At 56.3% G+C, this 57,671-nt stretch carries 45 protein-coding genes (1 of these 45 running past the window's edge); 27 read left to right on the forward strand and 18 right to left on the reverse strand.

The features are described 5' to 3' along the window. The first annotated feature begins 890 nt into the window (after window positions 1–890). Window positions 891–1,745, forward strand: a complete 855-nt coding sequence (erm, locus tag AC1EJ1_RS07430; protein ID WP_016456425.1) for a 23S ribosomal RNA methyltransferase Erm — start codon at window positions 891–893, stop codon at window positions 1,743–1,745. A gap of 70 nt (window positions 1,746–1,815) precedes the next feature. On the opposite strand, the gene AC1EJ1_RS07435 is transcribed toward erm, so the two are convergent. After that, window positions 1,816–2,286: a type IIL restriction-modification enzyme MmeI gene (locus tag AC1EJ1_RS07435; protein WP_425304311.1), complete on the reverse strand. Its 471-nt coding sequence runs from the start codon at window positions 2,284–2,286 to the stop codon at window positions 1,816–1,818. Window positions 2,287–2,657: 371 nt separating this feature from the next. Here AC1EJ1_RS07435 and AC1EJ1_RS07440 point away from each other — a divergent pair, with 371 nt between their 5' ends. Further along, window positions 2,658–3,632, forward strand: a complete 975-nt coding sequence (locus AC1EJ1_RS07440) for an NAD-dependent epimerase/dehydratase family protein (RefSeq protein WP_034662607.1) — start codon at window positions 2,658–2,660, stop codon at window positions 3,630–3,632. 297 nt (window positions 3,633–3,929) lie between these two features. After that, on the forward strand, window positions 3,930–4,625 hold the full coding sequence (locus AC1EJ1_RS07445) for an adenylate/guanylate cyclase domain-containing protein (protein WP_058237072.1): 696 nt from the start codon (window positions 3,930–3,932) through the stop codon (window positions 4,623–4,625). 9 nt (window positions 4,626–4,634) lie between these two features. On the opposite strand, the gene AC1EJ1_RS07450 is transcribed toward AC1EJ1_RS07445, so the two are convergent. Further along, a complete protein-coding gene (locus AC1EJ1_RS07450; RefSeq protein ID WP_480295617.1) occupies window positions 4,635–5,306 on the reverse strand; it encodes an adenylate/guanylate cyclase domain-containing protein in 672 nt (223 codons plus the stop codon). Between the two features lie 67 nt (window positions 5,307–5,373). Then, window positions 5,374–5,970, reverse strand: a complete 597-nt coding sequence (locus tag AC1EJ1_RS07455) for a Pycsar system effector family protein (RefSeq protein WP_480294295.1) — start codon at window positions 5,968–5,970, stop codon at window positions 5,374–5,376. 399 nt (window positions 5,971–6,369) lie between these two features. Between AC1EJ1_RS07455 and AC1EJ1_RS07460 the strand changes: the two genes are divergently transcribed. Then, a complete protein-coding gene (locus AC1EJ1_RS07460; protein ID WP_157886376.1) occupies window positions 6,370–7,233 on the forward strand; it encodes a DUF3825 domain-containing protein in 864 nt (287 codons plus the stop codon). 163 nt (window positions 7,234–7,396) lie between these two features. Here the strand turns inward: AC1EJ1_RS07460 and AC1EJ1_RS07465 are convergent, their stop codons facing one another. After that, on the reverse strand, window positions 7,397–8,311 hold the full coding sequence (locus AC1EJ1_RS07465; RefSeq protein WP_480289411.1) for a D-hexose-6-phosphate mutarotase: 915 nt from the start codon (window positions 8,309–8,311) through the stop codon (window positions 7,397–7,399). Window positions 8,312–8,659: 348 nt separating this feature from the next. Here AC1EJ1_RS07465 and AC1EJ1_RS07470 point away from each other — a divergent pair, with 348 nt between their 5' ends. Together AC1EJ1_RS07470 and typA are read left to right on the forward strand one after the other, a co-directional pair. Next, window positions 8,660–10,225, forward strand: coding sequence for a hypothetical protein (locus AC1EJ1_RS07470; RefSeq protein ID WP_480295618.1), 1,566 nt, complete (start codon window positions 8,660–8,662; stop codon window positions 10,223–10,225). A 339-nt stretch (window positions 10,226–10,564) separates the two neighbouring features. Then, the gene (gene typA / locus AC1EJ1_RS07475) at window positions 10,565–12,484 is read left to right on the forward strand and encodes a translational GTPase TypA (protein ID WP_480295619.1); all 1,920 of its coding nucleotides are present in this window, start codon (window positions 10,565–10,567) and stop codon (window positions 12,482–12,484) included. A 79-nt stretch (window positions 12,485–12,563) separates the two neighbouring features. On the opposite strand, the gene AC1EJ1_RS07480 is transcribed toward typA, so the two are convergent. Continuing rightward, entirely contained in the window at window positions 12,564–12,749 is a 186-nt protein-coding gene (locus AC1EJ1_RS07480) for a putative acetyltransferase (RefSeq protein ID WP_058237840.1), read from the reverse strand. Between the two features lie 306 nt (window positions 12,750–13,055). Between AC1EJ1_RS07480 and fdxA the strand changes: the two genes are divergently transcribed. From fdxA to AC1EJ1_RS07495, 3 genes are all read left to right on the forward strand, one after another. After that, window positions 13,056–13,394: a ferredoxin gene (gene fdxA, locus AC1EJ1_RS07485; protein ID WP_070726287.1), complete on the forward strand. Its 339-nt coding sequence runs from the start codon at window positions 13,056–13,058 to the stop codon at window positions 13,392–13,394. Window positions 13,395–13,484: 90 nt separating this feature from the next. Next, a complete protein-coding gene (gene dapC, locus AC1EJ1_RS07490; RefSeq protein WP_285016258.1) occupies window positions 13,485–14,663 on the forward strand; it encodes a succinyldiaminopimelate transaminase in 1,179 nt (392 codons plus the stop codon). A gap of 136 nt (window positions 14,664–14,799) precedes the next feature. Beyond that, window positions 14,800–16,158 carry a citrate synthase gene (locus AC1EJ1_RS07495; protein WP_074026197.1) on the forward strand — a complete coding sequence of 453 codons (1,359 nt, stop codon included), beginning with the start codon at window positions 14,800–14,802 and terminating at the stop codon, window positions 16,156–16,158. Window positions 16,159–16,770: 612 nt separating this feature from the next. Here AC1EJ1_RS07495 and dapD read toward each other — a convergent pair. Together dapD and AC1EJ1_RS07505 are read right to left on the reverse strand one after the other, a co-directional pair. Continuing rightward, window positions 16,771–17,793 (reverse strand): 2,3,4,5-tetrahydropyridine-2,6-dicarboxylate N-succinyltransferase, encoded by a 1,023-nt coding sequence (dapD, locus tag AC1EJ1_RS07500; protein WP_480295620.1) that lies wholly within the window; start codon window positions 17,791–17,793, stop codon window positions 16,771–16,773. Window positions 17,794–17,992: 199 nt separating this feature from the next. Then, window positions 17,993–18,826: a Maf family protein gene (locus tag AC1EJ1_RS07505; RefSeq protein ID WP_480295621.1), complete on the reverse strand. Its 834-nt coding sequence runs from the start codon at window positions 18,824–18,826 to the stop codon at window positions 17,993–17,995. Window positions 18,827–19,094: 268 nt separating this feature from the next. On the opposite strand from AC1EJ1_RS07505, the gene AC1EJ1_RS07510 reads away from it, so the two are divergent. The 6 genes from AC1EJ1_RS07510 to galE all read left to right on the forward strand — a co-directional run bounded on the left by AC1EJ1_RS07510 (window position 19,095) and on the right by galE (window position 26,141). Beyond that, window positions 19,095–20,351, forward strand: a complete 1,257-nt coding sequence (locus tag AC1EJ1_RS07510) for an adenylate/guanylate cyclase domain-containing protein (RefSeq protein WP_285016252.1) — start codon at window positions 19,095–19,097, stop codon at window positions 20,349–20,351. Window positions 20,352–20,586: 235 nt separating this feature from the next. Continuing rightward, the gene (locus tag AC1EJ1_RS07515; RefSeq protein ID WP_480295622.1) at window positions 20,587–21,267 is read left to right on the forward strand and encodes a response regulator transcription factor; all 681 of its coding nucleotides are present in this window, start codon (window positions 20,587–20,589) and stop codon (window positions 21,265–21,267) included. A 224-nt stretch (window positions 21,268–21,491) separates the two neighbouring features. After that, window positions 21,492–22,817: a HAMP domain-containing sensor histidine kinase gene (locus AC1EJ1_RS07520; protein WP_480295623.1), complete on the forward strand. Its 1,326-nt coding sequence runs from the start codon at window positions 21,492–21,494 to the stop codon at window positions 22,815–22,817. Window positions 22,818–23,015: 198 nt separating this feature from the next. After that, window positions 23,016–24,215, forward strand: coding sequence for a 5-(carboxyamino)imidazole ribonucleotide synthase (locus AC1EJ1_RS07525; protein ID WP_480295683.1), 1,200 nt, complete (start codon window positions 23,016–23,018; stop codon window positions 24,213–24,215). Between the two features lie 186 nt (window positions 24,216–24,401). Next, the gene (gene purE / locus AC1EJ1_RS07530; RefSeq protein WP_058237060.1) at window positions 24,402–24,983 is read left to right on the forward strand and encodes a 5-(carboxyamino)imidazole ribonucleotide mutase; all 582 of its coding nucleotides are present in this window, start codon (window positions 24,402–24,404) and stop codon (window positions 24,981–24,983) included. A gap of 162 nt (window positions 24,984–25,145) precedes the next feature. Beyond that, window positions 25,146–26,141 carry a UDP-glucose 4-epimerase GalE gene (galE, locus tag AC1EJ1_RS07535; RefSeq protein WP_058237059.1) on the forward strand — a complete coding sequence of 332 codons (996 nt, stop codon included), beginning with the start codon at window positions 25,146–25,148 and terminating at the stop codon, window positions 26,139–26,141. A gap of 186 nt (window positions 26,142–26,327) precedes the next feature. Here the strand turns inward: galE and AC1EJ1_RS07540 are convergent, their stop codons facing one another. The 4 genes from AC1EJ1_RS07540 to AC1EJ1_RS07555 form a co-directional block, all read right to left on the reverse strand. Then, a complete protein-coding gene (locus AC1EJ1_RS07540) occupies window positions 26,328–27,950 on the reverse strand; it encodes an LCP family protein (protein WP_480295624.1) in 1,623 nt (540 codons plus the stop codon). Between the two features lie 262 nt (window positions 27,951–28,212). Continuing rightward, the gene (locus tag AC1EJ1_RS07545) at window positions 28,213–29,397 is read right to left on the reverse strand and encodes an LCP family protein (protein ID WP_480295625.1); all 1,185 of its coding nucleotides are present in this window, start codon (window positions 29,395–29,397) and stop codon (window positions 28,213–28,215) included. A 288-nt stretch (window positions 29,398–29,685) separates the two neighbouring features. After that, window positions 29,686–30,177 carry a DUF2304 family protein gene (locus tag AC1EJ1_RS07550; protein ID WP_480295626.1) on the reverse strand — a complete coding sequence of 164 codons (492 nt, stop codon included), beginning with the start codon at window positions 30,175–30,177 and terminating at the stop codon, window positions 29,686–29,688. 5 nt (window positions 30,178–30,182) lie between these two features. Beyond that, window positions 30,183–30,857, reverse strand: coding sequence for a glycosyltransferase family 2 protein (locus AC1EJ1_RS07555; RefSeq protein ID WP_058237057.1), 675 nt, complete (start codon window positions 30,855–30,857; stop codon window positions 30,183–30,185). Window positions 30,858–30,981: 124 nt separating this feature from the next. On the opposite strand from AC1EJ1_RS07555, the gene AC1EJ1_RS07560 reads away from it, so the two are divergent. The 3 genes from AC1EJ1_RS07560 to AC1EJ1_RS07570 are packed head-to-tail and all read left to right on the forward strand — an operon-like array spanning window position 30,982 to window position 33,802. After that, window positions 30,982–31,644, forward strand: a complete 663-nt coding sequence (locus AC1EJ1_RS07560) for an acyltransferase (RefSeq protein ID WP_058237056.1) — start codon at window positions 30,982–30,984, stop codon at window positions 31,642–31,644. Further along, on the forward strand, window positions 31,644–32,765 hold the full coding sequence (locus AC1EJ1_RS07565) for a DegT/DnrJ/EryC1/StrS family aminotransferase (protein WP_058237055.1): 1,122 nt from the start codon (window positions 31,644–31,646) through the stop codon (window positions 32,763–32,765). Before AC1EJ1_RS07560 ends, AC1EJ1_RS07565 begins: the two co-directional genes overlap by 1 nt. A 5-nt stretch (window positions 32,766–32,770) precedes the next feature. After that, entirely contained in the window at window positions 32,771–33,802 is a 1,032-nt protein-coding gene (locus AC1EJ1_RS07570; RefSeq protein ID WP_058237054.1) for a Gfo/Idh/MocA family protein, read from the forward strand. An 83-nt stretch (window positions 33,803–33,885) separates the two neighbouring features. Here AC1EJ1_RS07570 and AC1EJ1_RS07575 read toward each other — a convergent pair whose 3' ends face one another. Continuing rightward, entirely contained in the window at window positions 33,886–35,820 is a 1,935-nt protein-coding gene (locus AC1EJ1_RS07575) for an acyltransferase family protein (RefSeq protein ID WP_480295627.1), read from the reverse strand. A gap of 400 nt (window positions 35,821–36,220) precedes the next feature. Between AC1EJ1_RS07575 and AC1EJ1_RS07580 the strand changes: the two genes are divergently transcribed. Continuing rightward, window positions 36,221–38,776 (forward strand): FG-GAP-like repeat-containing protein, encoded by a 2,556-nt coding sequence (locus tag AC1EJ1_RS07580; protein ID WP_480295628.1) that lies wholly within the window; start codon window positions 36,221–36,223, stop codon window positions 38,774–38,776. Between the two features lie 140 nt (window positions 38,777–38,916). After that, window positions 38,917–40,158 carry a hypothetical protein gene (locus tag AC1EJ1_RS07585; protein WP_480295629.1) on the forward strand — a complete coding sequence of 414 codons (1,242 nt, stop codon included), beginning with the start codon at window positions 38,917–38,919 and terminating at the stop codon, window positions 40,156–40,158. Between the two features lie 44 nt (window positions 40,159–40,202). On the opposite strand, the gene AC1EJ1_RS07590 is transcribed toward AC1EJ1_RS07585, so the two are convergent. Next, a complete protein-coding gene (locus tag AC1EJ1_RS07590) occupies window positions 40,203–41,288 on the reverse strand; it encodes an acyltransferase family protein (protein WP_480295630.1) in 1,086 nt (361 codons plus the stop codon). 36 nt (window positions 41,289–41,324) lie between these two features. Further along, entirely contained in the window at window positions 41,325–42,920 is a 1,596-nt protein-coding gene (locus AC1EJ1_RS07595; RefSeq protein WP_480295631.1) for an asparagine synthase-related protein, read from the reverse strand. A 179-nt stretch (window positions 42,921–43,099) separates the two neighbouring features. Here AC1EJ1_RS07595 and AC1EJ1_RS07600 point away from each other — a divergent pair, with 179 nt between their 5' ends. Continuing rightward, window positions 43,100–44,572, forward strand: coding sequence for a hypothetical protein (locus AC1EJ1_RS07600; protein ID WP_480295632.1), 1,473 nt, complete (start codon window positions 43,100–43,102; stop codon window positions 44,570–44,572). A 56-nt stretch (window positions 44,573–44,628) separates the two neighbouring features. Next, window positions 44,629–45,951, forward strand: a complete 1,323-nt coding sequence (locus tag AC1EJ1_RS07605; protein ID WP_480295633.1) for a lipopolysaccharide biosynthesis protein — start codon at window positions 44,629–44,631, stop codon at window positions 45,949–45,951. 2 nt (window positions 45,952–45,953) lie between these two features. Here AC1EJ1_RS07605 and AC1EJ1_RS07610 read toward each other — a convergent pair whose 3' ends face one another. Next, the gene (locus AC1EJ1_RS07610; protein WP_480295634.1) at window positions 45,954–47,087 is read right to left on the reverse strand and encodes a glycosyltransferase; all 1,134 of its coding nucleotides are present in this window, start codon (window positions 47,085–47,087) and stop codon (window positions 45,954–45,956) included. Between the two features lie 183 nt (window positions 47,088–47,270). Between AC1EJ1_RS07610 and AC1EJ1_RS07615 the strand changes: the two genes are divergently transcribed. Further along, window positions 47,271–48,347: a glycosyltransferase family protein gene (locus AC1EJ1_RS07615; protein WP_480295635.1), complete on the forward strand. Its 1,077-nt coding sequence runs from the start codon at window positions 47,271–47,273 to the stop codon at window positions 48,345–48,347. Continuing rightward, a complete protein-coding gene (locus tag AC1EJ1_RS07620; RefSeq protein WP_480295636.1) occupies window positions 48,344–49,603 on the forward strand; it encodes a hypothetical protein in 1,260 nt (419 codons plus the stop codon). Before AC1EJ1_RS07615 ends, AC1EJ1_RS07620 begins: the two co-directional genes overlap by 4 nt. Window positions 49,604–49,628: 25 nt before the next feature. Here AC1EJ1_RS07620 and AC1EJ1_RS07625 read toward each other — a convergent pair whose 3' ends face one another. The 3 genes from AC1EJ1_RS07625 to wecB are packed head-to-tail and all read right to left on the reverse strand — an operon-like array spanning window position 49,629 to window position 53,083. Then, a complete protein-coding gene (locus AC1EJ1_RS07625) occupies window positions 49,629–50,804 on the reverse strand; it encodes a glycosyltransferase family protein (RefSeq protein WP_480295637.1) in 1,176 nt (391 codons plus the stop codon). A gap of 30 nt (window positions 50,805–50,834) precedes the next feature. Next, window positions 50,835–51,989: a glycosyltransferase family 4 protein gene (locus tag AC1EJ1_RS07630; RefSeq protein WP_480295638.1), complete on the reverse strand. Its 1,155-nt coding sequence runs from the start codon at window positions 51,987–51,989 to the stop codon at window positions 50,835–50,837. Beyond that, window positions 51,986–53,083: a non-hydrolyzing UDP-N-acetylglucosamine 2-epimerase gene (wecB, locus tag AC1EJ1_RS07635; RefSeq protein WP_480295639.1), complete on the reverse strand. Its 1,098-nt coding sequence runs from the start codon at window positions 53,081–53,083 to the stop codon at window positions 51,986–51,988. The genes AC1EJ1_RS07630 and wecB overlap by 4 nt, the downstream gene beginning before the upstream one ends. Window positions 53,084–53,181: 98 nt before the next feature. Between wecB and AC1EJ1_RS07640 the strand changes: the two genes are divergently transcribed. The 3 genes in view from AC1EJ1_RS07640 to AC1EJ1_RS07650 are tightly spaced (at most 53 nt apart) and all read left to right on the forward strand, a layout consistent with a single transcriptional unit that may run on beyond the window. Beyond that, a complete protein-coding gene (locus AC1EJ1_RS07640) occupies window positions 53,182–54,471 on the forward strand; it encodes a nucleotide sugar dehydrogenase (protein ID WP_480295640.1) in 1,290 nt (429 codons plus the stop codon). 53 nt (window positions 54,472–54,524) lie between these two features. Next, entirely contained in the window at window positions 54,525–56,405 is a 1,881-nt protein-coding gene (locus AC1EJ1_RS07645) for a glycosyltransferase (protein WP_480295641.1), read from the forward strand. A 47-nt stretch (window positions 56,406–56,452) separates the two neighbouring features. After that, window positions 56,453–57,671 carry the 5' portion of a DUF6541 family protein gene (locus tag AC1EJ1_RS07650; RefSeq protein ID WP_058237040.1) on the forward strand. It continues 827 nt past the right edge of the window, so the window shows 1,219 of its 2,046 coding nt (coding positions 1–1,219); it begins with the start codon at window positions 56,453–56,455; its stop codon lies beyond the right edge, outside the window.

The following is a 57,671-nucleotide window of genomic DNA, read 5'->3' on the forward strand; positions in this document are numbered from 1 at the left end:
GATTTCCGCAAACGAAAAGAACAAAACTACGAAACACGCGATAACGCTGTGACCTGCATAGACACGTCACATTTCGGCGGTGTTTCGTAATTTTGCGGTATTTCGACCCAAACCGTTTAAGAGAGAGACACAGACACGCATTGCAGGCACATGTCTACGACACAGAGCGTCCTCGTTGAGGGCACGCTGCAGGGGTTGCAGCTATGTGACACGGGACACAATCGCAATCAAGGTGTCTCTTCTTATTTAGATTTTCTTCAAAAAGTGGAAAAATTACGAAACGAAAACCATTTACGCTGCTCAACGTATGTTTTTGTGTTTCGTAGTTTTGTTCTTTTCGTTTACGAGATTACGAAATGACCCGCAAATACCTACCGTGACCTGCGGTGATGTGTTTCGTATTTTTCTGCGTAATTTCACGTCGCCCGAAGCAGACACCCTGCCGTGTGCTTGCTGCAGGGCTGCGGCCGTCCCTCCATGTGGAGCGTCAGTGTCGATGCTGTAACTTAAACGTACATACATTTGTGGCGCTCTCGTTACGTGTCTGTGCATTGCCGAGCTCTTTACTGTTGTGTGTGGGCGCGCAGCCGTAGTGTCCGTGCCACTCCGAGTAGGGCGCGTCGTACCCCAAACCCATGTTCAATTAAATTCCAATCCAGAGAGGTCTTGCACTGTTGCGGTGCGGTTGTCTTCTTTCTCACCGTATTGGACCCTGCGAAATTAATTGGATACGATAGGCCCATGTTGATTTCAGGTTCCGTTTTCATGCGGCCGCTCACCAGCCGCTAAGGCGGTTTTCTCCCTCCCGCAGGTTAGAAACCGCTCCGGTCCTTTAGCCGGGCGGCCATTTGCCATGCCCGGCTCCGTTTCAACTCCACGGAGCACACCTGATGTCTACATACGGATACGGCCGTCACGAACATGGCCAAAATTTTCTCACAGACCACAAGATCATCAACTCCATCGTCGATCTTGTAAAACAAACCTCCGGCCCCATCATTGAGATCGGGCCAGGAAGCGGTGCCCTCACTCACCCGATATCCCACTTGGGGAGGGCAATAACGGCAGTTGAGGTAGACGCAAAACTAGCTGCCAAACTCACAAAAAAGACCGCCTCGGCGTCGGTCGAAGTGGTCCATGATGATTTCCTCAACTTCCCGTTACCCGCCACTCCCTGCGTCATTGTGGGAAACATTCCCTTTCACCTCACCACTGCCATTCTTCGAAAGTTGTTGCATGCGCCGGCATGGACTGCCGCTGTACTCCTCATGCAGTGGGAAGTCGCTCGCCGCCGGGCCGGGGTAGGTGCAAGCACGATGATGACAGCTCAGTGGTCCCCATGGTTCACGTTTCACCTTGGTTCCCGAGTACCAAGGTCTGCTTTCCGGCCACAGCCAAACGTTGACGGGGGGATCTTAGTGATCCGCCGGGTGGGTGACCCGAAGATCCCGATAGAGCAACGCAAAGCCTTTCAGGCGATGGTGCACACCGTTTTCACCGCCCGGGGACGCGGGATAGGGGAAATTCTCCGAAGGGCAGGGTTGTTTTCATCACGTTCAGAGACACAATCATGGTTGCGCTCGCGAGGAATCGACCCCGCAACCCTACCTCCCAGATTGCACACCAGCGACTGGATCGATCTCTTCCAGGTGACTGGTTCCTCTTCACCGCGCCATCGGCCCATTTCACAATCGGGAAGTAGTCAACGCCCTCCTCAACGGAAAAATCGAGGCCGGCGGCGGTAATCCCCCCACCACCAAAACCGAAATCCACCAGTAGTAGTGAACGACCCATGTTCGTCTACCGTGAGCCGCGTTATGGCAGTGACGTGTTCTCGTCGGGCACAGTCATAGTTCCCGGCGTTGCCAGCGACAGGGTTCTACACCCAGCAGCGGGACCGATCAAAATCACCCGCACGGGGAACGACCCTGCTGGTGGTTTCGATTTTGATGAAAGCGAGGAGACATAGCCCCTCGCCAACTCCCCGTAGCTGGCGAACAGTAGCTCCTGGCGCTGGCGCTCGTTGGTGAGTTTGCGTGCCACATCGAAAGCCTTATCGACTTCCCGGTCCAAGTTGTTGTGGGCCTTGAGCAGAATTGGGTCCATCGATAACGGGTTGTAGTGCTCCGCGAGTGACCGCTGGGGGTGCCGCTCGCGTGCCCGCAGCACCAACTGTCCAGCGTCGATGATTCGCTGCTGCGCCTTCTCATCTAGTTCACACAGAGCTGGTCCGCAGTTGTAGCTCCCGATGTACTCCGAAAAACGGAAAAAATAAATAGTGGGGATACATCAACCTTCCACTTTCCATTCTTCCGGCTCAGAGTATTGAGGGGTCTGGGACCGGGTCCGTAAACCCTTTATGTTTTTCGCGCACAGCGGTTTTTAGCGACGCACCCTATAGGTTTTCCGCAGAACCTATATGTGTTTCTGTGCACCCCCATATGTTGTCTGTTTCTAGCGGTATTTCGTTGTACTTTGCGCATCGAATAGTTATTTATCGACGACACTCCGTCGAGTTTAAGTTCAATGTGTAGGTTAGCCGAATAAGAAGCTCTGGCAGATGGTGGGGCAATCCTGCTCTGACATCTTAATCTAGCTTGGGTGCGCTGGGATTAGGACTGGTCACGTGTGAGAAGTTTTCGTGTACAACTAGTGACATGAACTTTTTATTGCTCGGTGGTACCGGTTTCCTTGGAGGACACATTGCGGCTGCAGCAGTCGACCGAGGCCATCAAGTTACTTGCCTTGCACGAGGTAACGGGAAGGCTCCCAACGGAGCTGAGTTTGTGAGTGCGGACCGTGACCGTGACGGTGCGTACGATGAGGTTGCGGGGAAAACTTGGGATACCATTGTGGATCTGACGAGTCAGCCGAAGCATGCGCGGGATGCGGCGGCGAAACTCCAGGCCAAGCATCGTATATTTGTGTCTTCGAGCAGCGTATATGAGGATCAGGGAAGTATTTCTTCCGAGTCTGATTCCGTAGTCACTCCGCTTGAAATTGACTACATGGAGGACATGGGGCAGTACCCAGCCGCAAAGTCTGCTTGCGAAACGATTTATCGCAGCACAAATCGGTCGGTAATGGTAGTTCGACCCGGTCTGATCGCTGGCTACGGCGACGAAACAGGGCGCAGTGGTTACTATCCGTGGCGCTTCGCGCATCCCACGGGTGAGAACGTGATCGTCCCAGACCCGGCGTTTCCCGTCGCTATGATTGATGTGAAAGACCTTGCAGGCTGGATAGTTGAGTCTGCAGAAGTTGGGACTTTCGGAACCTTTAATGCTACGGGGTTTGCTACTTCCTTGTCCGATGTGTTCAAGATTTCGCGTGAGTTAACCGCATCGGAGGCTACGGAGCGACCTTGCTCTGATGAACTGCTTCTCGCTAATGATGTAACCCCGTGGATGGGCCCAAAATCGTTGCCGTTGTGGGTACCAGGTGAACAGTTTCGCAACATCGCGCTACTCGATTGCACCGCAGCCTACGAAGCGGGCCTGCAGATTCGCCCGTTGAAAGAGACATTGGCGGATGCGCTGCGATTTGAAGAAGAACAGCAGGGTGAAAGACTCGCTGGGCTCAGCGATGAAGAGGAAGTCGTGCTTCGCCAGCGGTTAGAAGGTGGCATTTAGTTTCGGCAGGAACAGTTTTAGTTGCAGTCGGGACCGTACTGAGTTGGTTTTCGTTCCGCGACTGACTGTGAGAATGAGTCCGAATCTGACTCGAGGGGAACTTCGGCGGTGCTAGCTCTTCATGACGGGGAGCGATGTAGCGTTCTTTCGCCTCTCCGTGGAGTTCCGTTTCGTCATATAACCTCTGGCGTATGTGAAGGGTCGCGAGCAGACCTATCGCAGCAACCCTTTTGACACCGCGCAATGGCTAAGCTGAATGAGCAAACAGTTAGAGTGAGCGTGGGGAGGAGCCTCGGCATGAGTCTGAAAGATGAACTGGAGGAGTACGTCCAGAAGACCGTCGACGAGCAGTGGGAACGTCGCGCAGGCCAGAAGGTGCCCGACGCCGATGACCTTCCGCTGAAGAATCTTGCTGTCGAGCTCGACGCAACTGTCCTCTACGCGGATCTTGCGTCGTCGACGAAGATGGTCAAGGGGTACAAGGACTGGTTCGCTGCGGAGGTCTACAAGAGCTATCTCTACTGTGCAGCAAAGATCATTCGAGCGCGGGGTGGTATCGTCACGGCCTTCGATGGGGACCGCGTCATGGGTGTGTTCATCGGGGACTCGAAGAACACCGCCGCCGCGAAGTGTGGGCTCCAGATCAATTGGGCTTCGAAGAATATCGTGGCAGCGAAGATCGCTGAGAAGTACCCGAAGAGCACCTTCGTGCTAGAGCAGCGAGTCGGCATCGATACCTCGAAGCTTTTCGTCGCCCGAACAGGCATCCGAGGCAGCAATGACTTAGTGTGGGTTGGGAACGCAGCAAACAAAGCGGCGAAGCTGGCCACGCTCGATCCTCGCTATCCGACCTACATCACTGCCGATGTCTACAGCAGTCTGAATGAGACCTTGAAGCTAGGGGGTAACCCGAAGCGGAACATGTGGACTGACCTGGGGACCTCCGACATGGGCTATCGGATCTACGGGTCGGGGTTCTGGTGGCCGGTCTGACGGGGGATGTCAACTGAGGGAGCTGATCCACTCTTCCATCTGCGGGATGATGGGATTTCCCTGGTACACGGTTCCGATGCCGGACGTCCACTGCGGCCGGAGTAGGCCTTGATTGTGATCGTTCAGGTTCGAGTAGAAGACATCCCCGACGACAACCGGGCTCGATCCCCAACCGCGCCCCGCCAGGTGCGCTAGGTGGGCTGCCCTGTTGACGACGTCGCCCATGTACACGACGTCGTTGATCGTGCTGCTGCTGTACCCTGCCTTGATCATGAGGACCCTCCCGTATTCCACGCCTATGCCGATGCGGAGCTGGGTGATCCCTGCCTTCTCGTAGTGGTGGTTGAGGAGCTCCAAGAGGGTATTGGCCTGCGCTGCGGTAGCGAACACATCGTCGATGTGGTTGACCTGCGTCGTCTTGTAGGAGGCCCACACGCAGTCGCCGACGATATTCACCTCGCGCACATAGGGGGCCGAATTCAGGACTGCGACCATTTCCGAGATAAACGACCGGTAGATCTTCGCAAGAACGGGCCTCTTGTGCTTCGACGTCAGGCCGGACGAGTCTCGGATGTCAATAAAGATCGCCGAGCACATGCCGTAGAAGCCGTTGGAGAACGTGAGCTTGTTTCGGTCAGGAAGCCCGTCTACCTCCTCATACGCTCCTGCCGGCTGGTCCAAGATCGCTTGGATCCGGGCCGAGCTGGCCCTCCAGTCATACGGTCTGTAGTTTCCGTCCATTTGCGTCCTAACTGTTCGTGATGCCGACAACGAGGGCCAGGACTGCGATAGCGGCTCCTGCAGCGAGAGCACACCGGATGGCCCACTTTGCGGCGGATGCTTTTACCGTGGCAATCCGAGCATTGACATGTATCTGGTCAGCGAGATCTTTCGTCAGCTCAGCAGGGTCAGAGGTCAGTACATGGAGCACTTCGCTGTACTCGTGTCTCTTGCCCCTGAAATTTCGATCGATGCTTCCAAAAAACAGCCTGTTGATCGCGTCCTGATCTGCATCCTTATCCTTGACTCTCGGTGTCAGTGTCCATCCGCACCAAGCGCCGGTAATAAAAAGAAACAAGCAGGCCATCCCAACGAGAGTGTCGAACAGTGCAGTCCGGGAAGTAAAGTCCTTTGCGAGGTTGTACGTCATTGTTGCCATCACCCCGGTGAAGGCAAGTGTCACGCTGGCCTTCGCATCTGAGTGGCGAATCCACTCGTTCACCAAAGCGAGAGTCTTCCATGCGTGATCTGGGTTAGGCTCGGGTGAGCTGACGCGCGTGGTCGCGTCGTGCGGATGGCCCTCGGTGGTCCGTCGTCCACCGCGCCGAGACGGCATTCGAAACATAGCTCTAGAGTACTAAGATTTACATAGATACTTCAGGAACGTCCGTTACACGCGAGTCTCAAATGGGGACCACGAGCTGGCAGTCACGGGTAGAGCTTGAAGACGGTTTACGCTCCTGCCCCGGTGCTGCCGGGGCGACTGCGGCGGACGCACCACCTACCGATCCAGAGGTTACCCTGTTCTGAAACGTGGTCGAATTCCGGTTCAACGTGTGAATAGAGTGGTCGCTGCGCACGTCGGATTCTCACCGAGAGAGAGGCGTGGCAATCGCCAGCTTGGGCGCGAGCCAGCCGCACAGTTGGGTGCGAGCGCGCGTCGGCACAGGCGCTGAGTAAGAGATCAGGAGTGACGCACTATATGCGAGGACAGGAAAACCTCGAACCTGCTGAGGAGGCTTACGTGACGAATGGAAATCCGGATCGGCTCCGTGAGTTTGCTTTCTTCCCTTTTCGTGTGAAATATGAGCGCGGCGCTGCGCCTCGTTACAGTCCGCTCTTGGCGTGGAACCAGACACTGAACGAGCTTGCCGCGCTTGCCGAGGACGAAGACTGGGGCGAGGCGACCCGGTCACTCGACCATCCGATCCTCAACAACTATGTCAACTACACGTACAAGCGCCTCGTCACCGAAGACAAGATCGATGTGAGCGCTGATGGGCAATACGCTGCATTTAATACTGGACTGCTGACTGCACTTTCAGAGGAGCTCTTTGCGCTTTTTGAGAGGAACCACTTCCGCAACGATGACGCGCAAGATTGGTTTTTCAAGGGATGGGTTACCGAGTCCAACAGAGATCTTCTGGCTAATTTTGACCCCTTGCCGCAGATGGCACAGTACGTGAGAACAGCTGGCGACCTCGTATACGACTGCAGCTGCGAACTCAAATTGGCTTACAGTCACATCCTGGGCGATAACATTGACCGCTTTCCACTGGATTTGCAGGCGAACCCGGTCCGCGCGCGACAGGCGCTTGATTCTGCGGTGAACTGGGCGCTGCGCAAGACTCGCCGCAACTATAAAGTGGTCGTGCCTCAGTGGTATCCGGCCGCGCCTGAAGATACGGCACAGTTCCTGATGCCGTTGGATCTTGACAGTGATGGTCGAGCAGATCTGGCGCTGGTAGTGTCCAAGGCTAATGAGCGCATATACCGCGGACACACCGTGTTGACATTGGAGATGGCGTACTCGAATGCCCGCCTCGTCGCTCGTCCTGACTCCGAGTGGCTTCTACCCAGCGCGGGAGAACCTGACGAGGTCGACTGAGGCGGTGGGGCAGCGCTGTTCAGTGGGGCTCAGCGGCGGTATTGGGGAGTGAGGATCTAGGGCACTTCGGAGAGTGAGATTTAGGTGACACTGGTGAGCAAGGATCTGGTGCGACCTCGCGAGTGAGGCGCTGTGCCATAGCTCCTCGGTGAGGGATCGCTGCTCACTCCATCGAGTCAACGTAAATCGAGACAGTCATGGTGTGAGACTGGTCGGGTTCGAGTTCGATCGCTTCGTCTGCAACGTTGCCGGACTCGACACAAACAAACTCTTGCCATGCGCGCGATTCAAGATCATCAAATTGGCCAACCGTGTCTGACCAGGGGTTCCACACGATCGTGTTGGCCGAGCCGGACTTTTCAATCGAGACGATCCGCCGGAAACGGGGATCGCGGATCTGCACGTTCGCATCAGAGTGATAGATCCGGTCCGTGTACCGTACGAACGTCACCTCACCAATTTGCTTGCGCGAGTGGTCGCGTGCAAGCGACTTGTCGTCGTAGAAAGCGCCGTCGAGGCCCTCAATCGTGACGTCTTTGATGTCGCCAACCGCCACATAGGTGTGGAAAGCTTCCTGAAAGGTAAACGGTCGAGTGTCTGTGTTCGTCACAGTCAACCTCATCATCAGGGAATCGGTTACGTCGATCGAAAGGTTCGCCTCGAAACTGAAAGGAAAATAGCCGTCGGCGCCTGGCTGGACTGGCTGGTCCGACTGGCTGGAATTCTGTGAAGGAGAATGAGCCAGGGCGAATTCGGCATACGTGGAGTCGCTTTCCCCGCGCGCAATGTCCTTGTCGGCAGGATCTGGGCTGATCTGAGTCCACATAGCGGTGCGCGCGAAACCGTGTTTGGGAGCTTCAGGATCACTCAGATGAGCTCCGAACCACGGCAAACATATTGGGACCCCTCCTCGTGGCGTACGGACACCATCGTGTGCTGCCAGCGGAGACATCCAGATCACGGGTGTATCAGAGTCAACCGTCCACTCGAGCACCTGAGCGCCGAACGGGGAGATCGACGCCCGCGAGGATGAACCTTCCAGGTTAAGGGGAGTGGGAAGTGCTGATGAATCCGTCATGGTTTAAGAGTAGAGCGAAACAGGCTTTCATGGGCGCATTCGCCATGCGGGCTGCACAAGAAGGAACAACATCATTCGGGCTGTGCGCCATTCGGTGGGGCATTGGCGAGGGAGGCTGATGCGCTGTTGTCTTCACCGTGAACTACAGGAGCCCGAAGCGGTGCGAGGGAGGGGGCGGAGTTGGTGAATCAGTAATTCTGGGGAGGTGCCGCGTGCGTGGATGAGCAGTATCCACAGGCATGTGGCTGGCTATGGTCTTATCCACACTACTTTCACCCGTGGGGGCCACGTCCACAACTCGGTGACGGCCACTGCCAGGTGGCCGCGTCGTACTGCACAGTGGCTGCCATGACCACTAGGAAGGGCGTAAACAGCGAGCCAGAACTCCGTCGCAATGGCACAGTCACGATCCCCACGGAGTCGAAAGAGGCGCGTGGCGATACCCACGGCGAGAACTCGGGCTCATCTGCTACGAGGCCCATTCGCGAGGGGATCCGAACCTTGACGCACTGCGAGCGCTTTGCTGCCTCGCGTGGTTCACCAGTTTTGCGTTTCCGCTCGCGCACCCTCGAGCAGTGGCAGACAGACCTTAAAGAACTCGGCGGAGTGACGCAGCCTCCCTCGGTCATGTGTGCCGATCGTGAAATGGTTGGCTCGCGCGTCGTGACATCGACATATGAACTGCGGCGGGCTGGAGTGGAAACCTCACAAATTGAGAGCGCGTGCCGCTCTGGACACATTGTTCACCTGGCGCGCGGATGGTATGTATCGCGCCGGCTATTCGACGGCGAAATGATGCATGCGGTCGCGGCGATTTTGCCTGATGATGCTGTTTTTGCCGGTGAAACCGCCGCTTTAATGTATGGGGTTAGTGTGCGGGATAGCCATGAGGCTGATGACGCCTTTCGGATCTGTGTGCTTCGCCCGGCCGGCACTCGCGCAGTACGCCGACCTGGTGTTGCATGCAGAGTTATGGAAGTTGATGAAAGCGAAATCGTGAGCATGGAGGGCATGCGCGTCACGAGCGCTTTGCGCACAGTGTGCGATGTTGCGATGGGGGCGACGATTGACCTCGCGACAGCGTGGATTGAAGGCTTTTTGCGCCAGGGACTCGTAACAGTGGACGAGCTGGTAGAGGCCGCGCAGGCGAGGGCTGGCAGGCGAGGTGTACGGATTTTACGTGCTGCGATTAACAATGCCGACATCAGATCCGAATCAGTTCAGGAAACTGCCCTTCGTCTGCGTTTACGTGAAGCAGGCCTTCCCCGTCCAATTCTTCAAATCCCTGTGCGTGTCAGCGCCACACAGCAAGGCCGAATCGCGAAAAGTAGGAGCATGAGTGAGGCGCGGGACTCGGTGACGGACAGCGAAGAGTCCCTCGTTTGCCCGCAGAACAGCACCAACTTGTGTGGAGGGCATGCCAGCGGTAAAGGCTCGTTCCGAATCGATCTGGGATGGTGCCTGCCTGCACAAGATGGTGGGCGCTCGAAGCTGCAAATATGCAGCCTCGGACGGTCGAGGGCGGACTCGACAGGGGTGCGGAGCGAGGGCGCGCACCATGTGCCCGGAGGGGCTACTGGTGAGATCTCAAGCGGGTTAAAAAACGCAGCGGTGAAGATAGGTGTCGAATATTTTGGCGAGGAGTTCCATCCGGAAACTGGTCCACAAGCCGAACATGACCGCTGGCGGATCCAGGTTCTTGAAGAGGCTGGGTGGACTATCCTCGTGGTTCGTCGTAAAGATCTTCGCGGCGAGACGCCGTATCTCGAAAGAAGGATTGCCCAGCTGTTAGGCCATTCGGCTTCCATTCCCATGCGGCGCTCGTGGAAGAAAGCGCTTTTTGATCGGCGTCGAAATGCGTGGACGCGGGACGAGTCGGTGAGCCATAGCTGGCAAGTGGCGGCGGTGTGCTGACCCTAGACCGAGCGGCGGCCGAAACGTCGCGATGCTGACCAAGCCGCTTCGACCTTAGGGGATGAGAACAAGTACACGATGAGACGTCGTGATCGATAAGAGCCGCAGTTCCAGGATGAAACGGAACACATTGTGTGTCGTAAAGTGTTCGATTTCGCATGCTCGTCTCTATCGGAGACGCCGATGAGTGATTAATCTGGTATTTCGTGTGCACAGCTGCGTGAAGAGGAATCGACCCCTACACTCAACTGGCAACCCCAGACGTTTATTGCCGAGTGGTCGCTTGCACGGGTCCACTCGGCGCATTTTCTTCGATCGTCGCCATAAAGGAGGCAGGCAATGCCTGTGCGTCAGGACATTCGTAACGTCGCTATCGTCGCCCACGTGGATCATGGGAAGACCACGCTTGTCGACGCAATGCTCTGGCAATCAGGAGCCTTCTCCGAACATGATTCGGTGGAAAAGACCGGCGAACGCGTCATGGACTCGGGTGATCTTGAGCGTGAAAAAGGCATCACGATCCTCGCCAAGAACACCGCTGTGCACTACCGCGGGCCCGCTGCGCAAAAACTCGGTCTGACCGAAGGCGTGACCATCAACGTCATCGACACCCCAGGTCACGCCGACTTTGGCGGCGAGGTTGAACGCGGGCTGTCCATGGTCGACGGCGTCGTCCTCCTCGTCGATGCCTCTGAAGGTCCGCTGCCGCAAACACGCTTCGTCCTGCGCAAAGCCCTCGAAGCTCAACTGCGGGTCGTCATTGTTGTCAACAAGGTGGACCGCCCCGATTCGCGCATTGAAGAGGTCGTCTCGGAAACCACTGACCTTCTGTTGTCCTTGGCTGAAGACCTCATGAACGAAGGCGTGGAAGCGGATGTTGATGCATTGCTGGACGTGCCCGTGATTTACGCATCAGCTAAAGCAGGCGTCTCCTCATTGACGAATCCCGGCGACGGCAAGCTTCCGGAAGAAGACCTCGAGCCACTCTTTGAAACCATCTTGCAACGTATTCCCGGTCCCAGTTACGACGAGGGGGCTCCTCTACAAGCCCATGTCACCAACCTCGATGCCTCTCCTTTCCTAGGGCGTCTGGCGTTGCTGCGCATGCACAACGGCACCCTGAAAAAGGGACAGAACGTCGGGCTCGCCCGTCATGACGGCACCATCAAGTCTGTTCGCGTCACGGAGCTACTACGCACAGAAGGTTTGGAGCGCGTGCCTGCTGAAGAGGCTGGCCCCGGCGAGATCGTTGCAATTGCCGGCGTCGACGATATTACGATCGGTGAGTCGCTGGTCGACCTCGACGATCCTCGTCCACTTCCCTTGATCAAGGTGGATGACCCCGCGATTTCCATGACCGTGGGAATCAACACCTCGCCGCTGGCTGGGCGTGTCAAGGGTGCGAAAGTGACTGCTCGCCAGGTTAAGGACCGTCTCGATCGTGAACTGGTGGGTAACGTGTCGTTGCGGGTTTTGTCGACTTCTCGGCCCGACGCGTGGGAAGTTCAGGGACGAGGCGAGCTTGCGCTCGCAATCCTCGTCGAACAGATGAGGCGTGAAGGGTTTGAGCTTACTGTCGGTAAACCACAGGTTGTGACCAAGGAAATTGACGGTAAAGTTCACGAGCCGATGGAGCAGATGACCATTGACATTCCTGAGGAGTATCTGGGCGCGGTGACCCAGCTGATGGCTCAGCGTAAAGGCCGCATGAACTCGATGGCTAATCATGGGAGTGGTTGGATCCGCCTCCAGTTCACGATCCCTGCCCGCGGGCTGATTAGCTTCCGTGCGCGTTTCTTGACTGAAACTCGTGGAACGGGAATCGCCTCGTCAATTTCGGAGGGATACGCTCCGTGGCAGGGGACGATTGAGCAGCGGCTGACCGGCTCCTTGGTTGCTGACCGTGCAGGGCAGGCAACGCCTTACGCGATGACCAACCTGCAGGAGCGCGCATCGTTCATTATTGAGCCGGGGTCAGAGGTTTATGAAGGTCAGGTTGTAGGGGAGAATCCCCGTAACGAGGATATGGACGTCAATATCACGCGTGAGAAGAAGCAGACGAATACGCGTTCGGCCACCGCTGATGTGTATGAAACGTTGACTCCGTCGCGAAAACTGACGCTGGAAGAGTCGCTGGAGTTCGCGTCTAATGATGAATGTGTTGAGGTCACGCCTGAGGCGATTCGTATTCGTAAGGTCGTGTTGGATTCGCAGGAGCGTTTTAAGATCGCAGCGCGTCAACGTCGTAAAGATAAGTAGTCTAGGTTTTTTCGCCGAGTAGACGCGTGCAAGCGACCACTCGGCGAAATTTCAGGGATGGTTGCCTTTTCGTGCCCTGCTACCAGCGCGCAGGAGGGACGACTTTTCCGGTCACCATCGTGTCCGCTTCGACACGAACGATTCCCCGCCGCGCCTCGATAGTAACGTGGTCGGGCGCAACTTCCAGTAAAGTCCCCAGAGCATCGCGAAAGCCTTCGCCTTCGCGATACCTCACCACGACCCGAGTGCCAACTGCCCATCTCATCCAAGGAAGCTCAGGCGGTTGTTTAGGAAAGCCGTGTTGAGCCCTATTGGCAGGTTGTGACGTGTTTTCTGAGAACATGAGCTTTCTTTGATTGATTGGGCGCCACTGCGACTAAGTGGCGTCTTTACAGGAGAAATCGCTGAGAGTCCACGCGCAAATGGTGGTCGCAGCCTGAATGCTGTCGCATATGAGTGATAATAGTGGCACTAATATAGTCAACGCGTCGAGCTGTGCGATGAGCCGGCAGTCCCGTGGGATATGTGATGGCCTCGAGTGCACGTCGCGTTGAGAAGAGGGAGGGATCTCATGACGTATGTCATCGCGCAACCTTGCGTGGACGTCAAAGACCGTGCTTGCGTGGATGAATGCCCTGTGGACTGCATTTACGAGGGGAAACGATCGCTGTACATTCATCCCGATGAATGTGTTGATTGCGGGGCATGCGAACCTGTGTGCCCGACCGAGGCCATTTTTTACGAGGATGACCTTCCCGAAGAATGGTCGGATTATTACCGGGCGAATGTTGACTTCTTCAAAGATCTCGGCTCGCCAGGCGGCGCGCAGCGTGTCGGAGCACAAGAATTCGACGATGAGATGATTCAGGGTCTTCCGCCTCAAAACGAGGAGTACCTGTCCCAAAACTGAGGCAGTCCCATCAGTGCATCGCTGTGATGACTATATTGGCGAGTGGTCGCGTGCAAGCGACCACTCGCCACTTATTTGCTGGAGACTTGTATGAATGCTCTGCTCCGTCCCTTGAATTTGCCTGACTTTCCCTGGGACAGTCTGGAACCGGCGCGCGCACGCGCCGCGGAGCATCCCGGTGGCGTGTGTGACCTTTCGATCGGCACACCGGTCGACCCCACACCCACGATCATCCAGGACGCCCTCGCCAATTCCACTAATGCTGCTGGATATCCTCGGGTTGAAGGCACGCTGGAACTCCAGGAGGCAATGGCTCTGTGGGCATCGAAGCGAGGTATGGTTCCTCTCCAATCTCCACGGGAGGCAACTGCACAATCGGCGGCCGTCATTCCGACGATCGGGTCGAAGGAAGCGGTCGCATGGCTGCCGTTCGAACTGGGGTTGACTAGCGATGACACCATCCTTGTGCCGGAAGTTTCCTACCCTACATATGACATCAGCGCCCGCCTCATCCGTGCGCGATGCATCCGCGTGGATCCAGAGCGCGTCGACACGTGGCCTGACGCATCCCTCGTCTGGGTGAACTCGCCGTCGAACCCCACTGGGCACGTCCTCACTCGCGAGAAGTCGCATGCAAGCGTCCAATGGGCGAGAGAGAAGGGTGCGATAGTGGTCTCGGATGAGTGCTACGCCGCCTTGCCTTGGCAGGCTCCTTTTACTTCCGAGGGTGTCCCATCCTTGCTTGATCGCGACATTTGCGACGGTGACCCAACCGGAATCATAGTCCTGTACTCCCTGTCGAAACAGTCCAACATGGCTGGCTACAGAGCCGCACTGATGGCAGGGGATCGCGACCTGATCTCTCGAGTTCTCACCGTGCGACGCCACACCGGAATGATCCTCCCCGCGCCCATACAGCACGCGATGGCTGTCGCACTCACGGACACCGACCACGTTGAGCACCAGCACGCCCTGTATGGAGCTCGCCGCACCATTTTGAAGCGTGCCCTTGAGGACGCGGGGCTGTGCGTCGACCCGCACTCGGCAGCAGGTCTCTACTTATGGGTGAGCGATCCGAGTGGACGCATGAACGGCTGGGACCTTGTCGACTGGTTTGCCGAGCGTGGAATGATCGTGGCACCAGGCGACTTCTACGGAGAACGCTCAACCAACTTCGTACGAGTCTCCCTGACCGCAACCGACGAACGCATCCAAACTGCGGCCCGCCGCCTCATTTCTGACGGGTTTGCGAGCGCGAATAGTCGCTAAGATCCAATGCGACGAGGATGGGGCTGCGCTACTGGATGTGAGATCCCTGCGCGAGCTGACCTCGGGGGTATTAAAGTAGGACTATAAGCCCATGCGTCGATGTAGTCGCGCCTGTTTGAGGAGGTAGTACATACCGATGAGCACTGAAGCTTCCGATCAGTCAACGAAAGCAGCCCCGTCCTCGTCAAAGCCACATGACGCCGAAGCTAAACCGGACGGCTGCCTGACTATTGGTGACAAGACGCTGCCGCTTGAACGCGTCCATGCGACCGCCGGCTCTGATGGCGTACGCATCACGAAAATGCTTTCAGACACTGACGTTGTGACGTTGGACCCCGGCTTCGTCAACACCGGATCGTGCGAGTCTGCCATCACGTTTATTGACGGCGCGAAAGGAATCCTGCGTTATCGTGGATACCCCATTGAACAGCTCGCGAAGCATTCCTCCTTCCTCGAGGTTGCCTACCTGCTGATTTATGGTGAACTTCCCGACGCGCAGACACTTGAGCTGTTCATCCGTCGTATCCAGCGTCACCGCCTGCTTCACGAGAATTTCAAGGCGTTCTTTACAGCATTCCCGCACCGCGGGCACCCGATGGCGATCCTCCAGGCAGGTGTCGCCGGTTTCGCCACCTATTACGAGGACACGCTGGATCCGCGCGACCCCGAGCAACTCAACGTGGCGCTCGTATTGCTGCTGGCGAAGCTTCCCACCATGATCAGCTACATCGCGAAGCGAGCCGCCGGCCTGCCACTGCTGTACCCAGATGCTCAACGTTCCTACACTGAGGATTTCATCCGTATGACGTTCGGCATGCCGTACCAGTCCTATGACATTGATCCGGCGCTGGTGCATGCTCTCGACACATTGTTCATTTTGCACGCCGATCATGAGCAGAACTGCTCGGCGTCCACCGTCCGCCTCGTCGGCTCCTCGCAAGCCAACCTGTATGCATCAGTGGCAGCGGGAATTGGCGCGCTGGCAGGTCCGCTTCACGGCGGTGCCAACGAAGCCGTGCTGAAGATGCTCAACCAGATCATCGAATCGGGCGAATCAGTTCAGTCCTACGTTGAGAAGGTTAAAAACAAGGAAGAGGGCGTGCGCTTGATGGGCTTCGGCCATCGTGTGTACAAGAATTACGATCCGAGGGCGGCCATCGTAAAAGAAACGGCTCACGATGTGCTGTCTCGTCTGGGCAAACGCGATGAGATGCTGGATGTCGCGATGGAGCTCGAGGATATTGCCTTGAATGACGATTACTTCAAGGAACGCAAGTTGTACCCCAATGTTGACTTCTACACTGGCCTGATTTACTCGGCGATGGGCTTCCCAACCAAGATGTTCACACCGCTGTTCGCGCTGGGGCGTCTTCCCGGCTGGATTGCGCAGTACAAGGAGATGACGGAGGACCCGGCAACGAAGATCGGTCGGCCCCGTCAGGTCTACATTGGTGAGGTTGAACGCGACTACGTGCCGTTACGCCAGCGTAGCTAGTCCGCGCAGTTTTTGTTTTTTCGCGAGTGGTCGCTTGCAGGCGACCACTCGCGAGATCTTGTTGAGGGCTGGGGGACTTCTCCTTCCGCGTTTCGGTCTGTGTGGCCTAGTTGCGGGCGACTGGACGCGAGGACTGTGGATAAAACTGTGGACTGTGTGGAACCAGTCGGCGCAGTCCCGGAAATCGTTGGAAAGACGCCAATTTGACAATTAAGTTTGGGTGCGCTACAGGGTGTGACCTTACTGAAAAGGTGCAGTAATCCACAGAAAATATGAGAAAAATGACGAAATTGTGGATAGCATGAGCCACCCTCGTGCAGTATCAACCACGGGCATAAGCAGCGCCCAGCACCCCTGCAATAGCCAGGCACCTAGAAGCTGGCTGGCCCACTAGGAAATGACTGATCTCGGAGGTCCTATTTGCTGGGAGCGAGGAACATGACGTTACCCCGCTATCTCCACGTGACGCTCAAATGCGATGCGGCTTCCGGCTTATTAGCACCCGGACGTGCCGCCACGCGTCGCTGCACCCAGCATCACGATCACGTCACGAGGAGGCTGGCCTCCATTCAAAGACCTAACGGTGGGGGAGAGCTCAAGTATGCGGCTCGGCTAGTCGTCCTCGTGGTTTTCACGATGATGCTGCTGCGGGTCATTCCACTCGATTGAGCGGCCTCCGCGCGCGTGGGCTTCAATTCTGCCGGACACGGAGCGCTTGAAGAGAACATTCGAGGCTCCGGCAAGTTCACGAGCCTCCACTGTTCGCGGTTCTGCGAAAAGACCGTTCGCGCCCGGAATGACGCCGCCTCCAGGCATGAGCGCCACCTGGGTATCGGCTGTCAGGAACAGTCCGGCTTCGATCACGCAGTCATCACCCAGCGGAATGCCCAAGCCGGAGTTTGCGCCCAGCAGACAGCGTTTGCCCAGGCGGACCTGGTCGTCGCCGCTACCGCTCAGAGCGCCAATGGTCGAAGCTCCGCCGCCTACGTCGGATCCATCACCGATGACAACGCCGCGCGAGATACGACCTTCGATCAGGCTGCGGCCCAGCGTGCCCGCATTGAAGTTCACGAACGCGGCATGCATGACTGTTGTGCCCTTCGACAGGTAGGCACCCAGGCGAACTTTCGCACCGTCAGCGATCCTGACTCCATCTGGCACGACGTAGTTCACCATCGGGGGGAACTTATCCACGCCGGTTACGGTGACAGGACGGCCGAGGTGTTGGCGCAGGCGAAGGCGGGTTCCTTCGAAGTCATCGATCGGACACGGGCCTGCCGACGTCCACACAACTGAAGGGAGGCGCGAGAAAATGCCGTCGAGGTTGATCGTGTTGGGCTTGACGAGCCGGTGGGACAAAAGATGCAGGCGAAGGTAGGCATCGGCGGTGGATTGAGGGCGATCCTCTAGGTCGGCGGTGCAGGTGACAACCTGTGTGTGCACTCCGCGAGCCTCATCGCGTCGTTCCAGTTCGGAGAGCATATCGAAGAGCTCGGCGTCTGGGGCCGAGTTAGAACGTTCGCCCAAATGGGGGTGCGGGTACCACACGTCCAGTGTGTGACCATCGTCGGCAACTGTTGCCAGCCCAATTCCCCATGCGTTCATATTGTGGGTCTCAGTTGTGTCCTCAGTCATGGTCTCAGTTTACGGTGCTTGGCATTCCCCGGAAGGACTTTGGTGAGGGGGAGGGCTGCAGGCGGCTCGCAGGTGGGTGCGATAGTCGACGAGGCATGTGCCGAGTGGTCGCTTGCAAGCGACCACTCGGCACACAAGAGGATTGAAACGCGATCAGGTTTTCCCATATTGTGAGATCGTCGAATGGTTTGAATGGGTGTCAGTGCCCGTTGGGCCTGTTGTGCTGATCCCATAAGTCGGGCCAGAATACGTCCAGCTCAGCCAGCATCGACCGAAGGAGCGGCAAGGAGATACCAACAACGGAGTGGGGATCCCCCTCGACGCCCCGGACGAATGCCCCTCCAAGACCATCGATCGTGAATGAGCCCGCCACCTCAAGCGGCTCACCCGAGTCAACGTACGCTTTGATTTCTTCGTCGGTCATTGAGCCGAAATATACGGTTGTGGAAGCTGAACGCCCGGCCGTTCGCGCAACTTGATAGGCCACGTCCGTCGACTTGGGCGTGTCAGCGGCGGGTTCGGGGGCACGGGACGGCTTCACGCCAGCGAGGGGAGAGGCACTCTCTTCGTCAATCGAATTGTGGCTTTGCGCTGTTAGGAGGGCGACGTAGTGCCCTGTCCACAACGTGCCGCTGCGTCCTTGCATCGACCTGATGCGTTCGATGGCAGTCAGGCGGTTATGCGGCTTTCCATACATGACGCCATCCAGTTCGAACATGGAGTCGCAGCCCACGACGATAAGGTCTTCGTGTGTGCGATCTTCGGCACGAGCCTCGTCGACGGCCGTATGGTCGAGGTAAGCGCAGGCCAGCCTGTCTGCCACCGCGAGGCATTTTGCCTGAGCCAAAGCGAGAACTTGGTCGGCAGGCGATGAGTCTTCGTGTGCAGGGTCACTTGACGAAGAGAAGGTTTCTTTGAGCCGTCGGAGAACTTCGTCCTCATCAACATCTGACACCATGACAATCGGTGTAATTCCAGCTGATAGGAGCGTCGCGCGGCGCGCCGGCGAACGGGAAGCCAAAACTAGATGCATACCGCCTAGTGTGTCACTTCGACGAGTGGTCGCGTGCACGCGACCACTCGCGGATAACGGGGAACGTGACGATCGACACATAAGGCGCTATGCTATGGAAGGTTGCATTCATGCAGGTGGCATGCCAATCGCGGAGAATTTCCGCGTTGGGGCGATACGAACGCTACTTTCACAAGTGTGTCAGGCGAAGAGATAACGCTACGGCTTACGCTGCGCGATGCAGAATACTGATGCAGAAGGATGCGAGTACGGAAGGGAGGAATGGTGCGTGACTGGACAGTGCGAAGCTGACATTAACGACAGCAACAATGATCAGCGAGACGGTCACAGTGATGCTTCGTCGAGCAGAACTTCTGAGCACCCGCCCTCACGTCCGGCCAGTTCAGTTGTGCCCTCAGAAGACGATCAACCGTCCGCGCAGCCGGGCTCGCCATCTTCTATGCATCACGAGCAGTCGCTTGCACGCGACCACTCGGCGCAAGCGGGGGAAGAACGGGGAAGCGTGCAGGCGGGAGTGAGCCGCGGGGCGGGAGCCACGATACGCGAGTACGAGGAACAATTGCTAGGCGAAATCCCGCATCTGACCGTTGAAGACCTTGCCAACGCGGTTGGCGGAACCGTTGACGACGTGAATGATTTCTGGACGACGATGGGCTTCCCGGACGCCGACCCCGAATCGCCGCTCTTCACCCACCGTGACCAGGAAATTTACGCCAAGTGGACTCAGCTCGTCGCCGATGGAAGTGTCGACCGATCCACCGCACAGTCTTTGCTCCGAGCCCACTCCCACATTACCGACCGCCTTGCGTTGTGGCAGGTGGAAGCGTTTGTGGAAGATTCTGTCCGCCGCCTGAGGCTTGATGATACAGCGGCCCGCCTCGTCACACTCGACCAGATGCGCCAGTACGTCGACCTGCTGGGCGAGACTCTCGTATACTCCTGGCAGCGACAGCTGCACTCGCTCCTGGATCGCGTCGACCATGAAGTCTCGCAGCGCGGGCACGAATCAGCCAGGCGTCGATTCCCGCTGAACCGATCCCTCGGTTTTGTCGACATGGTCTCATACACGGCCTCCTCGACCATCCTGGGCGGCAAGCTAGTTGGCCTGATCCAACGTTTTGAGGACGCGAGCCGAATCGCTGTGACTCAAGCAGGCGGCAGAGTCGTCAAGATGATTGGTGACGCCGTGTTCTTCATTGCTGACGATTTGCCCACCGGACTGAATGTGGTGACCTCATTGATTGAGCGCCTTAACGCCGATGATGACATTTTGCCGGTTCGCGCTTCCTTCGTACGGGGTGACGTGTTCTCCCGTTCAGGTGACGTATTTGGACCGCCGGTGAACCTCGCGTCTCGGCTGGTGGATATCGCGCCGGTTGGGCGAATCCTGACTGACCCGACTACCGCCGCGGCAGTTTCCGCGGGTAAAGGCGGAGAAGGCTACGCGATCGAAACCTTCCCCAGCACAGAACTTCGCGGCTTCGGCCTCGTCTCTCCGTACCTGCTCTCGCGTCAATACGAATAACGGTGGTGGACGAGGGGAGAGCGCCGCGTCAGTTACAGCGTCTGTTTTAAGCTGCGCGCATAAAATTCCGTCTCGTTGCCTTCGCCTCCGGCCTGCTCAAAACACCTGCCACGTGAGACAACGGTGTGACCTCGCCCGCTCAAAGGCCGCGTTCTCCTCGTTAAAGAACGGTGCAAATTGAGATGAAAAAGGTCAAGTAATGTGAAAGAGCGCTCCTAGGATGTACCATTAAGCCGTGACTACAGTACTGCTCGTCGAAGACGATCCCGCGATTTCCGAGCCTCTGGCTCGCGCCCTTGGGCGTGAAGGCTACGAGGTCCGAGCTCATGGCACTGGTAAAGGCGCTCTCAATGAGATTGACGGCGCCGATCTAGTTGTCCTCGATTTGGGCTTGCCTGACATTGACGGCCTTGAGGTTGCGCGTGAAATCCGCTCGCAAGGCCGCACCACACCTATCCTGATTCTGACCGCTCGCACTGACGAGGTAGACATGGTCGTAGGCCTGGATGCCGGTGCCGATGACTATGTGACCAAGCCGTTCCGCCTGGCTGAGCTCCTGGCTCGTGTGCGCGCTTTGTTGCGCCGCTCGGTCGGTGACGTGTCAGAGGGTGAGATCAGCGCTCAGGACGTGACAATCGATGTCTCTGCACATAGGGCGTTCGTCGGATCGCGTGAACTGCATCTGACTGCCAAAGAATTTGAGCTGCTGCGAGTGCTGGTACGTGAAGCCGGTAACGTGGTCGAGCGTGAAGCACTGATGCGTGAAGTGTGGGGGTCCGACCCATCAGGGTCGACCAAGACGCTGGATATGCACGTGTCGTGGCTGCGCCGCAAGCTCGGAGACGATGCCGGATCGCCGCGTTACATCACAACCGTGCGTGGAATGGGTTTCCGTTTCGAAAAGAACGGTCACTAGGCCGCTCCTGCTCTAACCCCTTGCTGCGCTCCCCTTGCTGCGCTGCGCTTGGAATTGGCGGGGCTTAATGGTGAATGCTCATCCCAGCAGTGAGCCAACGCTGACACCTGTTAGACCCTGCCGGCGCATGTAAGCGCTCGCAGCCAACCGGTGTCTACACGTTGCGGTGCAACCGGTCAGCGCTTGCACAAAACGATGGGCTGACGCCAAGATCGGAGGGAACGATGGGACGTCGAGCAGCAAAAATGATCCTGGCTGCCGTGACAGTCGTTGTCCTGCTGATGGGTATTCCGGGCGCGACGATCGGCTCCATTATGGCGTGGCAAAGTGAGCAAAATGCTCTGGATGCGCGCGTCGAATCCCTGATGCGTGCATCCGACCGCCGCATTTCGGAGGGCACACAGATTTCTGAGCATCTGGTTGAGGCCTGGGCGACACCGCTGATCGTGGAAGAGGCTGATGCATGGACACGTGTGAAAGCTCGCGGGCAGGATGAAATCGTGGTGGGGGAGACCATTTCGGGCCCTAAACTCAGGTCGTCGGAATCATCTTCGCTGGGGACGATTGTGACGATGGAAACTTCCGCGATGCCCGCGATCCGTCGCGTGATCGGTGTGATTGTCCTGTTCATCGGTGGTGCAGCGCTGTCGATGCTGGTTGGTTGGGCTTTGGCGAAGCGGCTGTCGCGACGACTGTCCGCCCCGTTGATTTATCTGGCTGCTCAGGCTGAGCAAATTGGCGCCGGTATGGTGCGTGCGCGAGTGAAGCCATCCGGCATTGAGGAAATTGACTTGGTCCAGGATGAACTGGCCAGAACAGCAGAGCGCATGGCGGGGCGCTTGGCGGCAGAACGCCGTTTTTCCGCTGATGCTTCTCACCAGCTGCGCACGCCTCTGACGGCTCTGTCGATGCGGCTCGAGGAGATCGAGATGATCGCTGAGCAAGACGAAGTGCGTGAAGAAGCATCCAGCTGTCTTGAACAGGTCGAGCGCTTGACGACCGTGGTGACGGACCTGCTCGACACGTCCAAACGCACCAGCGGGCACACCGAGGCTATCCATGTGGTGGAAATATTCAACACGGCTCGCGAAGAGTGGGAGAGTGCTTTCACGCAGGCCGGTCGGACTTTGACTTTCACCGATGAATCGGGTGCTTCGGTGCTGGCCGATGCAGCGAAGCTCGGGCAGGTGCTGGCAACACTGATCGAAAACTCCTTGCGTTACGGTGCCGGCGAAACGCGAGTGGTCGCCCGCAAGTCACCCACGAAGCGCGGTGTGATGATCGATGTGAGTGACGAGGGCGAGGGTGTTTCTGAGGAACTGGCTCCCGAGATTTTTGACTACGGCGTATCCGGTCACGGGTCCAGTGGAATTGGGCTGGGATTAGCGCACGACCTGACCGAAGCGATGGGCGGGCGACTGGAACTGACGCAGGCAGCGCCACCGGTATTCACCGTGTCACTCGCGGCCATTCCCGCATCGATTGACCCCGACCGAGTCATGCCGCAGGGACCCCTGGTATCAATGGGAAGGCGCTCGCGGCGCTTCTGATTTTTGTTGTGTGTGCCGAGTGGTCGCGTGCAAGCGACCACTCGGCACACACACAACCCTAGTGCGCTGGGATGTGACGAAGCCGCGGGTGAGCGGTAGATTCTATGTGTGAGCTCATCAAATACTGCGCAGTCACCAGTCGAAGAATCCGCAAACACGGCAGCAGCCGTCGACAACCTCGAAGCGCCAAATGGTCACGTGGCGTCTCATGCCACCGGGGCACCTAGCGGTGCGCCAGCGCCTTCTTCACCTCGCCCCGTCATCGCTGTGATCGGTGGTGGTCAGCTGGCGCGCATGATGCAGGAAAGTGCCATTGCACTGGGAATCGACCTACATGCGCTGGTTGAAGCTGAGGATGGTGCAACGGGCTCAGTTGTTGTGCATTCAGTGGTGGGGGACCCCTCGGACATCGATGCTGTGCGCACGATCATCAGCGGCGCGGATGTGCTGACGTTCGAGCATGAACACGTTCCGCAGGACATCCTCAGGCAAGTAGGATCCGACATTGCAATCAATCCACCTGCATCGGCTTTGCTGTACGCGCAGGACAAGCTCGCTATGCGTGAACGCCTCACTGACGCCGGGATTCCGTGCCCCCGTTGGGCGAAGGTCACCACACCCGAGGAACTGGCAGCATTTGGCGACGCGGTTGGATGGCCGGTCATCGTGAAGACACCGGTTGGCGGCTATGATGGTCATGGCGTGCGGGTTGTCAGCGATGCTCATGGTGTTGACGATTGGTTCGACCGTGGAGCGCCGCTCCTTGCTGAAGAAAAGGTGTCATTCACGGTGGAGCTGGCCGCCCTCGTCGCCCGAAATCCATCCGGTCAGGTGCGCTCATGGCCAGTTGCTCAGACGATCCAACACAACGGAGTCTGCTCCATTGTGCGGGTGCCTGCACCAGGTATTTCTGCCGAGCTTGCCCGGCAGGCGGAAGATCTTGGGGAGCGTATTGCAGTTGAGCTGGGAGTCACCGGTGTTTTGGCTGTCGAACTCTTTGTTGCTGATGGGGTTGACGGTGCGCGCGTGTTGGTGAACGAGCTTGCCATGCGACCGCACAATTCGGGTCACTGGACGATCGACGGGTCTGTGACCAGTCAGTTTGAACAGCATCTTCGCGCTGTGCTCGACCTGCCGTTGGGGAGCACGCGAATGACGGCGCCTGCCACGGTCATGGTGAACCTACTGGGGTCGAATCGACACGATCCCAGCGAGGGCCTGTCTCAGGCTTTGGCATCGAGTCCGGAGGCAAAGATCCATCTGTACGGCAAGTCGGTGCGACCCGGCCGGAAGCTCGGACATGTCAACGTATCTGCGACTACGGTGGAAGAAGCTCAGGCCGCAGCTCAGGCGGCGGTCGATGCGCTGTTCGGCGAGCCGGAGGAGGAGGACGGCTAGGCCCGTCACACTGGTCGGCATTGACGAGGGCGACGCTCTGCGGCGTGGCACGTTGAGATTAAGACAGGGGTCTGCCTGATGATGAGGTGGCGGCGCGCTGTGAGTGCGCAAAGCACCAATGAACAACACGAGAGGACACGGAGCACCATGAACCTACAACCATCAGAGGAATCCACGAGTGGTCGCATGCAAGCGACCACTCGGCGCGGCGAGGGTGGCGACGCGTTTCCTATCGTGACCCCAACCGGTCAGAATCCACTGGTCGGGGTGGTCATGGGGTCGGATTCAGATTGGCCGACGATGAAACCTGCCGTTGATGCCCTTGCAGAGTTTGGCATCGCCTGTGAGGTCGGTGTCGTTTCTGCGCACCGCATGCCTGAAGACATGGTGAATTACGGCAGGTCAGCGTCCGAACGAGGTCTGCGTGTCGTCATCGCAGGTGCCGGTGGTGCAGCGCATCTGCCCGGCATGCTCGCAGCGCTCACCGAACTGCCCGTCATCGGTGTTCCGGTACCACTGAAACACTTGGATGGTGTGGACTCCATGCTGTCGATTGTGCAGATGCCTGCTGGCGTCCCGGTCGCCACGGTGTCAATCGGCGGTGCACGAAACGCTGGATTGTTGGCGGTACGTATCCTCAGCGTCGGTACCGACGAGGCTGCTGCCGATCTTCGCGCCCACATGCGAGCTTTCCAGCAGGATCTGCGCGCAGTTGCCATGAACAAAGGAACACGCCTGCGCGATGAACTGGGTGGCCAGAAGCACTAACACCTTTCACTACCGTTGTCGATCCACCAACCAGTACCTGCATCTATCTGGCCCAGCGTTCGGACCGATGCGCGCCGCCCCTCGAGTCACACTGAGAGTTCGTCGGACGGTCACGCACCCACGCGCATGACCTGGCATGCATATCCGTAATACAGTAGTGGCATGAGTATTCTTGTATGTGGCGGCGCCGGCTACATCGGCGCACATGTAGTACGGCTTCTCCAGCAGCGCGGTGAACGCGTCATCGTCGTCGACGACTTGTCGTATGGAACGGCTGACCGTATCGGCGACGCGAAACTCATCAAAATCGATTGCGCATCCGATGAAGCTCGCGGCGTTCTGACCAACGCCATGGTCGATGAGGACGTGGACGCAGTAATCCACTTCGCCGCCCGCAAGCAGGTTGGCGAATCGGTGGAGCGCCCCGCCTGGTACTACCAACAGAACATCGGCGGCCTCGCCAACATGCTTCTGGCAATGCAGGACGCAGGCGTCACCCGCATGATCTTTTCCTCTTCGGCCGCGGTGTATGGCATGCCGCCCGTCGAGGTCGTCCCCGAAGACATCGAGAAGAAACCAATCAACCCATACGGCGAGACCAAGCTCATCGCCGAGTGGATGATGGCGGACTGTGAACGCGCATGGGACCTGAACTGGATCGGCCTGCGCTACTTCAACGTGGCAGGTGCGGGGTGGAACGACCTGGAAGACCCCGCGACCCTCAACCTGATTCCAATGGTGCTGGATCGCATTTCCAAGGGCGAGTCCGCCAAGATCTTCGGCACAGATTACCCCACGCCGGATGGCACCTGCATCCGCGACTACATCCACGTGCGCGACCTGGCTCAGGCACACATCGCCGCACTTGATGCTCTTGAAGATGGAAAGCCGGAACATCGCGTGTTCAACGTTGGCACTGGGAAAGGCACATCCGTTCGCGAGGTCATAGACGGTTTGCGCGAAGTGTCGGGCTGGGACTTCCCGGTCGAGGAGCTGGATCGCCGCGCCGGCGACCCGCCTCAGCTCATCGGCGATTCGTCCCGTATCCGCAAGGACCTGAACTGGACGCCCGAACTGGATGTCCATGACATCCTCAGCTCCGCATGGGAAGCGTGGCAGGCCGGCCCTCGTCACTTTGAGGTTCCCGCCAGCAACTAGGAGCCGGCGGAGTTTACAGGCTCACGGGTCGCCCTCGTCATTGGTGTTTTCGACAGTGACGAGGGCGGCTTTGTCATGTCGCCGCCAAGGATAGGGGAGCGTGCGCACGTGGTGGCGCTCGTTTAGTCTGCAGGTGGCGCGCACCATTGAGTGTCGGCCGACTACAAGGTGGACCGCACTAGCGACCTACCCGTCAAGCTGGTTGAGGTCCTCTGGCGTGATCTGGCCGCGTGCGACTTTGGCGAAGAACTCGGGCGCGGTTGTATCGCGCAGCAAAACGGCTGAGCCAGATCCGATTTCAAAGCCCATGGATTCGATGGGCGGTGCACCCATGAGTTGGGCGTCACTGGCTGACTTGAATGCCCACACCAATCGGGCAAGGTCGGTTGAATATGCGGACTTGTCGGCGGTGAGTGAACTCGCTCCGGCGCGTTCAACTCTCAGGGTGGCTATCGGGTTGAGCAGGACACTGGGGGACAGGGCCGTGCTGATGGTCTTGGTGATGACCTGGCGTTGGCGCTCGGCTCTGCCGATGTCACCGAGCGGATCTGAATAACGCATGCGTGAAAATGCCAACGCGGTGCGACCATCGGCGTCGTGGCATCCGGCCTGCCAGTTCAGCTCGGACAGCTCGTCATTCACGTCCATGTCGAGGCACAAATTGATGCCCCCCAGCGCGTCAACGATTGTTCCCACGCCGCCCATTCCGATTTCGACGTAGTGATCCACGGTGAGTCCGGTAAGCGATTCGACCGTTGCGACCAGCTGGTTGGGACCTCCCAGGGAGTAGGCTGCGTTGAGCTTGATGTCGCCGTAGTCCGGATCCGACACGTACGTGTCGCGAGGCAGTGAAATTGCGGTGGCCTGACTGTTGGGCGCGACGTTGATCAGCAGAATCGAGTCGGCTCGAGCGCCCTCGGTACCGTCAGCGACGGCTCCATCGGCCCGGGAATCTGAACCGACGAGCAGGTATGTGGTGCCAGGAGTGTCCGCGTTCGTGGTGAGTGCGTCAACTCGCCCGAGGTGCTGGTTCGCATCCCAGACGAGGAATGCCGGCCATCCGATGATGAGCACCAGAATGATGACGAGGACGAGTGGCCAGCGCCTGTGACGCCGGCGTCGCGGGCGTGCGCGGTCGCGCGCGGATGAGCTGGAGGGTTCTGAGGGGCCATATGGGCCGGACGAGCCGTACTGTTGCGCTGGATGCGAACGCTCAGGAATCGTCCATTGGCGTGGCGGATGAAAAGCCTGCTGGCGCGGCGTCGCGGGAGTCCCGTCATCGTTGGTGCCAGAGAGCGCAGCGCGTTGAGATTGAAGCTGACGCACCTGGTCGGCCGGCAGGAACGAGGGTGGCTGGTGCCGCTGATTGCGCGGCGTGGTGTGTGATGGCATGCGCCTGGTTGGCTCCACCGGCTGATTGTGAGCGGAGGATTGCTGTGAGGACTGGGTGCCGGAGCTGTGTGAGGACGCACGGCCCAGGTGGACAGGGCCGCCACGATCTGCACGCGAATGTGAATCAGCGTGGGTAGCGCTGCTTCCTCTGGACTGTTGGACGCGAGAAGAGCTGGATGATGGGTCAGGAGTACCACGGCGAGCATACGGATCACGGAAGGAACGGCGCTGAGGTGTGGCCGCGGGGTTCGGATTTGCGGGAGCATCAGATGCTGTGCGGAGGTGGCTCGCTGCACTGCGGCCTGGCGAGCGCTGCGCATCTGGCGTGCGGCGATGCTCGGAGGTTTTGTGCGCATCATTGGCACGAGGGCGAGACCGACCCGGGTCAGGTGCAAATGACGGGGGATGGTCTGTCACGTCGAATATTCCTTACTCGTTGAGTTCTTCGGCAGTGCGTCGCATGCAATCGAGAATGCACAGCATCATAGAAGCGAGAGACTTCGCGGCACGCCAATGGGTACCGGTGTCAAATTTACGTTGTATTGGGCTCAAGGTGCTCGTATGCCTGATCGGTGTCTCAAATCCTGTCGCTCAGTGTGGCGCCGAGTGGTCGCTTGCACGCGACCACTCGGCACAACAAAAACGACGAGGACGCGTGCGAAACGTATCGGCTTGACGTTTAGTGGCCGGTCGGAGGACAACTTGGGGTGCTCTCAGCTGACTCATCTGAGAGATCCTCTGACAGTGGATCAGGGCTCGGCGCCTCGTTGGTTGCATTATCGCCGTCAATCTCGGTGTTATCAGAGTCGTCGAATGCCCCGGAGCTGTCATCACTGGATTGTCCATCACTCTCAGGGTAGGGGACTGTGCGCATCACGCCGTTGCCGTCGCGGTACTCGCTGCCAGGTGGGTACGGTTCATCGTTGGCAAGAGCGTTCCACACGTCAGTGGCGTCGGGCTCAACTGCGATGACCCTGTTGGGGTCGTAGTCGTCTGGCGTGTTCGGCATCATGAGGAATTGGATGTTTTCACGGCTGATACTTGCCAGTGACATGAGCAGTCCCGCGTCATCAGTGATGTCGGCGAATTCACTGGACATCTTGAGCGCCGCCAGAGTCTGCTTGAGGAACGACAGCAATGCCGGCATGTCGGTGATGAAGTTCTTCGACAACAAAGTTGTGAACATGACACCCACGAGTGCTTGCTGTCGGCTGATCCTCTCAATGTCGGACCCGTCAGAATCCTCCACTCCGTAGCGCACGCGCGCATAATCAAGAGCTCGCCGCCCATCGAGGTGCTGACAGCCCGGATCAAAGTAGATATCCGACTTGTAGTCCTCAATGTATGAAGGAACGTCAAACCAGACTCCGCCGAGCGCGTCCACCATATGCGCAAAACCAGCGAAATCGACGACTACGAACCCGTCCAGCTCAAGTCCTGTCAATAACTCGACAGTCGCTTTCGTGCATGCGATCCCGCCGGCGATGTCATCTTTGCCTGCCCCGTCAGCAAAGGCAGAGTTGAACTGACCATAGTGTTCGTAGGTCTCGTAGCCTTCGGCTGACTGGCATGAGGGGATCGTCGTCATCAGGTCGCGCGGAATCGACACCACCTGTACCCTCGAGCGATCCTGCGAGATGTGCACGATCATCGTGGTATCTGAGCGAATGGTGTCGATCTCGTCGGGATCGCCATACGCGTAGTCTGCGTTGTTACGCGAATCAATGCCGGAAACCAGAATGTTCAGTGCTTTGCCGGCGAAAGGATCCCCTGGTGGTTTCTCTTCGTCGGTCTTGCCACCCTTGTCGAAATCGCTGATATCGATGATGTTTTCGGAGAGTTGGTCACGAAAATCTTTAATCACAAAGAAGCCTGTACAGCCTGCTAACAATACAAGCGAGACCAGCACGCCGAGGACAGCGCGAATCGCGCTGAAGTATCGAACTTCAGTGGCGCTGTGTTGCATTGCGCGAAACGCAAGAAATCGATTGGCTGTACTCATTGAGTGTGATTGTACCGGAAAATCGTTATCCAAACGTTATTGAGACTGCAAGGTTTGTCGTGTCGTTCCCCATGCATATGCGGCCCCTGGCGTGCCAGCGTACGCAGCCCGAGGTCAAAGCGCCGTCGTTGCTCAGATTGACCGCCGATGCTACTTGTCGTCAGCGTCATTGTCGAGGGGGGCGCCGGCATCTTTCGTTTCATCGCCATCTGGCACAGGTTCCGTTGAATCCTTGGCATCGGCAGGGAAAACGCTGTCAGAGGTTGTCCCAGAATATGCATCGTCATCACGATAGTGAGGAAGCGGCGGGTGTGTTGACAGCGCGATAGCGCGAGCTAACTGCGTTAAACGTTTTTCCGTATCGGCATCGCGCCGATACGTCGTGGCAACTTGCATGAAGAAAGCCAAAACCAACGCGTAGAGCAGGAGGTTGATGCCTCGCTCCACGCCCAGCCATTCGGCCAGACGGTTCAGCAGACCGGGAAAGAGCACCGCGAATGCTGCAAAGACGATCATCAGCAGCATGCCGAGGCGTTTGAGCGCCAGTTGGTTCGGATTGCGTATGGGACGCATGACGAACCATGCCAGCAGTAGCAGCCCCGCCAGCAGGAGTAGCTTGATAAGCCAGTAATTTGTCAACATGTCGCTCACCCCATCAGCAATTCGACGAGGATATTAATGGAGTTCAGCAGTGACTGTCCCTTGGAGCGCGAGTAGTCGGTGTAAATGATCGTGACCGGAAATTCCAGCCACTTCATCTTTGAACGCGCCAGTTGGGCAACGATTTGAGAAGCATGTGCCATACGGTTTTGCGTCAAATGCACGTGTTCGACAGCGTCGCGGCGCAGTAATCGCAGACCGTTGTGCGCATCGGTCAGTTTCATTCCGGTGCGCACGCGAGTCACCAGCGCTGCCGTTTTCAGCACCACACGCTTGAAACTGGAAATATCGACGTGACCTTCAAGGAAGCGGGAGCCGAAGATAATCGGCGTGTCGGTATCGATTGAGGTGCGGCGCATCGCAACGGCATCTTCGACGCGGTGTTGTCCATCGGCATCAAAGGTGACGGCGTAGGTGCCGTCGGTGCGGGTGAGGAAGTATTCGAATCCAGTTTGTAGCGCTGCGCCCTGACCGAGGTTAATGGGATGCGTCACCACGTGTGCCCCGGCTAGACGCGCCTGTCTGGCGGAATCATCTTTTGACCCGTCATCCACGCACACAATGTTCGGGAACGTGCGCCGCGCCTGCTGGATCACCTGTCCGACAACTGTGGCCTCGTTATATAAAGGCACAATCAGCCACGTGTCCTCATATCGCTCCATGCTGGCATTATTCCACACCGGTGCGCACGCTCTGCCTGCGCATTGCCGAAGTGTGCGGGTGGTGCCTGTGATCTTGGGCTGTGAGTGCGTATGATTAAGTGGCTACAGTACGTCAGGAGGGTATATGCCCAGAATTGTTGATACTGCCGATGTTGCATCGAGCGCGTCCATTGGCGAAGGCTCCAGCATCTGGCATCTCGCCCAGGTACGCGAAGATGCTCACATCGGTGAAAACTGCATCGTTGGCCGTGGCGCCTATATCGGCGAGGGCGTTCGCATGGGGAACAACTGCAAAGTGCAGAACTACGCCCTTGTCTATGAGCCCGCATCCCTTGCCGATGGTGTCTTTATCGGTCCGGCAGCAGTCCTGACCAACGATCACTTCCCCAGGGCCGTCAACCCGGATGGAACCATCAAATCTGCATCTGACTGGGAGCCGGTTGGCGTCACCATCAAGGAAGGCGCCGCAATTGGCGCTCGCAGCGTGTGCGTGGCGCCCGTGACGATCGGCGCGTGGTCCACAGTCGCTGCCGGAGCAGTCGTCACGAAGGACGTCCCTGATTTCGCCCTTGTTGCCGGCGTGCCAGCCAGGCGCATTGGGTGGGTCGGCCGCTCGGGCGCACGCCTTGAACCAGTGGATCGACATGACATTGACGAGGGCGCCCGCAGCGCTCTCGAACCGGTGAACGAGGGGCAGACACTGTACCGCTGCCCTTTGACTGGTGACCTGTACTACGAAGAACAATCAAGTGATGGACAGACAACGTTGAAAGAGGTTTCTCACTAATGGAACGTGCATTTATCCCGCCTGCAAAGCCACTGATCGGTGACGACGAGCGTCAGGCTGTTGACGATGTGCTCGCAACCGGAATGGTTGTTCAGGGCCCTCAGGTCAAGGCTTTCGAAGAAGAATTCTCTGAGCAGGTTGTCGCAGGCGTGAACTGCGTGGCCGTCAACTCCGGCACATCAGCTCAGCACGTCGCCACGCTGGCCTCACAGCTGCCGGAAGGCTCTGAAGTCATCGTTCCGTCGTTTACCTTCGCTGCCACCGGCAACTCCGTTGCCATCGCCGGAGCCAACCCTGTGTTCGCTGATATTGACGTCAACACGTTCACCCTCGATCCGGCCAGCGTTGAAGCTGCAATCACTGACAAGACCGTAGCCATCGAGGTCGTGCACCTGTACGGCCTGCCGGCCAACATGCCAGCCATCCTTGAGATCGCCAAGAAGCACAATCTGCTGGTCTTCGAAGACTGCGCTCAGGCACACGCCGCGTCGATCAACGGCAAGCCGGTGGGTACGTTCGGCAGTTGGGGATCCTTCTCCTTCTACCCGACGAAGAACATGACGTCCCTTGAGGGCGGCATGGTCACCACCGCTGACGATGAGCTTGCTCGCCGCTGCCGCCTGATCCGTAACCAGGGCATGGAAAAGCAGTACGCCAATGAGTTGGTCGGTCTGAACAACCGTATGACTGATGTGGCTGCTGCTGTTGGTCGCACACAGCTGAAGAAACTCGCAGGCTGGACGAAGACCCGCAAGGAGAACGCTGCAAAGCTCAGCGAGGGTCTCGCCTCTGTGAACGGAGTGGTCACCCCGACCGTGCCGGAAGGCTACTCACACGTCTACCACCAGTACACAATCCGTCTGGAAGGCGCGACCGGCGAGGAACGTGATGCATTCCGCGACGCACTGAAAGACCAATGGCAGGTCGGCTCCGGCGTGTACTACCCGATCCCGAATCACCGCCTGCAGTCCCTGGCACCCTACGCTGAGGGTCTTGAACTGCCGAACACGGAAAAGGCTGCCCGCGAGGTTGTCTCCCTGCCGGTTCACCCCTCCCTGTCGGCTGAAGACCTGGATCGCATCGTTGAGGCCGTGTCCGCATGCGCCAAGGCTGGAGCGTGAGTCGCATGACATCATCAGCACCCGAGCGGCATCGCATCGAAAAAGGACAGCCTATTCGCGTAGGTGTCCTCGGCATCGGTTCGATGGGACGTCACCACGTGCGCAATGCACGCTCAACCGAAGGGTTCGAACTGGTCGGCATTGCCGATCCCAGCGGTGACCGCTTCGGCGTTGCCGGTGACATGCCTGTTCTTCCAGACGTTGATGCTCTGATCGAAACCGGGATTGACGCCGCCATTGTTGCTGTCCCCACCATTTTCCACGAGGAAGCGGCTCTCAAACTGGCTGAAGCTGAGGTTCACACACTGGTTGAAAAACCGCTTGCCGCAAGTGTCGAGGCCGGACAGCGTCTGGCTGACGCGTTCAACGCAGCAGGACTTGTCGGCGCTGTTGGCTACGTGGAGCGTTGCAACCCGGCGATCATGGAGATGCGTCGCCGCGTTCAGGACGGCCAGCTCGGTCAGGTCTACCAGATCGTCACGCGTCGCCAGTCCCCATTCCCTGCACGCATTTCAGACGTGGGCGTTGTCAAGGATCTGGCCACTCACGACGTGGATCTGGCCGCATGGGTCGCCGGCTCCACCTATGCCGAACTGTTCGCTCAGACCGCATACCGGTCAGGGCGTGAACACGAGGACATGGTCACGGTGTCGGGTCGATTCGCTAACGGAGTGCTGGTCAACCACCTGGTCAATTGGCTCACTCCGTACAAGGACCGCACCACGATCGTCACCGGCGAGCATGGCGCGCTGGTCGCCAACACCGTGATGGGGGATCTGACCTTCTTCGAAAATGGCCAGATGCCTGTCCAGTGGGATCAGATCGCCGCATTCCGCGGAGTGTCCGAAGGTACCATGACGCGCTACGCGTTGACCAAGCGTGAGCCGATCGCCGTGGAGCAGGAGCACTTCCGTGACGCCATTTGGGGCGTTGGCGATGAGCACGTCACGATGAATGACGGCCTTGCTGCGCTGCGCGTAGTCGAAGCAATCCTGAAGTCCGCTTCATCCAATGAGGTCGTGCACTTCGATAACTGAATACTGACGCACTTGTCAGGTCACCACTTAACTTGGTGACCGCCGGACGCCCTCGTTCATTCCATGTGGATTGGCGAGGGCGTTCATGCGCCCAGAATCTCACCAACTTTCCTGCTGAATGCGGGAGCCATTGTCTTCGCATAGTCGAGCGTGACGTGATTGTCGTCAAGGTAGACGGAAATGTTTCCGATGAGGGTCGGGCACACCTGATCGAAACAGAAAGCCTGATCCGTCATGTCAATCTGCATGAAGTCAAGGCTGGAGCTGAGCTGGTCGGTCGGATCAGCGTCAGGGAAATACGCAGCGCGCTCCAACAGGCATCCGCCGTACGTCCCGTCGGTTGGATTGGAATCAGAGCAGTCAAAGAGGTTCCGCTCTGAGCGCAGATTGTCGCGCACACCGACCACCGGGATCCCACGCTCATTCAGGTAGGTGACGAGGTCTTCCAGACCGCTGACCAGGCTTTCATCATGGGAATCAGGAGAAGCGGCCGTACTGACCAGCATCACCGCATCGAAGTCGTGCATGTCCATGTAGTCCAGCAGATTCTGGTTGCGTTCCTGACAGGTCCCCTCGTAGCTGTCCGGCATTCCCCACGAGCACCCGCCCTGCAGGACGGCAGTCGCATTCCATTGTGCCGCGTCCAGGAACATGCTGACCTGCGTCAGAATCATCTGTTCAGCGTGAGAATCTCCGGCAATCAGAATGTGGCCTTCGGAGTGCTGGTCATCTGCCGCATAGGTTCGGCACGACCCGTCGTCAGTGTTGAACAGGCGTTGTCCATCCGCGTCACACGGATTGGAATACGAGGCCCACTGCTTGTCCAAGGCAAACGGGCTGGGCAGCGGATCCTCGTCAAAAACAACCGGCTGCATGTTGCCGTCAGTGGTCGCATCGCTGTCAGATGCGGAGTATGTGCTCTCACTGCTCGTGTCGAAAATCGTGGCACCGGGGTGAGTTTCGGAGACCACGTTATTCTGCAGATCCGTGAGGTTCATCAGGTCGTCCTGAGCTTTGACATGCAGAGTCCAGTACGTGGCGGCCAGAGGCACACCTCCAGCCAGAACGCTTGCCAACGCCACGATCGCCTTGTTGCGGGTACGTGCATTGACCCAGCGACCCTTGCGCGCCGGATCATCGACTGCACGGGTCAGAACTATTGCGACAACGATGGACACTGCGATGGCAAGCAGTCCCTCGATCACCGTGAGTCGGTGCTGGCCGAGGGCAGCCAGCGTGAGCGTGAAAATGGGCCAGTGAACCAGATATACGGCGTAGGAAATGTCGCCCAGATTCGGCAGCGGCCGCGTGGACAGAAATGCTGCGGCTGAGCGAGGCGATTTGCTGGGGAAGAGAAGGATTGTGGAAACCGCGAGCATGGGGACTGCGGCCATGGGACCTGGATAGGTGCCGATGCTCACCAGGCTGTAGATCACCAGGACGACCAGACCCACCCATGACATCAGGCGGCCCCAGGGGCGCAGGTGACGGAGCCATGGCGCTGCGGCTGCGATTGCTGAGCCGAGGGAGAACTCCCAGATTCGTGCACGTGTATCGAAATAAATGCTCGCGTCATCTGGGGCCGCAGTCAGGAGCCACATCAGTGACGCAACGGTCATTAGCGTGAATGCAGTGCAGACGACAGGGCGAATCAGGTGCCGCTTCCTGCGTGCCAGCAGAACACACAACGTCATGAGGAATGGCCAGAGCAGGAACACCTGGCCCTGCATTGACATGGACCACAGGTGCTGCAGAGGGCTGGCAAGCCCGGAGTCATTGGCGTAGTAGTCGGCGGCAACCGACACCAGGCGCCAGTTCTGCCAGTAGGTCACTGACGCGAATCCCTGGATGGCCTGTTCGACCCACCGTGAGCGCGGAAGAATGATGAAAGAGGCAATAACGGTGGCGAAGACAGTGACGACGAGGGGCGGAAGAAGCCGCTTGAATGTGTTGGCCCAGCGCTCCAGGAAAAACGGCATGCGTCCGGCTTCTGAACGACGCACGAATGACGACGTCATTCAGATAAGCGGAAATCATGATGAATGCGTCAACACCGATGGGGGAGCCGATGCGCCATGCGTGGTAGAGAAGCACCTGCACCATGCAGATCGCCCGCAGACCCTGGATATCGAAGCGACGGGGAGACGCTTTGATGGGCTGCGCGGCTACATGAGGAGGCGTTGAAGGGCCTTGTGGGCGCTCGCGGCTCAATGCCGAACGCGGGTGTGCTTCAACATTCACAGTTATCGAAGCTATCACGGGGTAGATCAGAAAGCGTATCGTCATGCGGCTTGGAAAGGGCGAAAGTGATGTGACATTTGGCTGTCCTTTATGTGGGGGACTTGCCCTGAGTGACCTGAAGAACCGCCAATATGTGCATATTAGAATGCTATGAGCACGTTGATGATATGAGGTGGAATGATAAAAATCGCTCGTTATTTCAGTGCCGCTGTTTTCCTTTCTCTTGCGGCTGCGAGTATGCCCGTCGCCGCTCTCGCAACGGATAGCGACTACTTGGAAGACGACCAGACGGCAGGAAGCCAAGGAACATCGACCGAAGAAGACAGGTCGACATCTTCTTCTGAGGATCCAGCACATACTGGTGCGGTAGAAGGCGCTCCTGAGGAGGCTGGGAATATTGGCCAAGCTGATGAGTGGAAAGATCCTGAAGGCAGCGGGCTTGAAGAAGAGACCAGTGCTCGCGAAGAAGATTCCTCTCAACCGCAAGATCCACCTGACGACTTTTCGCCCCAGACTTCTGTGAGATCACATGACGGCGGCATCGTGTCCGTCCAGTCAACAGAAGTCATCGGCAACGGCTGGACTGTCGGGGACATATACAACGCCGGGAATTTTGACGCCAGCGGAAGCGGCGACCTGTTTCTTGTCACGGGTGACGGAACGCTGTGGTTGTATCCCCGTTCCTCTCCCACAACCTTTCAACCACGTCAACGTGTCGGCCAAGGATGGGCAACACTGCCGCATGTGATGGCTGGCATCGACTTTGATGGTGATGGCCACACAGATGTCCTGGGCGTTCACCCCAATGGGGCGCTTGTTTTGTACCCGGGGTCGGGATCAGGATCCTTCAAGGCATCCAGACAGGTTGGACAGGGTTGGGCTATTTTTGATCGGTTGATTGCGATTCAGCGTGGTCCAGGTGGCAATGCAGCAGTTCTCGCTTTCAGAGATAACCAGATGAGCGTATACGGAACAGATGGTAAAGGAACGTGGAAAGCGCCTCGTCCCGGGAGTTTCCCGAATCATCATTGCGCGCCATTCCCGGCGAGCGATCTTTTCGACACGGGTCATTCATCGATTATTTGCCTGTCATCAGATGGTGACGTTAATATGCATGCGACGACCGATGGACTGGCTTATTCGTCGTACGCTTCGTTGAAAACCTCTTTCGAGGCACCTGTTTTCGCCCAGTCCAACGGTTATGCGGGCGGTGGTGAGGGGAGTATCGATATTGCCGATGCTCGCGGCCTTCTTTATTCTGTGAAGGTTGCAGGCTTGAGTCGATCAAGTGATTCGGAGCCGTCGCATCCAGCACCTGAATCTCCTGGACCTGACGACGTGTGGTACGACATTAGCTTGTCGACCCACGAAATGATCGGAGTGGGCTGGCCGCAGTCAAGGGTGTATTCGATGGGCGATTTTGATGGGAATGGCCATGCAGATTTCGCTTTGGTTAATTCGAATGGTCAGCTGACTTTCTATCCCATGAACTCATCTACTCGCTTTGGCAGTCCGCGGGTTATTGGTCAGGGGTGGAATGCAGTTCGAGACATTTACACAGGAATTGACTTTAATGGGGACAATCGCAGCGATATATTAGCCCGCATGCCAGATGGAAGGCTGCGACTGTATCCTGGCGATGCACGCGGTGGATTCCTTGCGCCGTACTACGTTGGTCAGGGGTGGGGCAGCTTCGCGAAAGTTTGGTTGCTACGCAATGGGCCGAATCACCACCCGGCTATCTACGCATTGAACTCTGATCAAAGTCTCATGCTCTATTCGACAAATGGCCAAGGAACGTTCCTGCCGCCACGCAACCTCGGAAAAGTCGATGACCTGCTCTCTCATGCTTTTTCTGCAGATGACTGGAATAGCTCGGGTCGTTCAGATCTCATCTCCCGTGATGACAATGGTCACCTGTACGTTCTTCAGCAGAGCCAGAGTGGGCGCTTCGAACCACCACGACTCATAGGGTGGGGATGGCAGAGTATGTCGCCACTTCTTGTTGGAAATACCTCGCATTCATCCAAGGAGCTTGTTGCTGTGGACACGCGAGGGATCCTGCACCTGTACTCTTTCACCTACAGAGGAATTAACCGCTCCTTCAGGAGTATTCCCTTACCGAAACCGACGTATGCTCATCGGGTACAGGAAACCGATCAGTGGCTCACGCATCCCATTTCGTGGCAGGGACAACCTGACGGATCAACGTGCGGGCCGACGTCGATGTACATGGTTCTCAATTACCTGGGTTACCAGCAATCTCGCTATGCGACGCACAGCTTATCGATTTGGAATCTCGCATCTTCAAGCTACGCGGCAGTAGGAAGTGGTGCCTCAGGGGGAACATCGTGGGAACACCACCGGTTATCTGTCGGCCTGAACCGATGGATGGGAACTCAGTCCTACCGACAGACAACATTCCCCAGTGGGTGGGATTTCAGAAGCAAGGTTCTCGACAGTTTTCAGACAGGACGCCCGGTTCTGGTGGACACGATTGAGAGTTATGGAGGCCCCCACTATAACGGTCACACTGGGACCAGTTCGCACATCATTGTTGCGTATCGCTACCACAAATCAAATGCGACAGTGGGGTTTGTTGATCCGGGAGGGCCTGGATCTGCCATTACCGGATATAGCGCGCAGCGTTACTTTGATTACTTTGACGCTAACCGTTTTGCGGAGAATTTCCTCGGCAATTATGGCGGCGGCGGCCATGGAATGGTGTATTGATGCGCCGTACCCATCTGCAGTTTGTAGCTGGAGCACTAACGTGTGCTGCGATGTCGGGGCTGTGCGCATGTACAAGTTCCTTTACGGGGAGTATCCAGAGCGACCATGGCCAATCGGGCGCGCCTGAGGAGAATACCGGTGTGGCTCAGCAAAGCGAGCCGCAATCCCTGCCCGCAGCAGGAGGTCTGCGGGATCCCAGCACGTGTGAACGACAGGCGCGTGAACCCGCTGATATTTCTCGTGCAGTGCTGGCTGTCTTAGGCGAACCGATCTCGACGGAATCTGTCATTATTGATACGACCTCGCAAGCAATCGCCCCCTTCCGAAGCACGACTGTCGGGTCGACTATTGACAGCGGATCTCCACTGCAAATGATCGGCATGGGCGAAAGGGGCGAAGCTCTGGCGGTTGTGCAGGAACTGCCACGTGCTGAACATTCCAGTCCGACTCATGTAGGAATCATTGAAGGCAAGAAGTTTTATCCATTTGTGTCGACGAAACTGCTGCCGGAGCAACCGCCTACCGCGCTCACGCCGGCTCCTCTTGCAGGGACAATCGCACATGGCCACGCGATATGGACCGAACAGCTTTTCGACGGGACGCCGTCCAACGCGTGGTCCATGGCGTGGCGTGTGATGGGAGCGCCGCTGACGGGTCAGAAGATGGCGACCGAATTGCTCTCATCATGGGCGCTGACTGGTCAGAGCAGTCTTCCCGTCGCCTCCGGATGGGTTCCACCTGCTTTCGATGGCACATATGCGTATGTACCAGCTGTGCTCCCGGCCGATGGACAGGACAATGCATATGAGGAACAAATCCTCCAGGTCGCTTTGAACAATCCTGGAACTGTCATCTCGCGCGAACAGGGGCGTTTGCCCGCTGTCATTGGTACAGACGTGGGATGGATTCGTGACACGACCGGGAACGGACCAGAGTCAGAATCTGACGTATTCACCCTTCACTGGGCGAAGCCGAGCCGACACGATATTGAAATTCAGACAGGTGACTTTTTCAAAGTACAGTGGCTTGCGGGCGACGAACACTTTATTGTGATAGTTTTCCAGGATCAATGCTCCGCGCGTTCTTGGCTGGGGCGCTTCGATCGTGAAAAGGATGCTTTCACGGGGTGGGTCTATCAAAAGTCCGATGGAATTGCGTTATCGTTGAACGATTCAGTCGCAGTATGGGGCAATGGGTCAGGAAATGTCGGCTCTGAAATGTATCGATGGGACCTGATGACCGATAGTATTACCGCCCTGGGCGCTAACGAGGGATTTTCTGTTCCCTTCAGCGGAGGCCATTTGATGACAGCGATTCCTTCATTTGGAAAAGAATCGGGCGCGCCGCTAGTCCAATGGGCTCTTGAAAAGCCCATTGACTGAATGGTCGGTTGCTGAAAGCACTTCCGTTTTCAAACGGCCTCGGCTCAGAATGCCTTAGGTGAAAGGTGAGAATCGCCCCACCTACGAAGCCTCCTTTCCAGAGGTTTTTCGATCAATAAGTGGAGTCCGCCGGCCGCAGCAAGCGCGATGATGAATACGACGCACCACACAGGGATAGTCCACACTCCCCACGGAATGAGTCCAGTGAAGCTCTTGAAGGAATAGAGGACAGTAGCGTGGACGAGGTAAAAAGCATACGACCATTCACCGCCTGTCACGAGGAACCGGTGCCTCAGGGGCGAATAGCGCCCCTCAATGTCCGCCGACGCGCAGATGGCAATCATCAAGGCGTAGATGAGTGCCAGGATGACGGGCATGAGAGTATGTAGGGACGTGATGAAAAAGCTTGGATGGTCGTGGTATCGGGAATTCAGGAGCCAATAGAAAGCAATGACGCCAGCAATCATGATGTAGGCAGACCACGGGGGAAGCTGAAAGCGTACACCAGCGCGCAATAGGTGCGCGAGCGCCATTCCGAGGAAGAACTCCCAGACTCTCTCCAGCGGAGGGGAAATGACGAGTTCCGACGCACGAAGCAGGCACATGACAATACCTACTCCAATGGCGCACGTGAGGAGGGCGAAAGCAGTTTTCTTTTTCATTGTCGTGCGCGAATTCACTAAAGGGTGAAGGAAATAGAAAAACGCTTCACACGAAAGAGTCCAAGCCGCGGGATTTCCTGAAAACAGTACCGCAGGTTGGGTGGAAAATCCCTGGAGCAAGATGATTGACAGTGCAATGACTGGAAGTGAGAACTGCTTGACCCAGGACTGATCATCAGGCGGTGTGGAAAAAGAATAGAAAACGAAAAGACAGGGTATCAATGCCACGAGATGGGCCGGCCATATCCTGGCGAATCTTCTCCACCAGAATTGTCGAATGCCCGTTGACGGCGCGGCTGACCAAGTGAGGACGAAACCGGAAAGAACGAAGAAAAATGAAACACCCGTATATCCCACGTTCAGGAGCGACTGATGCCGAAGGGGTGCCAGATTCGCCATATGGTATGCGAAGACGCCAAATGCTGCCCACCATCGTAAGCCGGTCAGGGAATCAAGGCGTTTATGCATCGGCAATTTCTTATGACTGAGAATAGGAAGCGAGATCTATTGGTCGGCTGGCGGAAGTAGATTCTCATGCCCACACCACCCTTTTTCCACGAATTCCTTTGCCCATAGCCCGACTTGCTTTTTCCCGCACAGATATGCGCGGAGCTGCTGTAGGCGTGAAAGACTTGAATAAGCTTCGAAAGCCATAGGATGGTTCATCATAATGCGGACTGAACGATACTTGGCAATAAAGTTGTCGGCACGCGTAGCTTTTGCTACGGCTTGTAGGGGACGCTTTATGGCGGGTGTCAGTCGGATGGGTGCCTGATGAAATAGCCGTGCGTCACGGCCGGTTGCTTCCTGATAAAGATGGGAGGTAAATCTTGAATACCATTCGCGGGTAAGAGTCAGGTGCGATCCGCCCTTTAGCCATAGCATCCAAAATTCATGGTCCAGCATCGGCAGTGCCCACGAATAGCCAAAGAACTCGTACGTCGACATTGAATTATTGATATATTTAGCCTGTCTTTCCCTGAGGTTGAACCATTCGATAAGCTCTTGTGTCGCTCGGGGATTATTTCTGGAACCAATTTCTAAAGCTGCTCGTTGAAGTTCTGCTTGCCAAACCGGATCGCGGCCAATGGCATGATAGCAGCCTTGAAGATTAGCGTGGTGTTTAGTTATTGCGGCCAAGATCTCTTTGTACGAATGCCCTTTTTCGCAAAGATTTTCGTCGTGCATATTGCCGACAATCGTATGGCCAGGCAGGAAAACAGCATCGTCCTCGACGAGCTTGTTTTCTTTAATAACACTAAGTGGATACCAATCTTGAATGTGTGGGAGTGATGTTCCTTTCCAGGTTTTTCTGAGAAAGTGCTCGAAATCAGATCCTGTCACAGCTTTGTGGACTTTTGAAGTATCAAGGGGGACCACAAACCAGTCAATTCCTAATTCATTTGCAACCAGATGCGAGATGTTGACTTCGTCGCTGTCATCTTTTCCGTACGTAAATGCGATCACATTTTCGACATGTTTCAACCGTAGGTAGGATGCGAGAAGCCGTGAGTCGAGCCCTCCGGATAGAGGAAGGACAAGTTGCCTTTCCCCGACGACGTCGAGGAGGCGCCCTATGCTGCTATCGAGCGCATGCTTGAATAAGTCACTAAATTCTTCAGCATCGGTAACACTGTCTGGAGAGAAGGTATATCGCGTGTAAAGGCGAGACTCTTTCTCCCCATCTTTCTTAAGGATGACGTAGTGGGCGGCCTCAGTTGAACAAATGCTTTCTGCGAGAGTGTAAGGGCCGATACAAAAGCCTGTACTCTCAAATATCCGAGCCTGTTGGTCATTCCGCTCGAGTGATTTCAATGTGCGAGTAGCCTCGAAGTCGTCGGTAACTAACCACGTTCCGTTAACAAATGCATAGGCAAGCGGATGGGAACGAATCCGGTCACTGGCTATAATCGGGTTTTCCTCTCGCTCATCGACGATGGTCCAGTGGCCAGGAAGTTTCGCCAAAATGTCTTCATTTACGCCACTGGATAACATCTGCATGATGAGCTGCGTATCGCTGGACATTGACCAGACGTGGAGCCTGCCTGAAGAGTCTGTGACCCACCGGGGGGATGTCAGTTTGAGATCGAAAAACTTCATTAAACGCTCCCTTCGACGAGCGAATGTGGAAGAGCAGGAATCGCAGTCAACATCATACAGAAGAGAACCACAAGTACTGCTTCAGTTCTGTGTGACGGGACCTAAACTGGTTAGACAATATAGAGTATTGTCTTGCTAGACTCGCGGACTTGCCAGTGAGATATGCAGGAGGACAGTTCATGCTGGAGATACCAGGCGACGCAGTTTTTGCTTACTCAATTACCCAGGAGCCTGATGAAGCTTTTGCCCAGTCGGAAGAGCTCGCTGGTTCTCTATTTCTCAATACAACCGAGAAGACTGAGAGCAGAGAATTCACAAATGCGGAAGGGTCCTCACAGGCTGTTGTTATTGGTTTTTGTGTTGATGCGCATGGTGAGCGATCCCGTGACGAAATACCGCAGATGATTCTCGAGGCTGCAGCCGAGTCGGGAATCAAGTACGCATATGAGCTGTGTAACCGTCTCGCAGGCAAATACGTCGTCTACTTAAGTGTTGATGGCGTAGAGGTAGTCTGGGGGGACGCGACATGCAGTATGTCCGTCTTCTATACTCACGAGGATCCCGTGGTGGCCTGTGGTGTGTCAGAGAATCTGGTAGGTGCTTATGTGAGCAACCGTTCGGATTCTCAGATGGTCAAGATTACAACGAATGCTCCTGATGGTCAGCCCCTTCCGAACAATGTGACCAGCTTTGACCATGTCAGAATTCTTCTCCCGAATCATATACTTTATGTTCGTCAACAATATGCCGAACGTGTGTGGAGGACCCCGGGTCTGGTCAGACGGACAGCTCTCGATGAGGTCGTAGTGAAAACGCTTCTTCTTATGAAGAATATATATCGAGAATATAATAAGTATTATGACTTGCTGTGTCCGTTAACTGCTGGATATGACAGTAGGATTAATTTTGCCTTTATGAAGGAACTGGGTGATAACCCGGCAACATTCACCTTCCGGCATCCTTCATTCACGGATGAAACGCCGGATTTGAAGATTTCTCATGTGATATCTGAATATTATGGCGTGCCGCACTCTATAGTTATGGACTCCCGTATGGAGGAATCTGAAAAGAGCCATTATAAAAGAATTGTCGGTAGAGATGCAACTGATTATTCGCTTAATCTAGCGCTTACCATTAGAAAAACATTCGGTAATAGAGCGATTCTCAACGGGAATATAATCGACCAAATAGGTAAAAGTGTTACGGGTAATAACGTTCCCGATAGACTCGCTTCGCCATCCTTTGTTCGTTCCCGTATTTACAATAGCGGCAAACCAGCCTTGCAGATACTCGGACTCTATCTTAGGGACGTGAGGCAAAATTGTGGAAATGATGTGTTTGATGTTTTAGCCTGGGAACAGGACTGCTGTAGATGGGGTACTCAAAGTGATATTACCTATGGCATGTGTGGTGTGAACATGCTTACACTGTCAAACTGTCGAGAACTTATCTTGGAATGGATCAAGGTCCCGCGAAAACAACGCGTCCGCAAGGAGCTCCATAAATCGCTCTTCCAGCAGCTAGACCCGAAGCTTCTTTCTTTCGGCTTCACACCCGAGTCTAATATCAAGAGAATAGTGAGGCTCAATTGGCCAATATTCTATCTCAGTTGTTATGGGTACGGTTGGTACGTTTCAAGACACTCACGTTAGAAGAACTTAGGACGGTGAAATGCCGGTGAAAACGAGAGAATCTTCTATCTGAGGAGGTGAAAGAATTGCGGGGGATCTGGCATCGACTACATGAAAAGCTGCTGCGCGAGAAGAATCGTAGTCCAGTGGTATCTGCGATCTTGACTCTGATGACGGGAACCATGATCTCCCAGATCGTCATTTTTATATTTCAAATTTTTATCAATCGAATTTATACTGACTACGAAAAAGGGCTTTTCGGAATATATGGAACCATTACCTCCTTCGTTATCGCCGTAGCAGCGTTGAGATTTGATGTTACCCAGATGTTGCCCAAATCAGATACTGTTGCTCGTGTTTTGAAAAAGATTGCAACTCGTTCGATAGTGGTCTCCTCTTTTTTGACTTCACTATTTTGTATTATATTTTCGAAGTTTCTTGAAGATAGTTATCATCAATCCCAGGAATTATCGAAATGGCTAATGATTTCCGGTTTGACTGTCTTCTTGGTGGCAGAGATAACGAATATTCAGTACTGGTTGACGCGAAAAGAGAGATTCGGAGCTCTTGCTTCCAACCAGGTTCTTCAGTCGACAAGTATCGTCTTCTTTCAACTTATAATGGGACTGTTGTGGAAGGGAGGTCTGGTCGGTCTTATAACGGGAACGATCATGGGTCAGTTGGTCGGGTTTGTCGCAATAAAGATCCGCACTCCAGAGCTCCGTGGACCCATACCGGATAATGCGCCTTCGATGCTTTCGCTAATGAGGCGCTATAGAAAGATGCCCTTGTTAAACGGTCCAAACGTACTTGTAGACTCGGTTCGCAATATGGGGATTAATTTGTTGATTGGTTCAGTGGCCGTCGCCGCTCTTGGCCAATTTCAACTAGCGTGGGCCATTATGCAAGTTCCCGTTGGACTTATCGCAGGCTCAGTTTCGCAGGTATTTCTCAAGAAGCTTGCAGTTGTTGAGCATGGGAAGATGTCAGGTCTTGTACGTTTTACTTTGATTCGAGCAGCGTTTGCTGCAATTGGGCCATTTGCTTTGCTATTCGTTCTGGCACCATGGCTATTTCCATTCGTTTTTGGCGCCCAGTGGGATCAGGCTGGCTATTTTGCTCAAGCACTTACACCATGGCTGTATATGACGGTCCTGACTTCTCCCATATCGAACATATTTGTCGTTACCGGAAATCAACGGCGAATGCTGATTTTTGCTGTTTTGTACTGTGTTGTTCCTTTATTGTGGTTGTGGTTCTCGCCGCTGACTTTGCTCCCGACCGTATTTGCTCTTGGCGGGCTTATGGCACTAATGCTGGGTGTGATGCTGTTGCTAGCGTGGAAATGCGCCGTGGATTTTGACAGGAAGCCGCCTGCTTCTGAATCTTCTATCTCGTAGGTCTAAGACATATGCCTGCAGAAGCAGTCGAGACTGTCACGGTAGAATTTGCCTGATGAAGTGGCAAACGTCGTTTCGCTGAATCGCTCGCGTGCCCGTTTGCGGATTCGTTCTGGCTCAAAAATGCGTGGATTGCCGTAGAGGGCATCACAGGCGACAAACTGCATTGCTTGTGCAAGCTCGCTTTCATCGTCTATCGAAACGGTTACGCCTTCCGAAGGCCCTATCATGTATTGTCCTCCCCACGTTCGGGTTCCGATGCAGGGCAGGCCTACCATCTGCGCCTCTGCGAACACTGCGCCGGCTGATTCGACAGCGCTCGCAAGCACAAACGCATGTGTGTGTGACAGCAGATTGAAGATTTCATTTCTGGGCCGAGAGCCGAGGAAGTCAACCGCATCCGCGACGCCGAGATCTGTGCAATACGCTTTGAGGCGAGCTATTTCTCCTGATACTCCTCCTCCTATTACTACAAGCCGTGTATGCGGAATGGTGTTGCGTAGCCGGGCGAAAGCTCGGATAGTGAGTTTTGGACGTTTGTTGTCGCCAAGATGTGAGACGTGGCTGAAAATAAAATCACTTCCGGAGACATAGGAAGGTATGGAAACGCTCTGGGCGTCATTAGGAACAGGCAAAGTGATGACTGTCCAAGGAGATGTGGAATAATACGATTCAAGCTTTTTTGCAAAGAGTGGAGACACGGTGGCGCGTCCCTGGGCTGCTCTGACAAGGCGCATAATTTCGCGGGTACGCGGTGAGTTATGTGCTCGTTTTATTGACGAAGGTCGGTGCTCGGTGAGGCAATAAGGAATACACCAACGTCTTGACGCAGCAGCAGCGAGATAAATTCCTGGGTAAACTGAATGGGCGTGCGCGATTGCTGGTCTACCGCAATGGGCCTCATACAGTTGAAAAGCCTTTTTCGCTTGAAGTGCAATCACGGAGAATTCACCGGGCAGCTTTTCTGAGGGGATATTTCTGACGGAACCGCGGACAACGCCAATCCCCTCCTCGATAGTGAAATTGAGTGGCTCGGCCGCTTTCCAGGGTTGCTGGGACGTGAGTGCGATGACACCAACTGTGAAGCCGGCTTTTTTCAGCATCTGGGCCTGTTCGCGGAAGAAAGTTCCATTCAAAGGAGAACTGGCACTCGGATACCACGATGGGAGAAGGAGCACATGAGGTGAAAACGATAACGAGCTGACTGAGGACCCTGTCATCTTTTGAGCATAGAGGATTTCGAGCTATCCTGGCGCCCTGTAGGATAGTGTCATCCAATTCCTGATGATGCGAGGCTCAAAGTGCATTCCACACCGACGATGATTTTTCATGCGCCCTATCCGATGGAGCAAAATCCCACTGCAGCCTCGCGTCTGCGTCCCCTGCGGATGCGGCAGGCTTTCGCGGAAATCGGCTACCACGTGATTGACATGTCAGGGACGACGCTCGAAAGGCGCAGGAAGCTGGCTGCGTTAAGACGGGAGCTTCAGCAGGGGATGAAGCCGGAGTTTCTCTACAGCGAGAACTCCACGCAACCCAATGTATTCGCTACGAGCGTGAAGTCAGGATTTGCGCCGATGCTTGATAATGCGATCTTGAGTCTTGTGCGCAGGCACGGCATCCCATCGGGTGTTTTCTACCGGGATATCTACTGGAAATTTGCACATGCCCCAGCAAAAACTGTCATTGGCAAGCTGTCGCCTTTTTTTCACCGACTCGATATGCGTGGATACCTCCGCAATAATGTGCATTTTTTCCTGCCCTCTGAAGGCATGGCAACCTATCTCAACCTGCCGAACGACGCAACGTTTTCTGCTCTTCCACCCGCAGGGGATAGTGGACGCACAATGCCGCTTCCAACAGGTCCGCTGAGATTGTTTTATGTCGGTGGGCTCGGCGGGCATTATCGTCTTGATGCGCTCTTCGCAGCCCTTAAACAAGAACCAAGTATTGAACTGGAGCTAGTGACGAGGCCTGAACAATGGAAGGCAGCCCTTGCTCAGGACTCTTCATTGGGCAGCGACCAGATTCATGTGCATCACTTGAATTCAAGTGAACTTGATCCGCTGTATGCGGATACTCACATCGGCATTCTTGCTGTTGAGCCGAGTGACTACCGGAAGTTTGCTGCGCCGGCGAAACTGTTCGAGTATATTTCGCGAGGGCGACCAGTTCTCGTGACAGCTGGAACCGAGGCCGCACGGATCGTCAACAAACTGGATGCAGGCTGGCAGGTCAATTACGGAATTGCTGATATTGCCCAGATCTTGACTTTCTTGAAAGCTCACCCTGAGGACGTTAAGCAGAAAGCGAGGAATGCTCGCATAGCGGCTCAGACTAATACGTGGAGAGACCGTGCTCGCTCTGTTGCCGAAGTCTTGACAGAAAGCAAGTGACAAAGATGAATCAATCATTTCGTGCCCGCGTGCTTGATTTTCTCCACGACGCCGCATTTTCCCTACCTGCGCCTGTGGCTGACACTGTCATGAAGCTTGCAGGGCCGGGTAGCCCTCTATATCCGGTAATTCGCAGAGCTCAAGGATACAAGCCCTACCCGCTTCCCTCCCCGCTTGCGATTCCCGACGCGCCTATTCGAGTACTGATTGCGCCCGTAAACTTTGCGGAACAGGCGTGGCAGTGGGCACATGCTCTAGAACGTTCTTATCCGAACATAAATGCACAAAATGTGATGGTTGACTTTCCTGGAGCGTTACCATTCCGATCCGATCGAGTTATTCCCTACGGCGTTTTCACGCTCTCAAAGGATTGGGCACGCAAGTATTTCGAACAGGTCTCACAGTTTACGCATGTGCTGGTCGAGGCGGAGGAGCCTCTTTTCGGGCCACTATTTAACTTCAGCGTTGAAAAAGAAGTGCGAGCTTTACAGTCGCGGGGAGTTTCTGTCGCCGTGTTGTCCCATGGTTCTGATACGCGAAATCCTCGCGCGCATGCGCGGCGAATCCACTCCTCTCCTTTCGATGAAAACGACCCTAAGACGCAACTACTCCAACGACGTTCAGATCGTAACCGGCAGCTGATCGAGCGTTTAGGAGTACCAGTTTTCGTTTCGACGCCAGATCTGCTTGACGATGTTCCGCAGGCTCATTGGTGCCCACTCGCGATTAACCCTGACGAGTGGGGATCAAAGAGTAGCGGAATGGGAGACAAAACGTCGAGCGAAAGACGAAGCCTCCTGCAGGTAGCACATATTCCAAGTCGCTCTTGGTTGAAGGGCTCTGAACAAATAGTTCCCGTGCTCGAGCGCCTTGATGCGAAAGGAATCGTGGAGAGTAGATTTCTCGAATCAGTGCCTCGGAATGAGATGCCCGTAGCCTTGGGAAATGCAGATCTTCTGGTTGAACAAATCACGATGGGTATTTATGGAACAACGTCGCTCGAAGCGATCGGAGCGGGATGCATTCCGATAGCGCATATTGATACCCGCTTTCGCACATATATCGAGAAAACTACCGGAATCAAATGCCCCATTGTCGAGGCGCAAGCGGACACGTTGGAAGAAACCATTGCAACTCTTGCTCGCGATAAGCACAGGCGTGAATCAATCCTCGAAGAAAATAAGCGCTATCTTGCGCTTGTCCACGATGGTGAACTGAGCGCGCGTGCGCTATATGAAAATTGGATATCCGCCTAAAGCTTTTCCTTCGGGACTCCGATAGCTAGGAGCCCAATAGTTCTTCCATAATAGTCCGAGCAACCGCAGCTTCATTCTCAAAGCTCAAGGCATGTGAAGCTTTGTGGCTAGCCTGTTTGAATGCTTGTATCTGCTGCGAATCAAGTGAATGCAAAGACTCTACGATTTGCGGAATATCGAAGCCGCCAGATAACACTCCTAAACCGTATTTATTGACTACGTCCGTCATTTCTACAGAAGGGCCGACGGCCAAGGCAAGCCGCGCCTGAATGAAGTCGAAGAATTTGTTTGGCAAAGCTAGGCGGGCATTCGTTGTAATCGGTTTGATCCAGTAGACACCAACATCGAACTGGTTCAAGACAAAAGGCAAATCAGAAGGGGAAACAGGGTCATGAAAGGTAATTCGATCGCATCCACTGGCTTTGGCTTGTAGTTCCCGTAAATACTTACCTTGATCATTCGCTGGCACCAAATACAGGTCAAGCGTGAATTTGTCACCGGCTTCAATAACAGCGTCGATTGCAGTGTCCAGCGCGCGGCCTGCAACTGCGCCGCCTGAGTGAACCAGTCTGATAGGACCGGAGTCGTTAACCGGGCTAGGGGAAAGATCGACCCAAGGTGCCGCATTCCGCATGAGACGAGGCCGGATACCATAGTGCTGCTCGTACAGCGAGGCAATTCTCCCCCCGACAGTTGTCGCTGCGCTCACCTGTGGAAGCCATGTGCGGCAGATGTGATCAATCCAGGGAGCGACGAGCAGGCGCCACGAGAGAATCTGAGTGCGTTCCTCCGGTGCCCATTCATGCAAGTCTGCCCACACCGGCGCGCCGTGAGCCGCTGTCAGTGCGGCAGGCAGTGCCCGTGCATCGTTGGCCACGACAACATCAAATGAATGTCCTTCCAGAAGACGCAACGCTTCCTTCGTGGCCGGAGCATCCAGGTCGACCGAAGAGTGACGGTGAAGCGCAAGCTTGGCGACACCGGATGGTGTCTGAGGCAAAGAGGCAGCAGATTGAGGAACCTCAAGGTGCTCGGTTGAATACGGGGTTGTCGGCCCGTATCCAACGGTTGTGACGTCGCCGAATTCCTGAAGTACGCTCAGCTGGCGAAGTACGCGTGCGTCGCGTGCCAGAGGAGAAAACGAAAGACACAAAATACGTGGTTTCTGACTCATGTGCTCGCTTCTTTCTGCCTTTGACAAGGCATGGTGCTCTGTCTAAATACCGTGAACCTAAAAGGCTTGCGCAACGACCTGTGCCGCGCGCCTGGATGTCGCTGGCAGCGAACGATGCGAGACGACCCACTGGCGCAGCCGCTGGCGTTCGTCTGTGCCGCGGTGCAGCGCCATATTTCCTGCCTGAATCATTGCATCAGCTACCTCGTCCGGGCTGAAGCCTGCGGTACGCCCTAAACCGGAATTGCGAATGTCGTTGGCAGGAGGTCCCTGCCCGATATAGACAACGGGTGTTCCCTGAGCAAGGGAGACAAGGATCTTGGTGGGATACGCGTAGTCGTAACCGCCGGGGCGAATCGATGCGAGTGAAACATCGGCGCTGGCGTACCAGCGCTGAGCCTGATCAGGAGGAACAGGCTCATGGAAAACAATGTCCGTGGATGCTGCTCGACCCAGTTCAACCAGGTCATCCCATGCGTTTCCCTGTCCAAGAAAGACCAAAACAGCCTTTGGAAACACGGTTTTGACGCGCGGAAAAGCCCTGATAAAGGCGTCAGGAGACTGCAGTGAAGAGGCAGTACCTGCGTAAAGGTAAACCGGGCCGCCAGCGCGTGGAAAACCGTCGGGCAGGGGAGTACGGTCAAGTAACTCCTGTGTTTGAACACCGTTGGGCACTACGCTCACATTGGCTGCCCCCAGCTCCTGAGCGCGCTGAGCAACCCCCTCAGACACAGCGATAACATGTTCTGCACCTGTGAGAGCAAAACGCTCAATACTGCGCAGGACCCTGACAACCAGAGGCTTCATATGTTCGGCTTCGGCAGCGTCAGACAAAATGTCGCACGCGTAATAAACGTAGGGAATTCTCCGGAGACTGCATGCGATACGCGCGACGGACCCGGTCGTAGGAGGAGGCTCAACCACAACAGCATCGGGTCTGCGGCATGTCAGAAGACGGAAGAACAGGGGAATGTCAAAGGACATGTACTGCGCATAGCCACGCACGGCGCCAGCAGAATCCCGCAGAACAGGGAAGCGTTTGATCAGGACGCCTTCGTCAGTTACCGAACCGCGAAGGGAACCAAAACGTGAGGTCAAGACGGTGACGTCGTGCCCATCCATCGCGAGCGCATGCGCAAGCCCGCGCAGACGAAGGGCGGCCGCCGCAGGCTCGGGGGCGAAGACCCGGGTGGCAAGAACGACGCGACTCACCTGACGCGCCCTGCCCAGTTCGACAGTACTTCTGCCACGCGCTCGGCAGCGTGCCCATCACCATATGGATGGGCAAGAGCTTCAGCAGGTTCGGCCGGATAAGAACGTGAGGCAGCCGCCGCCAGATCCGAACCAGGCTCCACCAACTTGTTCCAGCCAAGATGTACGGTTTCCACCCACTCGGTCTGGGGACGCACAGTCGTGCAGGGAACGCGCAGCAGGAACGCTTCCTTTTGCAGTCCACCCGAATCAGTGATCACACCACGTGCATGAAGCGCTGAGGCAATGAGGTCTGGATATGCCAGCGGGGGATGAACGAGTAGGTTCCCGCGCCGATGATCATTCGACAACTCGATGCCATGCTCCTTGCACTTGGCAACAAGGCGGGGGTGGGCAAGCAGCACAACGGGATGATCCACGTGTCCTAGGGAATCGAGCACTGACAGCAGACGGTCGCGATCATTGGTGTTTTCTGCCCGGTGAATCGTGGCCAGCGAGTAGGATCCTTCAGCTAGCCCAAGCTCGTTCATGACAGGGGAGGGCAGATCTTTCACCTGGTCGCGGATCTGGAGCAGGACATCAGTCATCACGTCTCCGACAATGACGGTGCGCTCTTTCAAACCTTCATCGGCAAGGTGGCGGGCACCTTCATCAGTGGGCGTCAGCAACAGATCTGCGGCATGATCGGTCATGACGCGGTTAATTTCTTCGGGCATCGCGCGGTTGAAGGAGCGGAGCCCCGCCTCCAGATGCGCGACTGGAATATGGAGCTTCACTGCGCTCAAAGCCCCGGCTAACGTGGAATTTGTGTCTCCATACACAAGAACCCAGTCAGGATCCTGGCCGGTAAAGACATCATCGAGGGCGGCCAGCATCTTCCCTGTCTGCACGCCTTGAGAAGCTGATCCCACGCCCAGGTGAACGTCAGGCGCGGGAATACCGAGGTCCTCGAAAAAGACATCTGAAAGCATAGGGTCATAGTGCTGCCCCGTGTGGACGATCACGTGATCGATCCCAGCTTTATCAAAAGCGTGGGCAATCGGCGCCAACTTGACGAATTGGGGACGTGCCCCGACAACTGAAACAACGCGCATGTGGGCACTTTATCAGTGGAGACGTTGAGATGCTGGGATGATCGTGTGGAAGCGGTTAGAATGTGTGCGTTATCGCTGACAGATGGAAAGAAGTTTTCATGCGTATTGCAGTTGTGGCTATGGGAAAGATCGGGCTGCCGCTCGCCGTCCAGTTTGCAAGCAAAGGGCACGACGTCATCGGCGTTGATGTCAATGACAAAACGGTTGCAACCGTCAACGAGGGACGCGAACCATTCCCGGGGGAGGCTCACCTGGCTGAAAAACTCGCCGAACTTGTGCCGGCTGGAAAACTTCGCGCCACCACGGACTACGGTGAAGCAATCCCAGAAGCGGAGGCAATCGTCATAGTTGTTCCACTGTTTGTCAACGATGAGACGTGGGCACCTGATTTCGGATGGATGGATCAGGCCACACGCTCGCTGGCCGAGCACCTGACCAAAGACACACTGATATCTTATGAAACGACTTTGCCGGTGGGCACCACCCGCGGACGCTGGAAGCCGATGATCGAGGAGATCTCCGGCCTGAAAGAAGGGGAGGACTTCCACCTCGTCTTTTCACCTGAGCGTGTACTGACCGGCCGCGTGTTCTCCGACCTGCGACGCTACCCGAAGCTGGTAGGTGGTCTGAGCCAGGAAGGCACTGACAAAGGCATGGAGTTCTACCGCTCCGTCCTCGACTTCGATGAGCGTGACGACCTGCCTCGCCCCAACGGTGTGTGGGACATGGGCAGCGCCGAAGCTGCAGAAATGGCGAAACTTGCAGAAACGACCTACCGTGACGTGAACATCGGGCTTGCCAACCAGTTCGCCGTATACGCCGACAAGGCCAACATCGATGTCAAGCGTGTCATCGACGCATGCAACTCACAGCCATACAGCCACATCCACCAGCCCGGAATCGCTGTTGGCGGGCATTGCATTCCCGTCTACCCGCGCCTGTACCTGTCCACTGACCCCGACGCGTCAGTGGTGCGCACAGCTCGCCAGTTCAACGCGGGCATGCCTGAATACGTGGTCTCGCGAGTTGAGGGCGTCCTCGGAGACCTTAAAGATCTGAAAGTTGTCGTGTTGGGAGCCTCGTACCGCGGCAAAGTCAAGGAGACAGCATTTTCCGGTGTATTTGCCACAGTTGACGCCCTGCGTGAGCGTGGTGCTGAGGTGCTGGTCCATGACCCTATGTTTTCCGACGAAGAACTTGGGCACTTCGGATGGGACGCCTACCACCTAGGTGAGCCGGTCGACGCTGCGATTATCCAGGCGGACCATCCTGAGTACAAGGACATGACTGCTCAGGACTTGCCCGGCATTCGCCTCCTGTTCGACGGCCGCCGGGTGACCGATCCTGCCACATGGGCAGGAACCCCACGCATGGTAATCGGTGAATGAGGCCTTGGGCGAGGTGCCCCGAGAATCCGCCTACCTCGCCTAAGATGAGCGCTATGACTGCCCCGCGAATTGCTGCCGTCGTTGTTGCCTGGAACAGAGCCGAGCTCCTACGCGAAACGCTTGGAGCGCTAGCCCAACAGTCCCGGCCGCTTGACGACATCATCGTGGTAGACAACGCCTCGACGGATGACACACCGCAGGCCATTCAAGGCAGTGAGGCCGTCACAGACACCGTCACGCTTCCCTCGAACTTCGGCGGCGCTGGAGGATTTGCTGCCGGCATTGCCCGAGCAGTATCCCGAGGCGCTGACTTTGTGTGGATTATGGATGACGACACGGTGCCACACGTGGACGCCCTCGAGCGACTTTTGAAAGCACGGGCAGAATATCCGGGCGAACCTGCAGTTATGGCGTGTCGGGCGGAATGGTTCGATGGGCGTGAGCATCCAATGAACAAGCCGCGTCGCCGCGCCTTCCTGAGACCTGTCCTGCATCAGCATGCTGAGGCGGCAGATAGCTACCAGATTCGAACGGCATCTTTTGTGGCGATCCTGCTTGACGTGCGAGCGATCCGCGAAGACGGTTTGCCCGAAGCGGCATATTTCCTGTGGAATGACGATTTTGAGTACACAGCGCGTCTTCTTCGACGCAGAGTGGGCTTGTATGTTGATGCCGCGCGCGTCGAACACCGCACGAAAACTTTTGGAAACTCTACGGCAAGCCCTGGCGCACGCTTCGTCAACGAGGTGCGAAACAAGATGTGGGCGTTCGGACGTTCGCAGGCTTTTGGGCCGATCGAGCGGTGCGCATTCATGGCGATGACCACGATGCGCTGGGTACGCTTGCTGGCCACGTCCCCTGATCGCACTCAGCTGTGGAACTACCTGAAAGAGGGCGTGGAGCAGGCAAACGAGGAGCCGTCCTCTACCGCCGATGTTCTTTCGGATACGCCAGTGGCGTGTGAAGCAGCGCAGTTGGATCGACGAGCAAGCAGGCAGGGGCAAAACGGGACAAGTGACCTATGTGAGCGTATACAGCAGGAGCAGGCAGATACTTCCGTGGCGGAAGGCGCCGCGTCAGATGAGACACTGCCATTCTCAGTTCTCCTGCCCGTATACATCAAGGACAATGCAGCACACTTCCAGCGGGCTCTCCAGTCTGTGGGTGCAGATCAGAGTCTTGCTGCCGATGAGATTGTTATTGTGTGCGACGGTCCCGTGAGCCCGGAAATAGATGAGATCCTGGATTCTGCGCGTCATGGCAGATCGCCACACCTCGTCGCTGATATACCGATCAAAGTCGTCAGACTGGAGCGTAACAGAGGCCTTTCAGCAGCCTTGAACGCGGGTCTGCAGCACTGTTCATACGACATTGTCGCCCGAGCCGATGCCGACGATATCTCTGTTCCTGAACGATTTGCACGCCAGCTGCCAGTCATGGAGCAGGGATTTGACATTGTGGGAGCGGCGATCGTGGAGTTTTCAGTAGACGAAAATGGCACTGGGATGATCAGAAGGCAGCCGACTCACCAGCATGACATCGTGAGCGCCTTTACCTTTCATGACCCGTTCAACCATCCCGCGGTCGTTTACCGTGCAAGTGCAGTGAAGGAAGTTGGTGGCTATCAGCATCTGGACCTGATGGAGGATTACTGGCTTTTCGCGCGGATGGTTGCTAGCGGTGCGCGAGTTACCAATCTTTCCGACGTCCTCGTGAAATATCGGGTGGGAGCGGGGGCCTACCAGCGGCGCGGAGGACTTCGGCTACTGAAAAGTGAGGTCGAGTTGCAGCGTCGGCTAAGAAGTCACAGAATAACGACTCGAGGCCAGCTAGTGCGTAATCTTGCAATACGTGCAACTTACCGAATTGTGCCAACCGGTTTGAGACGGGCGGGATATCGTCTATGGAGACAGCTAAGCCAGCCGCAAGCCTGAAATTCGCCCAACTGTTCGTTGCTGCCTAAGGAAGTTGATGTATCAGAATGACTGACTTGTCACCATGGATCCATGTCTTCCCCGGCTTCCTTCTTTTACTCATTGCGATCGTGTTTCCGGGCGCCTTGCTTGCATGGGCAATGGGATATCGGAGACGTATCTTCCTGATCGCCACTCCCTTGCTCTCAGTGTTCCTCATGGGGACGGGGGCGATCGTGGCACAAAGGGCTGTTCGTCCATGGGGATGGGGAACTTACATCAGCTGGACACTCCTGTGGGTCGTAGGCGCATACGTTGTGCGAGGAGCCCAACAACTCATACGTCGCCGAAGAAGTGCGAACCACGCGCGAGTATCTGGCTCGACTGCCTGCATTCGAATTCCACCACCTGCGAATATCGTGGCGTACTCTCTGGGCGGTATGCTGGCCATCTTGGTCAGCGCCTACGGAGTGATTGCTCCCATAGGCAACCCGGCGCGCCCCCCACAAACTTGGGATGCTGTTTTTCACCTGAATGCCTTACGGTGGATCCTCGATACAGGGGACGCATCGACTCTGCATCTCGGTGCCGTGGCGACGTCAGATGGTACACCAGTCTTTTATCCTGCGGGGTGGCATGACTGGGCAGTATTGGCTGTTCCAGGGACAGCGGGAGACGTGGTGGCTGCGGCAAACGTTTCTGCACTGGTCATCGCTGCGCTTCTATGGCCCTTCACTGCAACGATGCTTGCAGCAACACTGAGTAAGCGCAGAACGTGGATATGGGCGATCGGACCTATAGTCGCGAGCTGCTTTACGGCCTTTCCCGAACGTCTGATCTCATATGGAACACTGTGGCCGACTGCGTTGTCATACGTGCTTGTCCCTTTGGTAACGAGCATCATTGTTGAAATGTTGCGTAATCACTGCTCACGTAGGGCCTCACTGCTCGTCCTTATGGTGATGGGCCTTGGTGCTATCGGCATCGCCCATCCGACGGGCGTCATCGTCGCTTTTGTCTTTGTCGTGTGGCGCTTTATCGGACACCTGGCGGCGCTTGGAAAGAACCGGGTCCGTGCGGGAGCAAGCTGGAAAATCTTAGCGTGGAGCATGCCGTTTGTCCTCGCCGGAGGACTCTTCGGCCTGACACGCACAAGTTTTTGGCGATCAACTACCGGATATGAACGTCTGAAACCATTTGGAGAGTTTCAGCGCGAGCTGAGGGGAGCGCTAATTGACGCCCAGCTTCCCGATCAAATACACGGCAATCAGCAAGGGATAATTTTAC

The sequence above is a fragment of the Pauljensenia sp. C0170B4 genome, from assembly GCF_056590235.1.

Excerpts from the sequence above, each read along its gene's own strand:
- erm (WP_016456425.1), top strand. The coding sequence starts at position 891 with ATGTCTACATACGGATACGGCCGTCACGAACATGGCCAAAATTTTCTC.
- AC1EJ1_RS07445 (WP_058237072.1), top strand. The coding sequence starts at position 3,930 with ATGAGTCTGAAAGATGAACTGGAGGAGTACGTCCAGAAGACCGTCGAC.
- AC1EJ1_RS07580 (WP_480295628.1), top strand. The coding sequence starts at position 36,221 with ATGATAAAAATCGCTCGTTATTTCAGTGCCGCTGTTTTCCTTTCTCTT.
- galE (WP_058237059.1), top strand. The coding sequence starts at position 25,146 with ATGAGTATTCTTGTATGTGGCGGCGCCGGCTACATCGGCGCACATGTA.
- AC1EJ1_RS07595 (WP_480295631.1), bottom strand. The coding sequence starts at position 42,920 with ATGAAGTTTTTCGATCTCAAACTGACATCCCCCCGGTGGGTCACAGAC.
- AC1EJ1_RS07560 (WP_058237056.1), top strand. The coding sequence starts at position 30,982 with ATGCCCAGAATTGTTGATACTGCCGATGTTGCATCGAGCGCGTCCATT.
- AC1EJ1_RS07615 (WP_480295635.1), top strand. The coding sequence starts at position 47,271 with ATGATTTTTCATGCGCCCTATCCGATGGAGCAAAATCCCACTGCAGCC.
- AC1EJ1_RS07550 (WP_480295626.1), bottom strand. The coding sequence starts at position 30,177 with ATGTTGACAAATTACTGGCTTATCAAGCTACTCCTGCTGGCGGGGCTG.
- dapC (WP_285016258.1), top strand. The coding sequence starts at position 13,485 with ATGAATGCTCTGCTCCGTCCCTTGAATTTGCCTGACTTTCCCTGGGAC.
- fdxA (WP_070726287.1), top strand. The coding sequence starts at position 13,056 with ATGACGTATGTCATCGCGCAACCTTGCGTGGACGTCAAAGACCGTGCT.
- AC1EJ1_RS07570 (WP_058237054.1), top strand. The coding sequence starts at position 32,771 with ATGACATCATCAGCACCCGAGCGGCATCGCATCGAAAAAGGACAGCCT.
- AC1EJ1_RS07575 (WP_480295627.1), bottom strand. The coding sequence starts at position 35,820 with ATGACGTCGTCATTCGTGCGTCGTTCAGAAGCCGGACGCATGCCGTTT.
- AC1EJ1_RS07480 (WP_058237840.1), bottom strand. The coding sequence starts at position 12,749 with ATGAGATGGGCAGTTGGCACTCGGGTCGTGGTGAGGTATCGCGAAGGC.
- AC1EJ1_RS07555 (WP_058237057.1), bottom strand. The coding sequence starts at position 30,857 with ATGGAGCGATATGAGGACACGTGGCTGATTGTGCCTTTATATAACGAG.
- AC1EJ1_RS07645 (WP_480295641.1), top strand. The coding sequence starts at position 54,525 with ATGACTGCCCCGCGAATTGCTGCCGTCGTTGTTGCCTGGAACAGAGCC.
- AC1EJ1_RS07640 (WP_480295640.1), top strand. The coding sequence starts at position 53,182 with ATGCGTATTGCAGTTGTGGCTATGGGAAAGATCGGGCTGCCGCTCGCC.
- AC1EJ1_RS07470 (WP_480295618.1), top strand. The coding sequence starts at position 8,660 with ATGACCACTAGGAAGGGCGTAAACAGCGAGCCAGAACTCCGTCGCAAT.
- AC1EJ1_RS07600 (WP_480295632.1), top strand. The coding sequence starts at position 43,100 with ATGCTGGAGATACCAGGCGACGCAGTTTTTGCTTACTCAATTACCCAG.
- AC1EJ1_RS07520 (WP_480295623.1), top strand. The coding sequence starts at position 21,492 with ATGGGACGTCGAGCAGCAAAAATGATCCTGGCTGCCGTGACAGTCGTT.
- typA (WP_480295619.1), top strand. The coding sequence starts at position 10,565 with ATGCCTGTGCGTCAGGACATTCGTAACGTCGCTATCGTCGCCCACGTG.
- dapD (WP_480295620.1), bottom strand. The coding sequence starts at position 17,793 with ATGACTGAGGACACAACTGAGACCCACAATATGAACGCATGGGGAATT.
- AC1EJ1_RS07455 (WP_480294295.1), bottom strand. The coding sequence starts at position 5,970 with ATGTTTCGAATGCCGTCTCGGCGCGGTGGACGACGGACCACCGAGGGC.
- AC1EJ1_RS07590 (WP_480295630.1), bottom strand. The coding sequence starts at position 41,288 with ATGCATAAACGCCTTGATTCCCTGACCGGCTTACGATGGTGGGCAGCA.
- wecB (WP_480295639.1), bottom strand. The coding sequence starts at position 53,083 with ATGCGCGTTGTTTCAGTTGTCGGGGCACGTCCCCAATTCGTCAAGTTG.
- AC1EJ1_RS07505 (WP_480295621.1), bottom strand. The coding sequence starts at position 18,826 with ATGCATCTAGTTTTGGCTTCCCGTTCGCCGGCGCGCCGCGCGACGCTC.
- AC1EJ1_RS07440 (WP_034662607.1), top strand. The coding sequence starts at position 2,658 with ATGAACTTTTTATTGCTCGGTGGTACCGGTTTCCTTGGAGGACACATT.
- AC1EJ1_RS07495 (WP_074026197.1), top strand. The coding sequence starts at position 14,800 with ATGAGCACTGAAGCTTCCGATCAGTCAACGAAAGCAGCCCCGTCCTCG.
- AC1EJ1_RS07465 (WP_480289411.1), bottom strand. The coding sequence starts at position 8,311 with ATGACGGATTCATCAGCACTTCCCACTCCCCTTAACCTGGAAGGTTCA.
- purE (WP_058237060.1), top strand. The coding sequence starts at position 24,402 with ATGCAAGCGACCACTCGGCGCGGCGAGGGTGGCGACGCGTTTCCTATC.
- AC1EJ1_RS07565 (WP_058237055.1), top strand. The coding sequence starts at position 31,644 with ATGGAACGTGCATTTATCCCGCCTGCAAAGCCACTGATCGGTGACGAC.